At 36.3% G+C, this 57,671-nt stretch carries 35 protein-coding genes and 1 pseudogene (1 of these 36 cut by a window edge); 17 read left to right on the top strand and 19 right to left on the bottom strand.

The features are described 5' to 3' along the window. A partial coding sequence (locus tag ACP6PL_RS23710) for a tetratricopeptide repeat protein (RefSeq protein ID WP_426547755.1) occupies positions 1 to 3,329 on the top strand: 3,329 nt, incomplete at its 5' end. Positions 3,330 to 4,037: 708 nt separating this feature from the next. Here the strand turns inward: ACP6PL_RS23710 and ACP6PL_RS23715 are convergent. The 5 genes from ACP6PL_RS23715 to ACP6PL_RS23735 form a co-directional block, all read right to left on the bottom strand. Beyond that, on the bottom strand, positions 4,038 to 4,889 hold the full coding sequence (locus ACP6PL_RS23715; RefSeq protein WP_426547756.1) for a leucine-rich repeat domain-containing protein: 852 nt from the start codon (positions 4,887 to 4,889) through the stop codon (positions 4,038 to 4,040). Positions 4,890 to 5,612: 723 nt separating this feature from the next. After that, positions 5,613 to 6,422, bottom strand: a complete 810-nt coding sequence (locus ACP6PL_RS23720) for an SDR family oxidoreductase (protein WP_426547757.1) — start codon at positions 6,420 to 6,422, stop codon at positions 5,613 to 5,615. Between the two features lie 636 nt (positions 6,423 to 7,058). Further along, on the bottom strand, positions 7,059 to 7,382 hold the full coding sequence (gene trxA / locus ACP6PL_RS23725; protein WP_426547758.1) for a thioredoxin: 324 nt from the start codon (positions 7,380 to 7,382) through the stop codon (positions 7,059 to 7,061). Positions 7,383 to 7,475: 93 nt separating this feature from the next. Beyond that, positions 7,476 to 7,805 (bottom strand): thioredoxin, encoded by a 330-nt coding sequence (gene trxA / locus ACP6PL_RS23730; RefSeq protein ID WP_426547759.1) that lies wholly within the window; start codon positions 7,803 to 7,805, stop codon positions 7,476 to 7,478. Positions 7,806 to 8,200: 395 nt separating this feature from the next. Next, positions 8,201 to 8,563, bottom strand: coding sequence for a VOC family protein (locus tag ACP6PL_RS23735; protein ID WP_426547760.1), 363 nt, complete (start codon positions 8,561 to 8,563; stop codon positions 8,201 to 8,203). Positions 8,564 to 8,991: 428 nt separating this feature from the next. Here ACP6PL_RS23735 and ACP6PL_RS23740 point away from each other — a divergent pair, with 428 nt between their 5' ends. The 3 genes from ACP6PL_RS23740 to ACP6PL_RS23750 all read left to right on the top strand — a co-directional run bounded on the left by ACP6PL_RS23740 (position 8,992) and on the right by ACP6PL_RS23750 (position 15,403). Further along, a complete protein-coding gene (locus ACP6PL_RS23740) occupies positions 8,992 to 10,155 on the top strand; it encodes a GuaB3 family IMP dehydrogenase-related protein (protein ID WP_426547761.1) in 1,164 nt (387 codons plus the stop codon). A 1,142-nt stretch (positions 10,156 to 11,297) separates the two neighbouring features. After that, positions 11,298 to 12,554 carry a rod shape-determining protein RodA gene (gene rodA / locus ACP6PL_RS23745; protein WP_426547762.1) on the top strand — a complete coding sequence of 419 codons (1,257 nt, stop codon included), beginning with the start codon at positions 11,298 to 11,300 and terminating at the stop codon, positions 12,552 to 12,554. Positions 12,555 to 12,811: 257 nt separating this feature from the next. Continuing rightward, positions 12,812 to 15,403, top strand: coding sequence for an endonuclease MutS2 (locus tag ACP6PL_RS23750; protein WP_426547763.1), 2,592 nt, complete (start codon positions 12,812 to 12,814; stop codon positions 15,401 to 15,403). Positions 15,404 to 15,540: 137 nt separating this feature from the next. Here the strand turns inward: ACP6PL_RS23750 and ACP6PL_RS23755 are convergent, their stop codons facing one another. From ACP6PL_RS23755 to trpB, 7 genes and pseudogenes are all read right to left on the bottom strand, one after another. Further along, positions 15,541 to 16,197, bottom strand: coding sequence for a Uma2 family endonuclease (locus tag ACP6PL_RS23755; RefSeq protein ID WP_426547764.1), 657 nt, complete (start codon positions 16,195 to 16,197; stop codon positions 15,541 to 15,543). A 78-nt stretch (positions 16,198 to 16,275) separates the two neighbouring features. Then, positions 16,276 to 19,194, bottom strand: coding sequence for a WD40 repeat domain-containing protein (locus ACP6PL_RS23760; protein ID WP_426547765.1), 2,919 nt, complete (start codon positions 19,192 to 19,194; stop codon positions 16,276 to 16,278). A gap of 51 nt (positions 19,195 to 19,245) precedes the next feature. Then, complete coding sequence (locus tag ACP6PL_RS23765) at positions 19,246 to 19,572, bottom strand: hypothetical protein (RefSeq protein WP_426547766.1); 327 nt, start codon at positions 19,570 to 19,572, stop codon at positions 19,246 to 19,248. Between the two features lie 72 nt (positions 19,573 to 19,644). Further along, positions 19,645 to 20,871, bottom strand: a pseudogene (locus tag ACP6PL_RS23770) (nSTAND1 domain-containing NTPase). A 291-nt stretch (positions 20,872 to 21,162) separates the two neighbouring features. Continuing rightward, positions 21,163 to 22,287 (bottom strand): P-loop NTPase fold protein, encoded by a 1,125-nt coding sequence (locus ACP6PL_RS23775; protein ID WP_426547767.1) that lies wholly within the window; start codon positions 22,285 to 22,287, stop codon positions 21,163 to 21,165. Positions 22,288 to 22,478: 191 nt separating this feature from the next. After that, the gene (locus ACP6PL_RS23780; protein WP_426547768.1) at positions 22,479 to 23,027 is read right to left on the bottom strand and encodes a CAP domain-containing protein; all 549 of its coding nucleotides are present in this window, start codon (positions 23,025 to 23,027) and stop codon (positions 22,479 to 22,481) included. Between the two features lie 314 nt (positions 23,028 to 23,341). Next, positions 23,342 to 24,571 (bottom strand): tryptophan synthase subunit beta, encoded by a 1,230-nt coding sequence (gene trpB, locus ACP6PL_RS23785; RefSeq protein ID WP_426547769.1) that lies wholly within the window; start codon positions 24,569 to 24,571, stop codon positions 23,342 to 23,344. 508 nt (positions 24,572 to 25,079) lie between these two features. Between trpB and ACP6PL_RS23790 the strand changes: the two genes are divergently transcribed. Then, positions 25,080 to 25,664, top strand: a complete 585-nt coding sequence (locus ACP6PL_RS23790; RefSeq protein WP_426547770.1) for a pentapeptide repeat-containing protein — start codon at positions 25,080 to 25,082, stop codon at positions 25,662 to 25,664. A gap of 536 nt (positions 25,665 to 26,200) precedes the next feature. Beyond that, a complete protein-coding gene (locus ACP6PL_RS23795; protein ID WP_426547771.1) occupies positions 26,201 to 27,007 on the top strand; it encodes a MarC family protein in 807 nt (268 codons plus the stop codon). A gap of 265 nt (positions 27,008 to 27,272) precedes the next feature. Here the strand turns inward: ACP6PL_RS23795 and ACP6PL_RS23800 are convergent, their stop codons facing one another. Both ACP6PL_RS23800 and ACP6PL_RS23805 read right to left on the bottom strand, forming a co-directional pair. Continuing rightward, positions 27,273 to 28,223, bottom strand: a complete 951-nt coding sequence (locus ACP6PL_RS23800; protein ID WP_426547772.1) for an alpha/beta hydrolase fold domain-containing protein — start codon at positions 28,221 to 28,223, stop codon at positions 27,273 to 27,275. Positions 28,224 to 28,368: 145 nt separating this feature from the next. After that, positions 28,369 to 29,199, bottom strand: coding sequence for a PHP domain-containing protein (locus tag ACP6PL_RS23805; protein ID WP_426547773.1), 831 nt, complete (start codon positions 29,197 to 29,199; stop codon positions 28,369 to 28,371). Between the two features lie 1,316 nt (positions 29,200 to 30,515). On the opposite strand from ACP6PL_RS23805, the gene ACP6PL_RS23810 reads away from it, so the two are divergent. The 8 genes from ACP6PL_RS23810 (at position 30,516) to ACP6PL_RS23845 (ending at position 44,943) form a co-directional block, all read left to right on the top strand. Then, complete coding sequence (locus ACP6PL_RS23810) at positions 30,516 to 31,766, top strand: response regulator (RefSeq protein ID WP_426547774.1); 1,251 nt, start codon at positions 30,516 to 30,518, stop codon at positions 31,764 to 31,766. A 696-nt stretch (positions 31,767 to 32,462) separates the two neighbouring features. Then, a complete protein-coding gene (locus ACP6PL_RS23815; RefSeq protein ID WP_426547775.1) occupies positions 32,463 to 32,831 on the top strand; it encodes a response regulator transcription factor in 369 nt (122 codons plus the stop codon). 41 nt (positions 32,832 to 32,872) lie between these two features. Further along, positions 32,873 to 33,361 carry a chemotaxis protein CheW gene (locus ACP6PL_RS23820; RefSeq protein ID WP_426547776.1) on the top strand — a complete coding sequence of 163 codons (489 nt, stop codon included), beginning with the start codon at positions 32,873 to 32,875 and terminating at the stop codon, positions 33,359 to 33,361. A gap of 320 nt (positions 33,362 to 33,681) precedes the next feature. Then, on the top strand, positions 33,682 to 37,623 hold the full coding sequence (locus ACP6PL_RS23825) for a GAF domain-containing protein (RefSeq protein ID WP_426547777.1): 3,942 nt from the start codon (positions 33,682 to 33,684) through the stop codon (positions 37,621 to 37,623). Between the two features lie 87 nt (positions 37,624 to 37,710). Continuing rightward, positions 37,711 to 37,905 (top strand): hypothetical protein, encoded by a 195-nt coding sequence (locus ACP6PL_RS23830; protein WP_426547778.1) that lies wholly within the window; start codon positions 37,711 to 37,713, stop codon positions 37,903 to 37,905. A 382-nt stretch (positions 37,906 to 38,287) separates the two neighbouring features. After that, entirely contained in the window at positions 38,288 to 41,332 is a 3,045-nt protein-coding gene (locus ACP6PL_RS23835) for a hybrid sensor histidine kinase/response regulator (RefSeq protein WP_426547779.1), read from the top strand. A 351-nt stretch (positions 41,333 to 41,683) separates the two neighbouring features. Further along, the gene (locus ACP6PL_RS23840; RefSeq protein ID WP_426547780.1) at positions 41,684 to 43,039 is read left to right on the top strand and encodes a GDSL-type esterase/lipase family protein; all 1,356 of its coding nucleotides are present in this window, start codon (positions 41,684 to 41,686) and stop codon (positions 43,037 to 43,039) included. Further along, complete coding sequence (locus tag ACP6PL_RS23845; RefSeq protein WP_426547846.1) at positions 43,039 to 44,943, top strand: carbamoyltransferase family protein; 1,905 nt, start codon at positions 43,039 to 43,041, stop codon at positions 44,941 to 44,943. Before ACP6PL_RS23840 ends, ACP6PL_RS23845 begins: the two co-directional genes overlap by 1 nt. Positions 44,944 to 45,245: 302 nt before the next feature. On the opposite strand, the gene ACP6PL_RS23850 is transcribed toward ACP6PL_RS23845, so the two are convergent. Both ACP6PL_RS23850 and ACP6PL_RS23855 read right to left on the bottom strand, forming a co-directional pair. Continuing rightward, on the bottom strand, positions 45,246 to 45,638 hold the full coding sequence (locus ACP6PL_RS23850; RefSeq protein WP_426547781.1) for an SET domain-containing protein-lysine N-methyltransferase: 393 nt from the start codon (positions 45,636 to 45,638) through the stop codon (positions 45,246 to 45,248). A gap of 117 nt (positions 45,639 to 45,755) precedes the next feature. Further along, complete coding sequence (locus ACP6PL_RS23855; RefSeq protein WP_426547782.1) at positions 45,756 to 46,916, bottom strand: hypothetical protein; 1,161 nt, start codon at positions 46,914 to 46,916, stop codon at positions 45,756 to 45,758. Between the two features lie 91 nt (positions 46,917 to 47,007). Between ACP6PL_RS23855 and ACP6PL_RS23860 the strand changes: the two genes are divergently transcribed. The 3 genes from ACP6PL_RS23860 to ACP6PL_RS23870 all read left to right on the top strand — a co-directional run bounded on the left by ACP6PL_RS23860 (position 47,008) and on the right by ACP6PL_RS23870 (position 49,353). Next, positions 47,008 to 47,370 (top strand): rhodanese-like domain-containing protein, encoded by a 363-nt coding sequence (locus tag ACP6PL_RS23860; RefSeq protein ID WP_426547783.1) that lies wholly within the window; start codon positions 47,008 to 47,010, stop codon positions 47,368 to 47,370. Positions 47,371 to 47,556: 186 nt separating this feature from the next. Continuing rightward, positions 47,557 to 48,675 carry a heat-inducible transcriptional repressor HrcA gene (hrcA, locus tag ACP6PL_RS23865; protein WP_426547785.1) on the top strand — a complete coding sequence of 373 codons (1,119 nt, stop codon included), beginning with the start codon at positions 47,557 to 47,559 and terminating at the stop codon, positions 48,673 to 48,675. 315 nt (positions 48,676 to 48,990) lie between these two features. Then, a complete protein-coding gene (locus tag ACP6PL_RS23870; RefSeq protein ID WP_426547786.1) occupies positions 48,991 to 49,353 on the top strand; it encodes a hypothetical protein in 363 nt (120 codons plus the stop codon). A gap of 837 nt (positions 49,354 to 50,190) precedes the next feature. Here ACP6PL_RS23870 and ACP6PL_RS23875 read toward each other — a convergent pair. From ACP6PL_RS23875 to ACP6PL_RS23885, 3 genes are all read right to left on the bottom strand, one after another. Next, the gene (locus ACP6PL_RS23875; protein ID WP_426547787.1) at positions 50,191 to 52,920 is read right to left on the bottom strand and encodes a chloride channel protein; all 2,730 of its coding nucleotides are present in this window, start codon (positions 52,918 to 52,920) and stop codon (positions 50,191 to 50,193) included. A 312-nt stretch (positions 52,921 to 53,232) separates the two neighbouring features. Then, a complete protein-coding gene (locus tag ACP6PL_RS23880) occupies positions 53,233 to 57,321 on the bottom strand; it encodes an NB-ARC domain-containing protein (protein ID WP_426547788.1) in 4,089 nt (1,362 codons plus the stop codon). Positions 57,322 to 57,516: 195 nt separating this feature from the next. Next, positions 57,517 to 57,671, bottom strand: partial view of a sirohydrochlorin chelatase gene (locus ACP6PL_RS23885; protein WP_426547789.1) — the end only. It continues 895 nt past the right edge of the window; only the last 155 of its 1,050 coding nucleotides appear in the window; the start codon falls outside the window, past its right edge — the gene reads right to left on this strand; it ends in the stop codon at positions 57,517 to 57,519.

Raw genomic sequence — 57,671 nt, forward strand, 5'->3', positions numbered from 1 at the left:
AGTCAGATTTGGAGACAGAAAAACCTCTGGAAACTGAGTCTAAGGTAACACAAATACCTAAAACTGATGTAGAGGTAGAAAAATCTCCAGAAACTAAGTCAGATGTGGAAACAGAAAAACCTCTGGAAACTAAGTCTAAGGTAACACAAATACCTAAAACTGATGTAGAGGTGGAAAAATCTCCAGAAACTAAGTCAGATGTGGAAACAGAAAAATCTTCAGAAGTATTAGAAACCTCGAAAAATTTAGCTAATCCTCTTGTGCAAAGGTTGTTCAATCGTTATTTACGGAAAGATACATCAGCAGATGAAACTTTAGCCAAAAGACCAGAAGCGAATGTAGAGGTAGAAAAATCTCCAGAAACTAAGTCTTCAGAAGTATCAGCAGATGAAACTTTAGCCAAAAGACCAGAAACGAATGTAGAGATAGAAAAATCTCCAGAAACTAAGTCTTCAGAAGTATCAGTAGATGAAACTTTAGCAAAAAGATCAGAGACGAATGTAGAGATAGAAAAGTCTCCAGAAACTAAGTCTTCAGAAGTATCAGCAGATGAAACTTTAGCCAAAAGACCAGAAACGAATGTAGAGATAGAAAAATCTCCAGAAACTAAGTCAGATGTGGAAACAGAAAAATCTTCAGAAGTATCAGTAGATGAAACTTTAGCAGCAACGCCTCAGACTGAGATTACTGATTATAAAGATAATGATGCTAACAACCAAAAAGAAGAAACTCTATCTCTAGAGGAAGATAGGGAAAAGACAATCAATTCCTTAAATGAAAAACTAAAAGTAGACCCAAATCAAGCTCATGTCTACTACAAGCTTGGCAAAATACTTTCTCAACAGGGAAATTATCAGGAAGCGATCGCTAACTTTACTAAAGCAATAGAACTTAATGTGAAGAAAGCTTCTAGGTATTTCAATCAACGAGGTGTTGCTCTTTCCCGTTTAGAAGATTATCAGGGGGCACTTGCTGATTTTACTGATGCGATTGAAATTGCTTCCAGTAATTCTAATGCTCGTCATAACAGAGGACGTCTTTACCATGTGATGAAAGATTATAAACTTGCTATTGAAGATTTTTCAGTAGTTATAGAAGCTAATCCTCAAGATGCAGATGCCTATAATAATCGAGGTATTTGTCGTTATGAAATTAAAGAATTTGATGGAGCGATAGCTGATTTTACTGAAGCTATTAAGATTAATCCTAACGATGCAGATGCTTATCATAATCGGGGTATTTCTAATTATGAAATAGGAGATCGTCAACAGGCAATAGATGATTATACAGAAGCAATTAAACTGGAACCAAAAGATGGTAAAAGTTATCGTAATCGAGGTATGATTCGTTATTTCATTGAAGATGATGACGGGGGAATAGATGACTTGAAAAAAGCTGCTGATATCTATCAGGAAAAAGGACAAAATGAAGATTATCTGGCAGTAATGAAAATGATACAGAAAGATACATCAGTAGATGAAACTTTAGCAAAAAAACCTGAGAGTAATGTAGAGGTAGAAAAATCTTTAGAAACTAAGTCAGATGCGGAAACAGAGAAATCTTCAGAAGTATCAGTAGATGAAACTTTAGCAAAAAGACCTCAGACTGAAATTACTGATTATAAAGATAGTGATACTAACAACCAAAAAGAAGAAACTCTATCTCTAGAAGAAGATAGAGAAAAGACAATCAATTCTTTAAATGAAGCACTAAAAGTAGACCCAAATCAAGGTCATGTCTACTACAAGCTTGGCAAAATACTTTCTCAACAGGGAAATTATCAGGAGGCAATCGCTAAGTTTAATAAAGCAATAGAACTTAACGCGAAGAAAGGTTCTACCTATTTCAATCAACGAGGTGTTGCTCTTTCCCGTTTAGAAGATTATCAGGGGGCACTTGCTGATTTTACTGATGCGATTGAAATTGCTTCCAGTAATTCTAATGCTCGTCATAACAGAGGACGTCTTTACCATGTGATGAAAGATTATAAACTTGCTATTGAAGATTTTTCAGTAGTTATAGAAGCTAATCCTCAAGATGCAGATGCCTATAATAATCGAGGTATTTGTCGTTATGAAATTAAAGAATTTGATGGAGCGATAGCTGATTTTACTGAAGCTATTAAGATTAATCCTCAAGATGCAGATGCTTATCATAATCGAGGTATTTCTAATTATGAAATAGGGGGTCATCAACAGGCAATAGATGATTATACAGAGGCAATTAAACTGGAACCAACAGATGCTAAAAGTTATTATAATCGAGGTATGATTCGTTATTTTATTAAAGATTATGAGGCAGGCATAAATGACTTTCAAAAAGCTGCTGATATCTATCAACAAAAAGGACAAGATGAAGATTATCTGGAAGTAATGAAAATGATACAGAAAGATACATCAGTAGATGAAACTTTAGAACAAACATCTCAGACTAATGTAGAAGTGGAAAAATCTCCAGAAACTGAGACTAATGTAGAAACAGAGACATCTTCAGAAGTATCAGTAGATGAAACTTTAGCAAAAAAACCTCAGACTGAGATTACTGATTATAAAGATAGTGATGCTAACAATCAACAAGAAAAAACTCTCTCTATAGAGGAAGATAGGGAAAAGACAATCAATTCATTAACGAAAGCACTAGAAGTAAATCCAAATCAAGCTCATGTCTACTACCAGCGAGGCAAAATACACTCTCAACAGGAAAATTATCAGGAGGCGATCGCTGACTTTACTGAAGCAATCAAACTTAATCCTGAGAAAGCTTATGGCTATTTAAATCAACGAGGTATTGTTCGTTCTCGTTTAGAAGATTATCAGGGGGCACTTGCTGATTTTACTAATGCGATTGAAATTGATTCCACTAATCCTAATGCTTGTCATAACAGAGGACGTCTTTACCATGCGATGAAAGATTATAAACTTGCCATTGCAGATTTTACTGTCGTTATACAAGCTAATCCTAAAGATGCAGATGCCTATAATAATCGAGGTATTTGTCTTTATGAAATTCAGGAATTTTATGGAGCGATCGCTGATTTTACTGAAGCAATTAAAATTAATCCTCACGATGCAGATGCTTATCATAATCGAGGTATTTCTAATTATGAAATAGGGGATCATCAACAGGCAATAGATGATTATACAGAAGCAATTAAACTTGAAGCTACGGATGCTAAAACTTATTATAATCGGGGTATGATCCGTTGTTTTATTAAAGATTATGAGGGAGGCATAGATGACTTTGAAAAAGCTGCTAATATCTATCAACAAAAAGGACAAAATGAGGATTATCAAGAAGTGATGAAAATGGTGAGAAAATTAAAGCGATAATTCAGATTCTTATGTTGAATCTCGATCATTTAAGTAGAGTCATCTTTAGCAATAAAGATTAATATTTTCCATGAAAACTTTGTCAAAATTAGTCCCTCAAAAGTAATAGTTATAAATGTCACGATTAGAGTGTCAAACCAATATATTATAGGAATTTCGGAGGCGCGTGAGGTAAAAAAAAAATTTTGGTAACACAAGCATCCTGCTTGTTATAGGCGTCGAAGCCTGAACTGCAAATTTACCTCACTATCCTCAACAGTCCTGTAATTCGTTCTAATACGAAGAGAAAAAATAATGTTACAAATAATCAGGGTAATTATAGCGTTTTTCACAAAGGTAGACTAGAAAACTTCTGCTTTCTGTCTTGAAGCAAAAATCTCTGTACTCTATGTTAATTAAAACTGCTATAAAATAATTTAATCGGGTTAACCTTTGATGAAAAAAGGATATTCCAGCCAATATAATGATGTCTAAAACTATTTATCCTGTCTCCTAACTCCTAAGTTGCGAGCTAAGTTTTTGTAGCAAAAATTTATCAAACTTGTATAACAAGTCAGAAAAAAATCAATCTAAATTTATATCATCATTTATTTAAATGGTTTTTCTTCCCAAAAATTGGCGCTCCCATTAGAATCAAACAACTAGATAAAAATTATTCTGGATCTGGATTTCCGATGGGATTATATGATTCGAGTTTTCTGCTTAACTTCAGAAACAAATTGCATCTAGATTATTAGGACAAACTTGTTTTGCAATTGGGTTATTGTGAATATAAATCTCAGTTAAATTTGGCAAAGATAACAAAGCATTACCATTAGAAACTTTGTTAGAATTAAGATTTATTGAAGTTAATTTTTTCAAAGAAGCAAGTGCTGTAATGTCAGAGATTTGGTTATTACTGAGATTAAGTTCTGTCAAATTAGTTAGTGAAGCAAGAGGGCTAAGATCGGAAATCTGGTTGCGACTTAAATTAAGTTCTGTCAAATTAGTTAATGATCTGACAGGAGTTAGATCTGATATTTGATTATTTGAAAGAAATAGTTTATTCAAATTAGTTAGTGAATTTAGGGGATTTATGTTAGAAATTTGATTGTTTGAAAGAATTAGTTCTTGTAATTTTGTGAGTGACTTTATAGGAGTAAGATCGGATATTTTGTTTTGAGCAAGGTAGAGTCTTTCTAGGTTTTTCAATGATGCTAAAGGAGTTAGATCTGATATTTGATTATTGTGTAAAACCAATCGAGTTAAATTAGGCAAAGAAGCTATAGGTTTAACATCAGAAATTTGTCTGCTAATTAAATTTAATCTAGTAGTAAAAGATGCTATTTGAGTGGCTTGAGAACAATCATCAGTACCAAATTTTACTAAAATTGCTTCCACAGTACGTTTAGCTTCTGGTGAAATATTATCTTTTTGATTACACCAATCAAAAAAATTATCAAAATTGCTAACTTGAGCTTGAGCAGTAGATTTTGGAATACTAGATATTGCAATAGTTAAAGTTATTCCTAGGATAGAATTTAAAACACAATTCATAATACTGGGATAGTTTATAATCATTTTTTGATTTTTTCCACTTGAGCAAAGACGAAAAGATTATACACTAGACTTGTAGCTTGATAACGTAAAAAATTCCAAAAACCTCTGCTGTGTAAATCTTGTAGTCATCGAGGAACAAAGTACTTGAAATAATTGCTAAACCATAGATATAGCAATTATATTTAAGTAGAGTGTGGTACATTTTGTGGGTTATATCAAATCCACTTGCTTTGGAGAATAAGATTCTAGTATTAGTATTGGCAAAAACTCTAAATTTGAGGGATTTGCTCATCAAACCCCTACGAAGGATTAATTTTAACGATACTACCGAATTTAATATTATGAAGGATTAATTTTAACGATACTACCGAATTTAATATTATGTATCAAAAAGAATATTTTCTATATAGCCATATTATTATCCAATACAACTATATTTTAATTCTATAAAATATTACGGGGAAAAATTTTAGCAGATCAAGAGTTGTTGTAGACTTAATCCACTTGATAAACCTATGAACCGATCGTTCACCTAATATCAAATGTGCTTACTTTGGAGTTAAGAGATTCTAAAAGAGGAAAAAATTCCAAGTAGGGCTTGGATTTGTTAAGCAAATCCATAAGAGGCATTAATTTTACCAATACTACCCAATTGAATATAACGTCAAACTAGAATTGCTATTCCAGCAAAATACTCTCAATCTATCCATAACAATTTATGAATTTTCTATACTAAAAATTCATTCAACCTTTTTTGAGAGTTTTAATCACAATTAAATCCATATACCACTGAATTATGGGAGCTAATAAACTATGCAATTTATCTAACAAAGTCATTTCTAAACCAGGAGCAATTACAAAACTTTTTTTCCTCACTCCCTGTAATATTTCAACAGCCATATCTGTTGCACTCCATAATCCAGAAGTAGCAGTAATATTTTTAGTTTCTAAAGGCTTAGTTTTATTCTCTTCCTCTAATTGTGGCGTATCTGTATCTGGTGGATAAACAACAGAAACAGAAATTCCAGATAACTTCAACTCTCCCCGCAAAGATTCTGCTAAACCTCGAATAGCAAACTTACTAGGACAATAGGGAGTATAACCATAAATTCCTATCAAACCAGCACCAGAAGAAATCATGACTATTTGCCCTTTTTTTTGTTGTTCCATTATTGGCAAAACAGCTCGTACACAATAGAGAGAACCAAAATAATTAATCGCCATTGTTTGTTCAAATATTTCTATTGGTAACTCCCGAAAATAACCAGGATAAGAAATACCCGCAGCAGTAATTAATAAATCTGGAACACCTATTTCCTTAATAGCTTGATGAATCCCATTTTCTACTTCTAATCTATTAGCAACATTAGTGGAAATAGTAAAAATTTTCTGTTTTGGATTAACCACATTACTAGTTATTTCCACCCTTGCTGCTTCTAATTTTTGAGAGTTACGAGCGATAATTGATATATTACTTCCTTGACTAGCTAATAGTTTAGCGATTTCTTTACCAATACCACTAGAACCACCTGTAATGATTGCATGTTGCCACATAAATTCCGAATATATATTAACACAGTAAGGTAGAGAGGATAATTTCTCAAGTTTCCTGAGTCAGTAACTGGTGTATATGGATGAAGCCAGAACTGACAGTACAGCAGACTATTTTGACTCTAGTGGCGATCGCTCTTTTATGTCACAAATGTGGGTAAACTTCTTGATTCTATTATATACTTAAGAGCTAATTAATAAACTTAGCTGTTTCGATAGCATTCCGCAGGAAAACTTTGATCTCATATAGCTCTGAGGAATTCAAGCTCTACTGGGAGATAACTATCAAATCACAGTTATAACAGGATTATCAGATTCTTAATATTTACTTTATTTATCGGCTTTCAGCATCCCTTTCTTTTTCTTTACTCATAGAAAAGTTAATCATCTGAGGGATTTGATTTTATGATAGTAGATTACCAAATAATTATGGTTTAAAGCCTTTCCTTTCAAGCAGAAAAAAGAAAAAAAATTCTTTTTTGTTAATCCTGTTCTGTTCAAGGAGGGATAATAATTAATTGTTCATTATGCCAGCTGTATAAGAATTTCGTCTATCGTTATTAAACCAGGGGTTAAAGTTAAAACACCCTGGCTAACTTTAAACCGCCTCTATTAGGTTGAGACGACCAATGAAATGAGTTAAAGATACTTTTCTAAAGTGTTAGCCAATGTAGTCTTGGGAACAGCACCAACTACCATATCAACTCTTTGGCCTCCCTTAAAAATCATCAAGGTAGGAATACTACGAATCCCATACTGGCTTGCTACATTTGGATTTTCGTCCGTATTTAGTTTAACTACTTTTATTTTTCCTTCATATTGTCCTGCGATTTCGTCAACTACAGGACCCACCATCCTGCATGGCCCGCACCATGGAGCCCAAAAATCTACTAAAACCGGAAGATCGCTATTAAGCACATCTTCCTGGAAACTACTATCAGTTACTGGTGTTGATGATGACATTCTTTAGTAATCCTTATAATATCGATTTTTTTATGTATGGATACAGAGAATTTTTTACAACTTTCTAGACAATTACTGTTCAAAGTTGTCAACTTATTCATTCAGGTGTTTCTCTAAAGTTTGAGCCAATGTAGTCTTGGGAACAGCACCAACCACCATGTCAACTCTTTGGCCTCCCTTAAAAATCATCAAGGTAGGAATACTACGAATCCCATACTGGCTTGCTACATTTGGATTTTCGTCCGTATTTAATTTAACTACTTTTATTTGTCCTTCATATTGTCCTGCGATTTCGTCAACGACAGGACCCACCATTCTGCATGGCCCGCACCAAGGTGCCCAGAAGTCTACTAAAACTGGAACATTACTCTCAAGCACTTCCTGGCTGAAACTGCTATCGGTTACTGGTGTTGCTGATGACATTTCTTAGTAATCCTTAAATATCTATCTTTGAGTCTACTCTATTGAATTATCCCATTATCTGGTACAGGAGTCGATCAAATTTTTGAGATACCACACTTTTCTGAATTATATAGATTTTGAAAAATATGCTAAATATATATTCTACTATAGACTGATCGATAATGTATTGTATTATCCTCAACAAAATATCATATCTTGTCTTCAATCAGAGTATTCATTATTCTTGTGACAAAACTTTTTCTCATCCTCGCCTCATCTAGACACACTTAATAAATTAAATTTTATGGGACTCGTTTAGCCCAACTTAAACCTACAAAAATCTAAAGTACAGCTAGCTTAGTCCATATTATTTGAACTATGAAAACTGAATATATTTATAGGTATAAAATAGACATCTAATTATCAACTACAGTTGCTGGCTCATAGAGATATTCAAACCAGTTACCGTCTAAATCGTTACAATAGAAAGAAGCTGTGCCATCTCGGTGTTCATGGATGGGAGAGACTTGGAGTTCTAGATTTATAAGCTGTTCGTAGGCCATTTCCATTTCTGAACGATCACTAAACACAAACCCAAAATGTGGCCCTGCTTGGTCATATCCAGGACTCAAAAGTGCGAGTCCATCATCTCCTGCTTTAAGATATGCCCAGTCAGAATCTTTCCAGGCTATCTCCATGCCCAGATTTTTATAGAACTCTACTGCTTTGTCAACGTCTTGGACGCAGATAGCTACATGGCCTAATCTTTTTAATTTCATAGTTAAAAATTATTAAAATTTATTTATTTTTATTTATTTCTAAATTTACAGGTGTGAGATTGGGGAATAACATAAAAATCCCGATCAGTTATCATACTTTTAATAATAGCGACTAAATTCTTGATTGATTAAGTCTTTAAAAGCCTTCCCAATAGCTTGATTATTTTTTCAGTAGAAGCTGAATTGACAGTTAAGTAGGAAGACTCAGTTTAAAAATTACTTTACTTTTGACCATTGACTGACTGACCAGAAAATAAGGTCTCAAGCCTACTCTTTCAAAAGGATAAAAAAAAGAAAATTCAGTATTTCAAGCTCTCCCTCCTACTGAAGTAGAACGTACTGTTAACTAATAACTGATAACTGAAATGACCAATGACCCTCTTAATTTGATACCCTAACTAAAATGGTCTTGGGAGTTGGTAAAAGCAGTGGATATAATTATTGGACGTGGAAAAACAGCTCGTAGAGCTTACGGAATCGATGAAATTGCCTTAGTTCCTGGGCAACGTACACTTGATCCAAATTTAGCAGACACCAGATGGAGCATTGGTGGTATTGAAAGAGAAATACCCATCATGGCTAGTGCAATGGATGGAGTAGTTGATGTCCAAATGGCAGTTATCTTATCAAAGTTAGGGGCTATAGGAGTTATAAACCTAGAAGGTATTCAAACTCGTTATGCTGACCCAGAGCCAATCTTAGAAAAAATTAGGTCTGTTGGCAAAGACGAATTTGTGACTTTGATGCAGGAACTTTATGCAACCTCAATCCAACCAGAATTAATTTCTCAGAGAATTAAGGAAATAAAAAGTCAAGGTGGTATCGCAGCAGTAAGTTTAACTCCTGCAGGAGCAATGAAATATGGGAAAGTAGTTGCTGATGCTGGTGCCGACTTATTTTTTGTCCAAGCAACGGTTGTTTCAACTGCATTTCTCTCATCTGAATCAGTACCGACTCTTGACTTGGTTCAATTTTGTCAATCAATGCCTATGCCTGTGATTTTGGGCAACTGTGTTACTTATGAAGTGGCTTTAAATTTGATGAAAGCAGGAGCCGCAGGAGTACTAGTAGGTATTGGCCCAGGTGCAGCTTGCACATCTCGCGGTGTTTTAGGTGTTGGAGTTCCCCAAGCGACAGCAGTAGCAGACTGTGCCGCAGCACGAGATGATTATTACCAACAAACAGGGAATTATGTACCAGTTATTGCTGATGGGGGTTTGATTACTGGTGGTGATATTTGTAAATGTATTGCTTGTGGTGCTGATAGTGTGATGATTGGTTCACCCGTGGCTAGGGCAGTTGAAGCTCCTGGACATGGTTATCATTGGGGCATGGCTACTCCTAGTCCAGTATTGCCTCGTGGCACTCGGATTCAGGTAGGTACAACTGGAACGATAAAACAAATCATGTGTGGCCCAGCCCAATTGGACGATGGTACTCATAATTTATTGGGCGCTCTCAAGACTAGCATGGGAACTTTGGGTGCTAAGGATTTGAAGGAAATGCAACAGGTTGAAGTGGTAATTGCTCCTTCCTTATTAACTGAGGGTAAAGTTTATCAAAAAGCTCAAAAATTGGGAATGGGCAAGTAGATTTACTTGCTTAATAAAACTCAAGATATCTCATACCCTTGACAAAATTTGTGAAGTAGTTTTTAAATTTATCAATTATCCTGGAATTATCTGAAAGGAAATGTCACAATAGAGATAGCGGAGATATTATGTTTCCGTTCACTCCTCACACCACAATCCGCCCGGACTTTTTTAGTTCGGGCGGTTCCTTTGGTAACTTGAGGTTTAATTAGATTTTTGAGCTTATAGCAGTTTTGATTAATAGTCTTTTCCTAACGAAGATGCTTGGTGGGCTTAATGTCAGAAGTCAATAATCAGAAGTCAGAAGTTAGTAGTGATTTTTGGGCTTTAGACATGAGTACTGGATAGAAACTTTATGGGACCATAGCAAATTGATAAATGTTTGTTACAAATGGTAGAAGTTAGGAAGAAGAAAGACCGAAATTGGAGTAGATTTTGAAAAAAAAAGGAAAATGTATAGAGATAGCTGTCTAAAATGAATTAGAGAAGTTTTTTTTAAGTATCTATCTTTCTTTGAGATATACCTTTTTGTAGTATTATTTTTTCAAAGTGGTATAAAACATCCCGATCTTCACTTACTGATAGAAATGGTGATAGTGTAGAAAATCCTTAGTATCTCAGAAACTCAGAGAAAAGATTGAAGAAACTACAACTCAGAGTATTAAGCCCTCATCAAAAAGGTAAAATTTAATCCAACAACATCGTTACCGTAGCAAGGGGTTTCCATATTAAATTAATTATAGAATTTAAACTGTACATATCTTTAAGGAAAGAATTATCCAAAAAATATCTATTTTCAGATTTCATCATTCCTGATTGTGCAATACCGAAGCTCCAGGAAAATAAACAAGTTTGCGGGATTAGAGTGGCTAGTTATTTGAGTTATGGGATTTTAGTCTCCAAACTTTTAGTGATACCAAATCCAGTTATTAAAAATACCTTTTTCAAAATCCTCTATAACTATCTCTCCATCTGCCTATCCTCCCATCTCCCCACTTTCCCAAAAGGATACTCTATAAACCGGATTTAGTATGAAATCGGATTTCGTCAAATAAAAATTCAATTTATGCAGACATTCGACTCAAGTAGATGTATTAACTATCAAGAATATTCTAAAGTCTAAATTATCCCAACATTACAATATGACCCAGAAATTAGTTTTAAGAAATAATCGTCGAAAATCCCTACTTTCACACTGGCGAAATATAGATTGGTCTCTGCTATTGATTTATATAGGAATGACTATCTTTGGTGGAGTTATGATCCAAAGTGTGGAAAGAAACCAAGGCTTAACAGACTGGTGGCAGCATTGGCTCACTGGAGGAGTAGGCTTAATTTTGGCCTTAATTATTGCTCGTTGTCGCTACGAAGTTTTAGTTAACTGGAAATGGATAATTTATATCTTGACCAATATCTCTTTAGTTGCGGTACAAGTCATAGGTACTTCAGCCCTAGGGGCACAAAGATGGATTAATGTTGCAGGTTTCCATGTTCAACCCTCAGAATTTGCGAAGGTTGGGGTAATTATTACCTTAGCGGCAATACTCTCGTCACAGACTAAGGTAAAGCTACTAGACTTTTTTAAAGTTCTGATAATTACAGCAGTACCTTGGTTATTAGTTTTTTTAGAACCCAACCTTGGCACTTCCTTAATATTTGCTTCAATTACTATGGGAATGCTTTACTGGGGTAATGTTAATCCTGGCTGGTTAATATTGCTTGTTTCTCCCATTTTCTCAGCTATTCTTTATAGCATTTATTTCCCTGCTTGGGTTGCCTGGATAACTTTGATGGCCTTAATTGCTTGGCGAAGTTTACCTTGGGGTTGGTTATGGGCTCCGGTAGTTGCTGGAATTAATATTCTATCTGGAAACGTTGGGCAAATATTATGGGATTTGTTGAAAGACTATCAAAAAGACCGATTAACAGGATTTCTTAATCCAGAGCAAGACCCTTTGGGTACAGGATATCATCTAATCCAATCTCGTATTGCTATTGGCTCTGGACAACTTTTTGGTAGGGGATTATATCAAGGTACTCAAACTCAACTGAATTTTATCCCAGAACAGCATACAGATTTTATCTTCTCAGCTATTGGTGAAGAATTGGGTTTTATAGGTTGTATTCTCGTACTCTTTGCTTTTTGGTTTATTTGTATGCGCTTGGTGATTATTGCTCAGAAAGCTAAAGATAATTTTGGTTCTCTCATCGCCATTGGAGTATTATCAATGTTGATATTCCAAGTTTTTGTGAACATTGGTATGAATATTGGTTTGGCTCCTGTGACTGGTATCCCATTACCTTTACTTAGTTATGGGCGATCAGCTTTGTTGAGTAATTTTATTGCTCTGGGGTTGGTGCAGTCAGTTGCCAATTATAGACCTAAACAAAATTTTTGAGACCAAAGTCTGCTTTCTTTCTTAAGTAACAGCGAAGAAAAATATGTAGATTAGAATTAAAGAGGAATGGTTACTGGGAAAAGTTCATCAAAATAATTGAATTGGGCAACCCTACCTTGATTGGCGAAATGTTTTTGGAGGGTTGCTCACTCCGTTACAAAAACAAATTCAGAAGTCAGAATTTGTCTAATGAACACACAATTTTTGTAATTGTAGTATCATATATTTCAGAGTTCATAATCCTTGATAAATAAGCTTTGATTCAATCGGAGACTTTAGAATTACTAGAATGGCCTCGCTTGTGTCAACATCTGGCCACTTTTACAGCAACTAAACTGGGTGCAATTGCTACTCATCATTTACCAATTCCGTCAACAAGGACGGAGACAATACAGTTATTAGCCCAAACTCAGGAAGTATACAAACTAGAAACTCTTCTCACACAGGGTTTGTCTTTTGACGGGATTGAAGATATTGGTGATTCCCTGGAAAGAGCAGAATTGGGTGGTATCCTTTCTGGAGGTGAACTTTTAGCTATTACTACAACTCTGGCTGGATCTCGTAAGTTGCGTCGGGCAATTGATAGTTATGAGTCAGAATATGAGTTGTCTGTTTTGCCCGAATTGGTAGCTGACTTGCGGACTTATCCAGAGTTAGAACAAGAAATTCACCGTTGTATAGATGATCGGGGGGATGTTACGGATAGAGCTAATCCTAAACTCGCAGGAATTCGTGAGAAAATGCACCATCTCCGGGATCGTATCGATCATATTCTCCGAGGAATTTTACAAAGGAAAGCAGGTGCTATTCAACAACCTATTATTACTCAACGGGGCGATCGCTTTGTAATCCCTGTTAAGGCTCCTCAAAAGGATGCTGTTCCTGGTATTGTTCACGATACATCCACAACAGGCTCCACATTATACATTGAACCTAATGCAGTTGTCAACCTCAATAACCAAATGCGACAACTGCAACGTCAAGCTCAAAGGGAAGAGGAAGCTATTAGGCAAGCTCTAACTGAGCAAGTAGCAGAAGTCAAGGAAGACTTAGAGCAGTTATTGGCGATCGCTACTATTATTGACTTAGCTACAGCTCGCGCTCGTTATAGTTTATGGTTGGGAGCTAATCCTCCTCAGTTTACTGACCCAGACTCGGACCAACCTATGACCATGCGTCAATTAAGGCATCCGTTGTTAGTATGGCAAGAGCAGCATGAACAGGGAAATTCGGTAATACCTATTGATGTAAATGTTAGACCGCCAGTCAGAGTTGTAGCAATTACTGGCCCTAATACTGGTGGTAAAACTGTTACTCTGAAAACTCTGGGATTAGCTGCACTAATGGCAAAAGTGGGGTTGTTTATTCCTGCGAATGATCCTGTAGAGTTGCCTTGGTTTGAGCAAATATTAGCTGATATTGGTGATGAGCAGTCTTTAGAGCAAAGTTTATCTACTTTTTCTGGTCATATTCGGCGAATTATTAGAATTTTAGAAGCCATAGATAGAGAGGAGTCAGGAGTCAGGAGTCAGGAGTCAGAATATCAAGAGGAGTCAGGAGTCAGGAGTCAGGAGTCAGAAGTAATAGAAGTTGATGATTGTTCTGAGGATGAAAATAATTTAGAAGTTGATGATTTTTCTGTAGATGAAAATCTAGAAAATTCTTGTTTATCACCTACTCTTGTTTTGTTAGATGAAGTTGGTGCTGGTACTGACCCGACTGAGGGTAGTGCTTTAGCAATTTCTCTACTACAATATTTGGCAGATAACGCACTATTAACAGTGGCAACTACTCACTTTGGAGAACTAAAAGCTCTCAAGTATGAAGATGAAAGGTTTGAAAATGCTTCAGTAGAATTTGATACTAATTCCTTACAACCAACTTATCGTCTACTTTGGGGAATTCCGGGGCGGTCTAATGCCATGACTATTGCTGGTAGATTAGGTTTAAAACAGGATATTATTGATAGAGCCCAAGATTACGTTGGGGGAGATTCAGAGGATGTAAATCAAGTAATTGCAGGTTTAGAAGAGCAAAGACAAAAGCAGGAAACTAAGGCAAAAGAAGCATCTGAATTATTACAAGAAACTGAGTATTTGCATCAAGAAGTTGCTCGAAAAGCTGAAGCTTTGAAGGAACGGGAACGGGAATTAAAGTTGGCGCAGGAAGTAGCAGTACAGGAAAAAATTGCTGAAGCAAAGGCGGAGATCGCGACGGTTATTCGGAATTTACAACAAGGCCCGTTAATTGCTAGAAATGCTCAGAAAGCGACTAATGCTATTAATGAAATTTCTGAGAAATATTTGCCTTCTCGTACTCTTCCACCCAAGAAACCTAGTTTTATGCCGAAGGAAGGAGATAGAATTAGAATTCCGAAAATTGGGCAAACGGCAGAAGTGTTGACTGCTCCTAATGAAAATGATGAGTTAACTGTTAAATTTGGAATAATGAAAATGACGGTTAATTTGAGAGAAGTTGAATCTCTTGATGGTGAGAAGGTAGAGTCTTTTAAGAAGAGTAAAAATGTAGAATCTCAAAAGACTAAAAAATCAGAAAGTAAGTCTAAGGAAACTCAACCAGAAGTTAATTCTAGTGGTTTAGCTGTTCGTACTTCTCAAAATAGTATTGATATTCGTGGTAGTCGGGTAGCGGATGCTCAAATCGAGGTTGATAGGGCGTTATCGAAAGCCATCGAATATGGTTTATTGTGGATTATTCATGGTAAGGGTACTGGTAAGTTGAGGCAAGGTATCCATGAATTTTTGCAGGAAAATCCTTTAGTGGAACGTTTTGAGTTAGCTGGTAGGAATGATGGAGGTAGTGGGGTGACTATTGCTCATTTGAAGTAAAGTCAGAATTTAGAAAAAATTTGTAGTGGACTGTTTCAGCTAAAACAGTATATTAGAATAGTCATTGCGAACGATAGTGAAGCAATCTCAGACCAATTTCCTATTGCAACATTTAAGATGAAACAATCCACTATTCCCTATTCCTTATTCCCTAGCTCCTGAAACTGACTGAATAACCAAGTGTAAATTGGGATTTGATTTTCTTGACGAGTGCGTTGTAGCACTTCTTCTAAGAAAGAAATTGCTAAACCAGGTAAAACTTGAGACTGGTTAATTCTTTGACTACCTCTATTGGCAATAGCAAAGGCAATAACTTCTACCTTCTGTACATCAACTATCCAATATTCAGCAATATTCATTGCTTCATACAACAAACGCTTTTCCCCTAGATCGTCTGCGAGGGAAGTATTGGCAATTTCTATAACTAGATTTGCTGGAGGATAAATATCTAGGTCAATAATAGATGTTTCCAAAGGAATTACATCTGCATTTTCTCCGATATAGTAGGAAATGTCTGGTTGAGCTGCTCCAAATCCTGTTTTGCGGTAAGTGCAATTATCAATACAGTTGACGTTAATGTTTTTGGCTCCAGCAAATAGATTAATTGCTGTGATGATAAGTGCATGGTCTCTACCGTGCTTGTATCCTAATGGTGACATTTCGATTCTAAATTTTCCGTTGTGGTAGTAACTTTTGGTTTTTTCGTAACTTGGGTTGTCAATGGTTTGGATATATTCTTCCCAAGTTGCTGTTATCCAAGTGTCTGTGGGTATTTGTGTTTGAGTTTTGTTCATTGTATTTCAGTTATCAGTTATTAGTACACTGCAATAATAATGAAGTTAAAGAATATTGTAGCGTTTTTTAGCCTGGTCTTAATCGCAAAGATGCTTGATGTTTTTGTCTTTGGTGGTTTTGAGATAAGCACTCGCCCAGTTACAAGCACGGTTGAGTAGGTCGTCTAAGTCTGCGTTTAATAGCAATACTCCTGACTGGTTTTGTACGGCGATCGCTTTCCCATCAGGACTAAATTTTTCCCCTAAGAATGAGTTGGTTGTGTAGAGTTGGGTTTCTTGGGTAAATATGCCATTGAGTAGATGGAGTGTTACTTTACCATAGTCATGTTCGATGGCTAGAATATCACTGTTAGGGCTGAAACTAATACTCTCAACTAACTCATTCTCATTCTTAATCCGTTTTTTCAGTTTTTTCTTCTCAAAATCCCATAATATAACAGTATCATTATTACTAACTGAAGCGATCATTTTCCCGTCAGGACTAAAAGTTACCTTACTCACTATATCTGTATGACCCTCAAAAGTGCTGATAAGTTTTCCCTCCAAACTCCAAAGTTTTAATTTTTCATCATCACTACCAGAGAGAATATGTTCACCATCAGGACTAAACTTGACATCATTAATTTCTCCATAATGTCCCTTCAAAATTGTGATTAATTTTCCATCACTATCCCAAAGTTTGACAACATTACTAGAAGTAGAAACAATAAAGTTACCATCTGGATGTAAATTAATATTATTGATCCCATAATCATAAATTTGATACGGTTTTATGGGAATTCCATCACTTTTCCACAACTTAATTACACTATTTTCTAATCTTTCATAATTATAGCTAAGAGTAATAATTTTCTTACTATCACGACTAAAATCCAAACTTCTTACTTGATCTATATGTTCTAGTTTGCCAATATAAGTACCATCTATTCTCCAAAGTTTGGCAAAATTATCATCACCAATAGTAGCAATAATTTGACTATCTGGACTGAAAATAACCTTTTCAACTTTCTGGTAATGCCCACCTAAATCTTGAATTAATTTACCATCAAGGTTCCATAATTTTACTTGATTATGGCTTCTAGTAGCAATTATTTGTTTGTCCGGACTGAGAATTATTTTTTCAATTTTTTTATTATCACTATTAAAAGAATTAATTAGTTGACCACTGCGACTAAAAAAATTTACTTGATCATCGCTGACAACTGCAACAGCCTCACTGTTTGGACTAAAAACAATGTCTTCCAACTGTTGATAATTTCCATCTGATTCTGCAATTAATTCACCTTCGTTACTCCAGAATTTTATTTGGTTGTAACTGGCAGAAACAACAATCTCACTATCTGGACTAAAAGCAATTTTGTCTACTTCATTATGTTCTAGACGTTTAAGATATACTCCTTCGCTATCCCATAATTGAATAAACTTATGATTATAGATAGCAGCTATTATTTTTCCATCGGAGCTAACGCTAATATTTTTGACAGATTCCGTATTTTCCTGTAAGGGTATTTCTCCTCTATCAATATTCCACAATTTAGGAGAATAACTATAGTTAGTGCTGTTTGTAATGAAATTTTGATTGTCAGGACTAAAACTAAAAGTGTAAGAATTAGGTACAATTATTTTTGTTAGAAAATCTTGATTATTCTGTAATACTTCTACTTTTCTGAAATTGTTGTTAATTCTAGTAATAGTTGCACTTAAAAATTTGTCAAAACTACTTATATACTCTTTTCTATCAATAAAAAAATTTCCCGTCGATAAATTATCTACTTTCCAAAATATTACTGTATCATCTTCGCTCGCTGATACTAGAAATTTGTTATTCGGGCTAAAACTGAGATGCGAGATATTTTCACTATGTTTATCTACTTGATCTAAAATCCAAACCCGGTTAGACCGGTGAATATAATTTACACGCAAGTAATTTTGACTATACTTTAGAACAGAAAATATTAACTTTCTATTATCACTAATAACATTATGAGTATAATCTTCTAAAGATTCACCATATCTTTTAATAAGTTCTCCATCGACTTTATAAACTTTAAAATCATTGCCTCGACTAGACAACATAACAGTTTTATTATCTATAAACTCAATATCAGTTGTGGCATAATTATTTATATTTACATCTTCTTTTTCCTCATCAATAAACCAAAGCTTGACATTATCATAGTCGTCAGCAGAAGCAACAATCTTACCATTAGGGCTAAAAGTAACGTGGGTAACAGGGGCAGTATGTCTGTCAAAAATTTTAACTACACTACCATCTTTTATTCTCCACATTCGCACTTTTCCATCTTTACAACCTGTAGCTAAAAACTGATTATTTTGACTAAAACTAACATCCAATACATCATCACTATGTTCTAAAATAATCTCTTCTCTACTACCATCTATCCACCTAATTATTGCTCGATTATCTTTACTAGCAGAAGCAACTATTTTACCATCAGAACTAAAGTCAACCTGGGTAATATCATCAGTATGTTTATAAGAAAATTTTTCCTCTTGACTACCATCAACAGACCAAACTTTTACTGTATCATCTTTACTACCCGTAGCAATCATTTTCTCATCATTACTAAAGCTAACATGAGTTACATCATCCTCATGTTCTTCAAATCTATTAAACTCTTTTACTTCCTGAATTGCTGTACTTAATTCTGACAAAACTTGCAGTTTAGTTCCTGGAGTTGCTCCCAAAGATAACCATTTTAATTTTTTTCCTGCGTCAATAGCAGATACTAACCGATCTAGTTCTGTATTATCCTTAGAAGCTGCACTTAAACCTGACAAATAACTGTTAATTCCGAATAACGCTGTAGCAATAGCAATTCCCCCTATTGTTAAAACCATTCCCCCTAAAGTAATAGCCGCACGACGGGCAGAATTTAGTTCTTTTCGCAAAGCCTCATTCAACATTTTTTCTGTCTGTTTCCGCAGCTCTCTTTCCTTCTCCAACTCAGCAGATATCTGAGCTGCTTCTGACATTTCTTTTCTGACAAAATATGCTAAATAATCGTGAACTAATTGATAATTATCTCATGGAGTTGCCGGGATTCTAAATACTAATCTAGACTTAACTAAAACAGTTAAAATTAATTCCATCCGTTCGGGTTTCTCTGTATATTCTTCCAACTCCACCCGACTTTTGAGGGGGCGAGTATTATTCTCGTCTGTGAGGAAATATAAAACTACTTTTGCTAACCTTTCGTTCTCCGGTCCACAATACTTAATTACCTCTTCTAAATACCGCCCGACAAAAGCTTGTTTCGGACCTTTTGCTTGATACTCTGCTAAAGTAGTAATATTCTCACTTTGTAACTGGGACCCCACAATTTGTAATTCAATTGGTCGGACAGTTTTCAAATCTCCTGCTAAATCTTTTACTAATTCATCTATTAGTTCTGAAGTTAAAGTAAAAGTAGTTTGGGCTGTTATTCAAGGAATAACAGATTTAGCATTTTCGATAGAAAAATCACCAATGTAATAGATATAATTTTTGCTGAGAATATCGTTGTTAATAATATCTAGACTTACTATCCTATTGCATTCTAAAAGATAATTTATGAAATCTTCTCGCAGGGAAATAATTACATTTACAAAAGATATTTGCAGACATCGGTGGAGAAATTCATAGAATTGTTGACGACTATCTATGTCCTTATTATTAAAGAAAAATTCCTCAAACTGGTCAAATATTAAAACTGTTACTGTATTCTGCTGTTCTTGCGCTCTTAAAATTGCCAGTAAGTCATCGTTAGATTTAATAGAGGCAGGTAAATTTTCTCTATTTTCCAATTGTGAAATAGCCTTTGCCAAACTATCACCAAGGTCTTGCCTCCAATTAGTATAAACTTGCTGCAAAACTGGCAAAATGTCGCTAGTTTCTATAGATTATCCTTTGAGAATTGGAATTAATCCAGCTTCCACTAAAGAACTTTTACCAACTCCAGACGGACCGTACAAAATTGTGAATCGATGCTCAGGGAGTTTAATCTTAGCTACTAGGTTTTCCACATCTGGCAACCTGCCAGAAGTAGCTATTTCTTGAGTTAGTTGTTCTGATTTTTTAATTCCTGGTAAAGCTAAATTTAATCGTTGTTTTCTTGGCTGTAATTTTCCTGCCCCAATAAAAGCTTTAATGGCAAATTGAGTCTCAATTTCTTGTTGCTCTAGTTTTTGATTAAATGCAGTTAAATAATCTCCTTTGTGGAAATAGCAATTTACCAATTCTTTGACAATCAACCGATAAAGTTCGGGGTCGTAACCAGGTTTAGTTATAGTTTTTGTTGCTTCTAAAGTTGTAATAGCTGTTTCTACTTGGTCAAGATTTTTTTGAGCTTTAGCTAAGGAAAATAAATACCAACCCTTGTGATAGTGAAGTTCCCAATCTAATGTTAGATTACTTTTGTCAGCATAATTTGATATTTCAGTAACGGCTTCTTCTAGTAAAGATAATGCTTGTTGAGCAAAGTCTTCGGTTTTATGCCAAGCTTTTCGATTTGACTTAACTTCGGCTAAAAATCCATAAGCTCTAGCTATTCTAAACTTTGTTTGATGACTTTGATGAATAGTTAAAGCTTTTTCCGCAACTTTTTCTAACTCATGCCAATCTAAAAGTCGATGATTAACCTCTGCTAAATAATTAATAAATCTATCAATCAAATCAGTTCTTTCCGCAACTTCTAAACAATTTATACATTCCTGAAAATAATCTTTTGCTTGTTGGCAACTCTGCTTATACTCCTGACGTTTTATATCAGCATAATTCCGCCACCATAAGCCTAAATAAAATAATAAATATCCTTGTTTTACTAAGTTATTAATTTGTTCCCATAGCTCTAAACTTCGCTCATAATGTTTGCAAGAATCTGCCGAATTATCTGCTAATCTACCCAGGGCAAATTCCAGATCAGCTTCTAATTCTGGCTCTAATTTTACGCCATTTTTTAATAGTTACTCTTTGTCATCTACTCCCAACTTCATTTGATTACTCTTATCTCGAATAACCCTTTCTAAACATTCACGAGAAAGTGGTAGTTTCCGCTCTTTCATGATTAAACTACGCAGCAGTTGTAATAATTCACGAACGTGACCCCCACTAATTTGACAGAGGCGGTCAAGTGTTTCTGGTGTATCAAAGACTTCGGAAATTAAACCGAGTCTCTGCTCAGAGTCTAAGTCAGGAAATGCTCTCGCCAAAACCATCTGTCGTAGATTGTTCATTCCCAAGGCATATTCATTACCATCTCGTAGTCTCACAGGTACCATTGGCAGAACTTTCGGTTCCACTGCTAGGCGACTGGTCAGTCTATTGTAATCATTGGAAAACATTAGAGACAGAGGTATAGTGTAGATAAGATGACATTTGAGTTGTCGTAACTGTTCCCCTCTATCTACAAATAAATATTCAGGTTGAGGGCGACCCCAAGCTTTAGTTCTATTTTCTACACGGTCAAGGTTATCAACTATTACTACTAAGCCTTTTTTCCCATCTTGTTTCAACTTTTCAACAGTAGGTTCAATTAATTCTGTGTTGATAATTTCCAGAATACTAGCTGTTTGTGGCTCCAAATAATCTCTCAATTTCTTACGAAGTTCAAGACTATTCTTGGTTTTAGCAGTAATTTTACCAATTTCCAAAACTAGAGATACTCCCTCATCATCGCTAGCTTTTACTTCTCCAATACCAGGCAAACCTGCTTCCAGAGAAAACTTATCTTCGGAACTAGCAGAAATTTGACCAACTCCAGGTAGTGTAGCTTCCGCAGACAAGTCTATTTCTGTTTGTAAAAGTTTGACCGCTCCGTCAATAATTCTTTGAAAACCTTTTGGTTGAGGCAAACTAATTTTTTCCAAACTCTCAATACTTTCTGTTACCCGACGAGCGATCGCCAACATAATATCGCCAATATCAACATCACCCATTTCTAAATCTTGAGAAGATTCAAAATAAACCACATGAAATTCTGCTTTTTCTAATGCAGCTTTTAGTCGTAATAATTCTGTAGATTTGCCACAACCGATATGGCCTGTAAATAGTTCACAAGTAGGCTCATTTATTGTCCCTAAGTTCTTCAATGATTTTGCCCCCTCGCACTTCAGAAAAATCTATGTAATACTTTTGGTATTGTGGGTTCTCAGCTTTTAGAACCTGACTAGGGTTTGTAGCTTGATAAAATTTCTGTAAATCTAATCCCATAATATTTTTAATGTTCTCCTAAAATCAATCTAATTTTTAATATAGCTGAAAGCTGACAGCTAATAGCTTACTATCTGGTTTTAATAAAAATTTGATTGAAGTAATACATCCCCTCAGAATTTTTAGCAATACCAATACCAGTTAAATTATAATCACCTATCATATTTTTATGATGACCAGGACTATTAATCCAACCTACAACAGCTTGTTCTCCAGGATTACTATAACCAAAATTATTAGCCAAATTTTCAGCAGCACTTCTGTAAGTAATTTTTTGACTAATTACTTCTACTCTTTCTTTAAATCCATCATGGCTAAAAGTTGCTTCTCCACTAGCCATTTGTTGAGCATGAATTGCAGCTTGTTGAGCAATAGTATTATCCCACTCTAGAGGAGGCAAGTTTTGAGATTTTCGATATTGATTTATTTGAGTAAAGACAGATTTTTTTAATCTACTAACATCAGGTGAAACTGTTACATTTGGTCTAGAGATAGGAGTTTGTATGGGATTGTTAATTTCTGGCATTTCTGGTAAATTTTCGATTAATTTTTGATAATTACAACTACTCAAAAATATTGTCAGAATCCAGAAAATTTGTTTAAAATATTTACGATTCATAAGTTAATATATTGCTTAGGCAAAGAAACCGGGTTTTTATGATAAATTGTTGTTTTTATAATAGATATCTAAGAAAAAACCCGGTTTCTGAGTTTGTCTGTGTAAGTCCTAACTTGCTGAAAACAGAACTTACACATAAAGTACGAAAAACTAGGCTTGAGATTGCTTCCCTGTCGATCGCAATGACAACTGTTCAAGCGGATTTTAGATTTAGATGTCGTGGGGACTAATGGTAGATGTCGTAGGGGCGAATGGCCATTCGCCCCTACTCTTATCTTTAATACTGAATAACAGGAATGCTACCAGATTTGATATTACCGTTCCAAAAACTTCGCCACCGTTTGCACATCCTTATCCCCACGTCCGGAACAATTCAGCACAATACGCAGACTACCACTTAACTGTGGGCAAAGAATTTCTAAATAAGCGATCGCATGAGCAGTTTCCAGAGCCGGAATAATACCCTCCAACTGAGACAAACGTTGAAAAGCATCAACCGCTTCCTTATCAGTCACACCATAATATTCAGCCCTATTACTATCCTTTAAAAAGCTATGCTCAGGACCAACCCCAGGATAATCTAAACCAGCACTAATAGAATGGGGTTCTATTATCTGACCTTCCTCATCCTGCAACAAATAACTCATCGCTCCATGCAACACACCCACACGCCCAAGAGTCAAAGTAGCAGCGTGCTTATTCGTATTAACTCCCTCTCCAGCAGCTTCCACACCGATCATCCGCACCGAGGACTCATTCATAAACTCATGGAATAATCCCATCGCATTAGAACCCCCACCAACACAAGCCATCAAAATGTCAGGCAAACCGCCCCACTTTTCCAAACATTGAGCGCGGGTTTCTACACCAATAACCGCATGAAAATCACGCACCATCATCGGGTAGGGATGTGGTCCAGCAACCGAACCCAGAATATAATGAGTTGTCTCAACATTTGTCACCCAGTCGCGAATAGCTTCCGAAGTCGCATCTTTGAGAGTACCGGTGCCAGCTTCTACTGGTCGCACCTCCGCCCCCAGTAGTCGCATTCTGAATACATTTAGAGCTTGACGTTCCATGTCGTGAACGCCCATATAAATTACACATTCCAAGCCAAACCGAGCGCAAACTGTAGCAGTCGCCACACCATGTTGACCAGCACCTGTTTCAGCAATAATACGTTGTTTGCCCATTCTCCGAGCCAATAAAGCTTGAGCTATAGCATTATTAATTTTGTGTGCTCCAGTATGGTTCAGGTCTTCCCGTTTCAAGTAGATTTGTGGGCCTGTGCCATCTGGTCTAGCATAATGAGCCGTCAGACGTTCGGCGAAGTAAAGAGGGCTAGGACGACCTACATAGTCTCGTAATAGTTGTTGAAGTTCCTCTTGGAAAGTGGGGTCTTGACTGTATTTTTTGTAGGCTGCTTCTAGTTCAAATAGAGCTGGCATTAATGTTTCTGGGACATATTTACCGCCAAATTGGCCAAATCTACCCAGGCCATCGGGTTGTTGAGTGGAGGTTGGATTTAAGGGTGTAGTAGTCACAAATTGTTTCTAAATAATGGAACATTTTTCATTATATGTATCCTGCTTGCTAGTAGTTTAACTAAGTTGAAAATCATTGATTTTGATTGTTATAATATTGGCTATCTGAAGGTTAGATAGTATTAAATAATTTGCCAAAAATCTCAAAATAGATTATCTAGTCTAAAATTTTTACTACTGTATTCCTTTATCTTCCCTATTACCCAATTATCTAGGTATTTTTTTTACAACCTCAATCAACCTCCTATGTAGTTGAAAAATTGCAATTTAAATGTTTCTTGGCTCTACTATGTTATTTTTATCAATTTTTTTAATAAAATTTTAACTTTTTGTTTGTAGATGTCAAGGAGTTATAAGTTTTGTAAAAAATTATTGTAAAAATCAGACTAGACCTTCAAAAAGGCACAAAATAATTAATATAAACTATCTCTATCTATAAAGAAGAGAAACACATCTAAAAATAAAAAAAATTTAGATGAAAACATCAAGAAAATATTAAGAGAATACTATGGAAGTAGAAGAACTTTTGGCACGTTATGCTGCCGGGGAAAGAAATTTTCGGGATATTGAGTTGTTTCGATCTGAGCTGAGTAATATTAATTTAGCTGGTGCAAGTTTGTTTCGTGCTAACTTGTTCCGGGCTAATCTATTTAGAGCAAATTTGATTGGTGTTAATCTGTACAATGCTACTTTGATTGGTGCTAATTTATATTGTGCAGATTTGAGTGGTGCAAATTTGAGTGGTGCTAACCTAACTCGTGCAGATTTGAGTGGTGCAAATTTGAGTGGTGTTGACTTGAGTGCTGCTGATTTGAGTGGAGCAATTTTGAGTTATGCTCATCTCAGTTATGCTGACATGAGTCGTGCTAATTTACATAAAGCAATCCTAATTGATACAAACTTAACTGGCGCAAACTTAAGTGGTGCTGACTTAACAGGTACTGAGATAACTGGGGTAAATGTGACTGAAACTAGATTTTCTTTAGGTATTGGTTTGTCTACAGAGATGAAGCGAGAGTTGCAACAGCAAGGAGCAATCATTGAGGATATGCCAGAAGAACCCCATGCAAGTAGATTATTGAGTCGGATTTAATAAACTTGTCACTTTATAACTAAAAAAAAATGACAAATCTTTGTCATTTAAGGATTTTAGCCACCCCCCCAAAAAAAAGATTATAATTATTGCTGTATCTTAATTTGAGGGATTTTTTTCATCTATTTAGGGACAACTCTAATGATACTCAATCCCCCAGAATTGTACTTGCCAAATTCTGGGGGTTTTGAAACTGATAGAGATTTGAATGCTGCTATCAACCTGAAAAATTATGTGTATCAGTAGCTTGAGTTCCAAGCGAATTTAAGCCTGTGGAGAAGATAAGTTACAGACTGCGGTTAGTGATCTTCAGTGAAACAGGAAGCTAGCTCCAAAACCCTCATGGGTAAGTTTGGGTAAGTTTAGTAGAACGGAATTGGTAAACTCAGGTAATATTTTTTCTATCAAGAAGAAATGTTAGCTCTTAAATAGACAAACTTATGAGACAATCTAGACAAATACGACAACTTCTCAGCACCTTTAGGATAATCGCCTCCCGCTCGATCATTTCTGTACTGGTAGTCTGTAGCCTGCTGATGATATTTGTCTCCTCTCTTAGCCCTACCCCAATAGCAACAGCTTCCGCCGGGGATAGTGTAATGTTGGTGCAAACTCCACTCCCTTCAAAAGCCAGCACACCAGATGAAGCAATTAATGAAGATTTCGATGATGTAGAACTTATACGCGAATATATTAGTACGACTAAGAAAAGAAGCATTTCTTCTATCTTTACTATCTTCTTTTTGACCATTGGGCCGCTCAAAATTGTGCCTACCTTTGCAAGTCTGACTGCTAATGCCGACGAAACACTCCGAAAGAAAATGGCATTTCGTGGGTTTTGGATTTCAACCTTAGTTATGATTTTGACTGCCCTTTTTGGTATAGGACTACTGGATAAATATGGAATCCCTATTTCAGCTCTAATAATGGCAGCGGGGATTATACTGTTTTTAGTTGCACTGAGAATGGTAATGATGCAGTATGGCTCCACGGCTCCGCCCCCATCTCCTCCAGAAAATCCATCCCTTGATTTAGTTGTTACTCCCCTAATTTTTCCTACAATCTTGACCCCCTACGGAATTGCCATGGTGATGATTGTCATGTCCATTCTCAAGAAGTTAACAGGCAATGAGGTTTTAGTTTTGGGACTGTTAGTGCTGATAATGGTACTAAACCTGCTGAGTATGCTCTATGCTCGTCAAATTCTCAAGGTTTTGAAACCATCAATCCTCAAAGTTATCGGACTGGTGTTAGGGATTATTCAGCTTTCCTTGGCTATTACATGGATCTTCACAGCTATTAGAATGGAAGCTTTAGCAATTCGAGCAATTTTGACATCCTGACGTTTTTTCTTGCTTAGGGTTTACTGATTAAAGATCAAAGTATTGACAGATAAAGGTTTTGGACTTTTTAAGTGGTGAAAAAGTACCAGATTTTAGCCTGATCAGGCTAAAAAAGTGAGTATCTTGGGTTTGGTAGAGGCACCCAAGTTAAAAGAGAATTTTTCCTTTGTAAGTCTTTTACAACTCCTGATTCCTCTTGAGTTTTCACTACTCCCTACTCCCTACTCCCTGCCTTAGCAAAAAGACTTTTGAGCGCAACCCCTATTTACTTCAAATGTTTATCAAAAAAATCTATTGCCATATCCATCAAACCAGGATCAAAATCTACTCCCCTACCATGGTAATGTCCCCACTCAGGTTTTCTAACCAACTCAACTTCTACACCTTTTTCTGATAAAGCATCTCTCAATAAAACACTTTGACTTATTGGTACAACTTTATCTGTTTCTGCGTGCATAATTAGAAAAGGTGGGTCTTGATCATCAATATGAGTAATGGGATTAGCAAGAGCTGATAATTCTAATTTTTGTGATACAGGTCCACCTAATAATTTATGGGTTACTACGGTATAAGCATACCATTCTTTGTCTTTATACTTTTCCTCAACAGCAGCAGTAATAGGTTCATTAAAAGCGGGAGGAACTTTTGTAAAATCTGTAGCTGGATACCATGCACAAACCGCTTGTACTGCACTAGATATTTCTTGATTATTGTTTGTTTCTGACAATTCTTTCACCCCTGCTGATGTTCCTAACAAAGCACTTAAATGTCCCCCAGCAGAAGGCCCCCAAGCACCAAAATTATTGGGGTCTAAATCATATTTATCTGCATTTTTTCGCAACCAACGCACTGCTTTTTTTACATCCTGAATTTGGGCAGGAAATAGAGCTTCATTACTAAATCTATAGCTAATGCAAGCCATCGCATAATTTCTGGGCACGACAATTTTACCAGGGCAATATGTTTTTGTTCCTTCTAGCCAACCTCCACCATGAATGTAGATTAATAGAGGCAAAGGTTTATCTGGTTTTTTCTCTGGTAAATATAAATCTAAAAGCAGTGATTTTTCCTGATTTTGAAAATTATAATTCCCATAAACAAGATTTTGTAAAACTTTAACTTCTATTGGCTTTTGCTGACAACTTGTAATTAATAACGTTAACACCAGCCACAAAAATTTGGAAATAATATTGTTGATTTTTTGAGAATTACTCATACTTGCAAAAAGATTACGTTGAGAAAAATTATAGATTAGAATGCAGCAAAAATTAAGTCTAGCACTCAACTTTTCATAATATTGCTGAAAGCTATTTGCGGAGGATTCCGTGAGGAAACGCTTTTTGAGTTTTGATTTCTGAATTTTAACTGCTGACTTCAGCTATACCAGCAGCTTGCTTTATCGGTGCAAGCAACTCCATTGGTAAGTTCAGCATATTTAAGGTAGTTTCCTCTTTTCCCTGGCTATTTGGTCCGTGATAGTCACTTCCACCAGTCATCAACAACCCATACTTTTTGCACAACTCTTTTAAATTTTGCACTTGAGTCGGAGAGTGACAGGGATGAAAAACTTCTAGTCCGATCAAACCTGCTTCTACCATTTCTGGTAATACTTCTTCCACCTTTCCCCCACGGAACAGATAGGGATGCGCCCAAACAGGAACTGCCCCACAACTACGCAGTAAACTAATGCCTTCAACTATAGAAAACTTTTCATAATGAACATAAGCAGGTTTATCATCCCCCAACCAACGCTCAAAAGCTTCTTGAGGAGATCGCACATAACCCGCTTTAACCAAAGCCATAGCAATATGTGGTCTTCCCGGTGCTATTCCTGCTTCCATTTTTGGTAATTCGATAGGATACCCTAACTCAGCTAAGTTTTCTGCCATTAACTGGGCGCGTCGATGTCTGCCAGCAATGCGCTCTCTCAAGGGCGGGAGTAATTTATTAGCATCTGGATAAAATCCTAGAATATGAAGGGAACAATTATTATGAACTGTGCTTAATTCTAAACCAGGTACTATTTCTATATTGTAGTCAGAAGCAATACTAATTGCTTCATCACAACCAGATAATGTATCGTGATCGGTTATGGCTAATGCTTGCACCCCTGAACTTGCTGCTTTGATCGCCAATTCTGTAGGAGTTAGGGTTCCGTCGGAGTAAGTAGTGTGACAGTGGAGTTCTAACATAAGTTTTTTTTTACAATAGTTTTAATAATTGTAGTAACTTTAAATACCCATAACTTTAATATTATCGTTTATTGTACCAAATTTAAAAAAGGTAGTTTTACCAAATCTGCTAAGAACAAGGGACTTTAGCAATAAATTGGGTTTAAAGCCTCTCCCTTATAGGGCTGTTTCAAACTCAAATAAATAATCGGTTAAGAGAAGTTTGGGCCTTACAGGGGTAAGTTTTTAATAAAGGGGTGAGTAATCACTTTTATTCAGTATAAAACCCCAATAAAATGTATTTTATTATACTATATATTTGTTGCTCTAACCGCACTTCCCACATTCCCCACCCTACAATACTTCCAAGACTTATGAGTCAAGCATAGCCCTTATAGGGGGACTTTTATGCTATGATTAAAATAAGCGGAAAGGTATAAAATGCTCTAAAAAGCTAGCTACTTAATCCGTGGCGCAGCACTTTGAACACTAGAGTTATGGGGTTTTGTATTCTGAAGGCTTGTAGATGGAAAAGCTCGCTGGCAAAAAGTACCAGAAAACCAAAGTTTTTTTTAGGTTTGAACTGTACCGTAAGGCATAGATATACAAGCTCTTGTAATAGGGCAAACGCTTGGGGAAAAACCATCTCTGGAGAAATACATCGCTTGCGTATTTAATTTAAGTGCACTCTAGGGAACCAAGAATCCTAGTTTCAGGAGAATCTCGACGCCCAACTGCCGGCAGAGTATGTCAACCAAATTACCCTAATCCTTCTGGCTTTTACCTTTTAAATTCCCCTTGTGCTGAATATATAGCAATTCCCATACTGGTGAGGTACAAAATTCTGGGCAATAGCTCATTTGGTAACAGGCAACAATTGATCTGGTAATAGGGAAGAAAGATAAAATTATACCTCACGCTTACTGAGAAACGCTATACTATTTAAACAATATTTTGTATCATTTATGAAAAATTATCTATGATTGCTGTCTTTCCTTGACTCTCTATTTATCGTAAATATTTACTAAAGTTTCTGTATATATATTGAGACTGGTTATCACATTTATTGCCTAAAGTGTAAATTTACTTAAGGTTCATCAATCAAGAAAGATTGGTATGTCTTTTACATATCAATACTTCAAGAATTTTATCTGTTCTTAACAACTTAGTTGCATTTTATATATTTTAAATACTTATTTTCCTAAATTGCCTTAATTGGTAAAATCAGATTTTTATGTGATTAAAATCACATTTTTTGTGTACATAAATCTTAACCTTAATACTATAATAGTGTTATCAATTAAGATAGGAATATTTTATTTTGAGTAATTAAATATATGGCCACTAATAATGTTATGACATATACAAGAATTGAGAATTATTCAAGTTCTGATGTTACAACTTTAAAATCAATGTTTACCAACAAACAATTAATCAAATTGGCCAAAAATTTGGATATACTTAGCCAACGAGGTGCAACTGGCAAAGTATTATTAAATAGTCCAGCCAAAGAAGGACAACTCAACATATTCTATGGTAGATTACTCTATACCACTAGTGATATCCACAGAGTAAGGCGTTGGGAACGAGCAGTTAGATTGCACTGCCCTGAGTGGAATCCAAGAACCTCACAACAACTATCAGATCCAGAAAAACCTTGGGAATATTTGCTCTTGTATGATGGAATTAGCAAAAATCAAATCACTATTTCTCAAGCTAAAGCAGTAATTCGCACTGTCACCTTAGAAATATTATTTTCCATGAGTCACTACCCAGATCTGACACATAAGTGGGAAGGAAATCCTGAGAGTAAATCAGAATTATCCCTTGGTTTATCTCTATGTTATCGGGAAATAGAACCAATTTTCACTAAAGTGACTCAAATGCAAAATCTATTTAAACAAGCAGATTTTGAAAATTTAAACCTAAACCTTGCTCCTGTTCCTAAAAAACCTATTTCCCCAGAAGCTTTATCTGGTTGGGGTAAATATTTACAGGGGGATCTAACTTTGTGGGATATTGCTTACAAACTACAAAAATCAGCATTAGCTGTCACTAAGACTTTACTTCCCTTAGTCAAGAAAGGGTTACTACAATTACAAACAATTCCAGATTTACCAGAACCGAATTTCAAATCATCTTTACCAACAGTTACTAAGAATTTACCAACAGTTACGAAGAAAAAGATAGACAAGACTAAACCAAAGAAAAAGCAATTAATTGCTTGTATTGATGATAGTCCAGTAGTTGCTCAAACATTAAAGAATATTGTTAAACCTGCTGGATATGACTTGATTAGTATACAAGACCCTATCAAAGGATTTGTAAAAATCGCTGAACATAAACCAGATTTGATTTTTCTTGACTTAGAAATGCCTAATGCTAATGGTTATACTGTTTATCAATTTCTACGTCAAGCACCATTATTTGCCAAAATACCAGTGATCATCTTTACCAGTCGGAATAACTTGATAGATCGCAGTCGGAGTAAATTAATTGGAGCTGCTGAATTTATGAACAAATCTGCTCAACAAGAAGAAATTTTAAAAACTATCAAAAAATATTTGTCTATTACTTCAAAACATTAACTGATCGAGAATAAGTTAATATTGCTATTGCTGATGTCAGTCAAAGTTAATATGTCTGAATTATCTAGATTATTTAAAATTTTTGGCTAATCCTTATAATGAAGTCAGATGTTCTTTTTGTAACTGAAAGTTTGAACAACTTTCCAAAAATATTTCATTTTAAAAAGTAGGATTTTATAGCAATATGATAAATGTTTGCTACATTTTTTTGAGATAGGGAACTAGGGTAATAGGGGGAGAGAAGTTGCATATAACATCCTTACGCTTACGGTAGAAGAAAAAACATAAATAATTAACTCGCTCATTAGTACTAATTTATCAAAAAATTTATTCCACTTATTGTTAATTACTTAATAATTAAAATTACGCACTTAAGTAGAGCATTTTTTTTTGACGCTTGATATTACCCTCAATTATTTTGATAAAGGGAAATACTACTATTTGATCATTTCAAAATAATAGTATTTGATCACCTACTTGACTTTTGCTGAGAATGTCACTACTTATTTTAGTTAACAAAATTAACCAACCTTAAAAGCAAAGTCAAATAACAGAAGCAAGAAAAGCTGATTGCTGAGACGCAACCGAGTAATTACTATCGTTTTATGAAGAAAAATAAACTTTTAGAAAAATATTAAAAAATAGCAATCATTAGGAATTATTATTAAATTAGTTTTAACAGTGGAAAGATAAGCAATGGGAAAGGCAAGTGTTTTAATTGTAGAAGATAGTCCAACAGAAGCTACTATTCTCACTGACTGTTTGAAAAAATCAGGATATGATGTGTTGAATGTAACTACAGCAGAAGCAGCTAAGGCTATCCTACTACAACAAAACTTTGATGCAATTTTAATGGACGTTGTACTACCTGGTCAAAGTGGTTTTGGTCTATGTAGAGAACTAAGAAATCAAGAAAATACGGCGAATACACCGATTATTATTTGTTCTAGTAAGTCAGGGAAAATCGATCAAAAGTGGGGTATGAAGCAAGGAGCATCTGCCTATGTTACTAAACCAGTCGATCGAGAGCAACTTGTGGCAACATTAGAAAAATTGGTTGTTTGAAAAATATAGGTATTTAATGATTAAAGCATTAAAAAAAGCCAATGCCAAAACAACCATTCTTAAGTAGTAGTACACAATTTATATCTATAGAAGTCTCTAAGACTTTACAGGTTATACTATCTACCCGTGAGCTGGATGAAGTGATTACCTTAGACCACAGAACAATCTTACAAATACCAGGTATGCCAACTGTAGTTGTAGGGGTGTTTCAGTGGCAAGGCGAAATTCTCTGGTTAATTGATATTGCTTACTTGATGGGTTTTGAACCTTTATTATCTACTGGATACTATGAGCAAAAGTTTAGGGTAGTGAAAGTGAAATTTCGAGATAGTTATCTCGGTATATTAGTGCAAAAAGTAGGTAACTTGCTTGATGTTGAAAGTAAAGAAATTAGTGTTGTAAAAACCCCAAAAATAAATTCAGTTGTCGAAAAATTTATTCAGGGAACTTGCACTAACTCAGCAGGAGAAAAAAAGATGATTTTAGATATTGAAGCAATCATAGAATACATAAATGAATTTAGAAATTAGAATTCATAATTCAGAAGTCAGAAGTTAAATTCTTATTTTATTTTTTTGATAAAACTAGAAAAAAGATTTAACTGATAACTGATAAATTAAGGCGGTTCCGACCTAGAAAGCTAACTGATTAAAAGGCGGGGTTTTAGACCCAATTATTTTTATAAGTATAGTAGACCATAGTGCAAATAATCCATGATCTACAAAATTATAAAAGTCTTACCAATAAATACTTGTGACTTTTGAATGGATGACTTTTGCATAGCGTTACTAGCCCCAAAAATTAGTTAGATTCATTAATTAATTCCTCATTAAGCATTAGTAATAAAATTATGACACAGACACGCTTTAGAAAAACAAACCAACCAGATAATAGAGATCCAAATCAAGCTAAAGATTACCATCAAAAATCTCATCAAGAAACTACACAACCTCAATCAGGCAATGAAGAAGTGACAATTGTGCCAGTAGAAGTATGGCAGCCAAGCAGTAACCAAACATCTAATTCTTCACAAAAATCACTAGGCTTAAAATCAAAAACTAACGCCCTCGCAGAGGATTTAGCAGTATTACGCTCTAATTTAGATATCAGAATTAATCAACTTCAATCATTAATAGAAACAGAAGGAGCTGCAGCAGAAAGAGCCGAATTATTAAACAAAATAACCTCTAATATTAGGGAATCTCTAACCCTCAAAGATATATTTAAAACAGTTGTAGAAGAGGTGAGAGATGCATTACAAACAGACAGAGTAATAGTATATGAATTTGATAAAAATTGGCAAGGCACAGTCATTGCTGAATCAGTAGATGTGCAATGGCCAGAATCTCTAGGAGCTGAAATAACCGATCCCTGTTTTGCTGACCGTTATGTAGAATTTTATAAAAAAGGACGGGTAAGGGCGATCGCTGATATCTACGAAGCGGGATTAACCGAATGTCACATTGGTCAACTTGAACCCTTTGCGGTTAGAGCAAATTTAGTTGCCCCCATTCTTGCCAGCGGAAAACTATTAGGTTTATTAATAGCTCATCATTGCGCTGAACCCCGACAATGGATAGAATCAGAAATCGAATTTTTCCAGCAACTGGCAATTCAACTGGGTTACGCTGTAGACCAAGCTCTACTATTAGAAAAACAACGGGCGGCTACCCAACAAGCTCAAAAATTAAATAAAATTAATGCTGAAATTCGTAAATCCCTCAACCTAAAAGACATATTAGTTACTGCAGTCGAAGAAACCCGCAGTGCTTTAAACTCAGATCGAGTAGTAGTTTACGAATTTGATGGCGACTGGAAAGGCACAGTCATTGCTGAATCAGTTGATAGTAAATGGCCAAAAGCTTTGGGAGCAAAAATTGCTGACCCCTGTTTTGCTGACCGTTATGTACAATCTTATCAACAAGGGCGAGTTAAGGCGACAGACAATATCGCAGAAGCAGGACTAACTCCCTGTCATATTAATCAGCTTAAACCTTTTGAAGTCAAAGCAAACTTAGTTGCTCCCATTGTAGTTGAGAAGAAACTACAAGGTCTGTTGATTGCCCACCAATGTTCTGGCCCCAGAGCTTGGACAGAATTAGAAATAGACTTGATACAAAAAGTTGCTATTCAGGTGGGATACGCTCTAGACCAAGCATACCTATTAGAAAAGCAACAAGCTGCAGTTAAACAAGCTCGATTATTAAACGAAATTTCCAACAGTTTGCGGAGTACGACGAATACTGAAGAAGTTTTTGATACTGTAATTGAAGAAGCTCGTAATGCTCTGGGAGCAGACCGCGCCATCATCTATCAATTTGATGATAACACGATCGCTACAGTGGTAGCAGAATCAGTTGGTTATGGTTGGAAAGCAACTCTTGGGCATAAAATGGATGACCCTAGTTTTGCTAAAAACTTTAAATCATATATACGCGGGCAAATTAGTACCATTGAAAATATTAAAACATCTACAATAGGTGAATCTGATATTAAACTATTAGAACCTTTTGAAGCTAAAGCTAACATTGTTGCTCCTGTTTTAGTAGAAGCGAAACTGTATGGTTTGTTGATTATTCATCAATGCTCTCAACCTCGAATTTGGGAAGAATCAGAAATTACCTTTGTTAAACAGTTAGCTAGTCAAGTCAGCACTGCCTTAGAACAAAAAAGACTTTTAGAACAGCAAAAAGTTGCGACCGAACAAGCTCGACGTTTGAATGAAATTAGCTCCATGATTCGGGAGTCTTTGAATGAACAGGATATTTTTAACACAGTAGTAGTTGAGACTCGGCAAGTGTTAGCAGCAGACCGAGTGATGGTTTATAAGTTAGATGATGACTACAATGGTACTGTTGTTGCAGAATCAGTAGATAGTATGTGGCCTGTTGCTCTTGGTAGCAAGCTAGACAGTAAATGTTTTAAAGAACATCATATTAAAGCTTATCTACGAGGACGAATTAAGGTATTTAATAATCTGCACGATTCCTCTCAAACTATGATTGATGATGCCAAGAATACTGAATGTTACTTAAAAGATGCTGAACCTCTAGAAATTAAAGCTACCTTGACAGCTCCAATTATTGTTGGCAAAAAACTCTATGGTTTTTTTGTGACTAATCAATGTTCTAGACCTCGGAACTGGAAAGACTCAGAAGTTGATTTCATTAAGCAATTAACAACTCAAATTGGTTTTGCAGTCGAACAGGAAAACTTACTACAACAGCAAAAAACGACTGTAGAACAGTCTAAAAAACTGAATCAAATTAGTTTAAGGATTCGGGAATCTCTTGACGTTGAACGCATTTTCCGTACAGGAGTAGAAGAAGCACTAAAACTGATGGAAGCTGACCGAGTGGTAGTTTATCGCTTTGATGAAGACTGGGATGGCAAGATTATTAGTGAGGCGGTAAAACAGGGTTATATCAATATTGCAGAGATGGAAACTGAGGTAACTTGTTTCCCCGCAGATTATGTGGAACCATATCGTCAAGGACGAGTACAAATTACACCAGATGTTAGTAAAGCAGGTTTGACAGCGTGCCATGAAGAACAACTCGGAAAATGGCAGGTTAAAGCTAATATAGTGGCTCCGATTTTGGTTAACCAAACTCTCTATGGTTTATTGGGTGTCCATCAATGTTCTGACACTCGCAACTGGTTAGAGTCAGATGTTGAGGTATTTAAGCAGGTAGCTCTCCAAATTGGGTATGCTCTTGACCAAGCATTGTTATTACAAGAAATTGAACAAGCTCGCCAAAAAGCTGAAAGTATATCTATTGAACAGCAACAGCAAAAAGAATTATTAGAAAATCAGATAGAAACCTTTTTGGAAGAAATTGAAAATTCTTTCGATGGGGATTTGACAGTGCGAGCTGCTGTAACAACTGGGGTAATGGGAACTGTGGCTGATTTCTTTAATGCCACGATTGAAAACTTACAGCAGTTGGTATTGCAGGTGCAGTCGGCAACAAATGTTGTGAGTTCTACAACAGAAGGTAATGAAGTAGAAATTAAGAAGTTGTCTGGTGAAGCTCAACGGCAAGCTGACGCAATAGCTAATGCTCTGCAACAAATTCAGGTCATGGCTAATTCTGTGAAAGCAGTGGTAGGTAATGCTCAACAAGCAGAAGCTAAGGTGCAGCAAGCAAATCAGATTCTCCAAACCAGTGATGCTGCGATGAACCGGACTGTGGAAGGTATTGTGGGAATTCAGAAAACAGTGGAAGCAACTGCTCGGAAAGTGAAAAATTTAGGGGAAACTTCTAAGAAGATTTCACGGGTTCTGAGTTTGATTAATGATTTAGCAAATCAAACAAATGTTTTAGCTTTGAATGCTTCGGTAGAAGCAACCAGGGCGGGGCAAGATGACCAAGGATTTGCGACAGTTGCTAGTGAAGTACGTTCTCTGGCAGAACAGTCAGCTAGTGCTACTCAGGAAATAGAACAAATTGTTGAGGAACTCCAATCTGGTACCAGTGAAGTTATTAAAGCAATGGTAGTAGGGCGAAAGCGGGTAATGGTTGGTACTCAGTTGGTTAAGGGAGCCCGAAAAACTCTAACAGATGTGTTGGATGTGAGTGGAGAAATTAGTGAGTTGGTAGAAGGAATTACTGGTTCTGCTACTACTCAAGCTGATACTTCTAACGCACTGTCAAAAACAATGGAGGAAGTAGCAGCGATCGCTAATCAAACTTCTGAACAATCTATGACTGTAACAGATTCTTTTACTAAGTTACTAGCAGTTGCTGGAGAGTTAGAAAAGAGTGTTGCTGAGTTTAAGGTAAATTAATAATGGATAATTGATAATGGATAATTGATAATTAGAGATAGTTTTGATTATCCATATCCATTCATTAGGGTTTGCTGAACAAGTCTTATGGTTAAGGGTAGGAGTCAGGAGTCAGGAGAAGTGGGAATTATAGAGAAGACAGGAGGAAGAATAGTAAGAGTGATTTTTCTGCCATACTCTACCCAAAATGTTTACTTTTTCGGCTTTATCAACCAAAAATCTGGTACTTTTTCCAGACCTGAAATGGCTCAAACCGTTATCAGTAAATGCTTTTATATTTAATCAGCAAGCCCTAATTAGCCATAATAACCAGCTACCTTCAGTCATCTAAAGATGACTTTTACTGTAAGCCAAGAAATTTATTTCTTAGCGGATGACAAATTTCCCCAGGATAGCCAAGGATTTCAATCCTTGGCTAATAGCTTAAGTCATCTAAAGATGACTAATAGACTTCTCCAAGAATTAAAAAAATTATTATTCATTAGACTTGTCGCTTTATAACTTAAAAAATCCTCAAAATCCTTGATATGTAAGGATTATAGACATCAATAGGATAAAAAGCCTGGAATTATTACTCTGCCTGAGTTTGAGGGATTTTTTCCATCTATTTAGCGACAAGTCTATTAATTATCAATTATCCATTATCCATTATTCATTATTCCCTATGATTGAAATTGACGATCAAGCCTACGAATTTTTTGTAGAAGAAACTACAGAATTACTGCAAACTCTTGAGGAAGGATTAATTAATATTTCTCAAGAGCATGAACTTCAAACACTCCATAAATTAATGCGGGCAGCTCATTCGATTAAAGGTGGTGCTGCTTGTATTGGTTTAATGGGAATTAAAACAATTGCCCATGACTTAGAAAATGGCATTAGAGCTCTTTATCAAGAAAATACTGTTTTTGACCTGGATTTAGAGAATTTATTGCTGCAAGCTTTTGACTGTTTGCGATCGCCTACTACAGAACAAATTGAAACAGGTGACTACGATGAAAATACAGCTATTACTAAGGCAAAGCAAGTCTTTCAGCAGTTGGAAAATAAACTTGGGCATTCTCTAGAGGAAGCAGCAGAATTTCCAGAAGTACCAATGGAACAGGGAGATATGGCTAAGTTTCTGTTTACAGAAGAAATACCCTCTGGTTTGCAACGTTGGGAAAGTTTATTATCTGGAAAGAATATTTCCGATACTAGTCTCTCCCTTAAAGATGAGTTAAAGAGACAAGCGGAAGTATTTGGGACTTTGGGAACAATGCTTAATTTGCCTGGGTTTACTTCTATTGCGGAAACTACAATTAAGGCTTTGGAAGTAAATCCGAAATATACAGCAAAAATTGGTCAACTAGCTTTAGCAGATTTTTGGACAGGACAAAAAGCAGTATTAGAAGGCGATCGCGCTCAAGGTGGAAAACCTAATCCGACATTAGTCAAATTAACCAAACCATTAAAACCCAAAAAAGCTGTAGGAACTACTAAGCAGAAACAGGTTAATCAGTCTACTAAAAAATCTAATGTTGCCAATCAAAATAAAGGTCAAAAAGTAGAGACAACTAACAGAATAAAAACTAAAATATCTAAGACTGAAATACCATTAGTAAATATCTCTGAGCAAAAAGAATCTGCACCAAAAATCACGGATGATAAAACTTCAGAAAAAGTCAATCAACCTACCAAAGTTACCAATCAAACTAAAGGCAAAAAAACAGAGAATACTAATACAAATAAAACCCAAATATCTAATGCTACCCCAGCATCAGTCAATATTTCTAATCAACCTAACTCTGAACCAGAAGTTACTCAAAATCAAAAGCAAATCCAGCAAAAACAAACCACTTCTCAATCTACATCTAATTTAGGTATTAGGATAGATTTAAAACGTTTAGAAATGCTGAATAATTTAGTCGGAGAATTAGCAACTCAAGATAATAGTTTTATTCTCCAAAATCAACAATCTCAAGCTTCAATAGACACTTTAGATAAAGGGTGGCAGAGATTTCATCAATTAATGGGACAATTTCAAGATATTACTGCCTTTTCTGAGAAGCTCAAGAAATCCCAAAACTCTCAGAATAAAAAACTAGGATCTTTAATAGATATACTACCAAATCTCTTAGAAGAAATTGCTCAAATAGGAGAAGCAGTAGACGACATTAAACTATTACACCAGCAAGGTCAACAAATTGTCAAAAAAAGGCAACAAACCTTACAGCAAATACAAAGTCATCTTAACAAAACTCGAATGTTACCTGTGGAATCATTATTTAATAGATTCCCGAGAATGATTAGAGATTTATCAGTGCAAAAGCAAAAACAGGTAAAACTAGAATTAGTGGGGATGAATACTATGTTAGACAAAGTAGTTTTAGAGAAATTATATGACCCCATAGTTCATATACTAAGAAATGCTTTCGATCATGGTATTGAACCAGCAGAAATTAGAAAAGCAAATGGCAAATCAGAGACAGGAATAATTACGATTAAATCTTATTATCAAGGAAATTATACTTATATTGAAATTAAAGATGATGGTGGGGGTATAGATGTTGACAAAGTTCGGAAAAAAGCCATACTTAAGCAAATAGTCTCTGCTAGTGAAGCAGCAAAATTATCAACGAAACAGTTATACCAATTTTTATTTTACCCTGACTTTTCAACTAAAGAAGAAGTGAGTGATTTGTCAGGAAGAGGGGTAGGTTTAGATGCAGTTTTGCGTCAAATAGAAGCATTAAAAGGGAATATTACTATTCAATCAGAAATCGGTAAAGGTACAAGATTTCTTCTGAGATTACCTTGGACTTTAACAATTACCAAATTATTAGTTTTTCGTATGGAAAACAATTTGTTTGCTATTCCCTTAGATATTTTAGCAACGATTATCTATGCTGATCCAACCGAGATTACAGTTAATAAAAAAGGGGAAGAAACTTATACCTGGCGAGATAAAAAAGTATCAATAGCACCATCAATTGTATCGGATTATAATTATCCGATAGTATTAGAAAATATCCAGCACAAAGCAGTTGAATTTGGTAAAAATCCTTATGGTCAAAGATCTCAAGGAAAGGTAATGTTATTGTTGATTTCTGAAGATACAGATACAATTGCCATCAAAATTGACCAAATATTAATGGAACAAAATTTGACAATTAAACCTTTTACCAAAGTTTTAACATCGCCATCATATTTATATGGTTGTACTATCTTAGGAGATGGTAGTTTAGTACCAGTTATTGACGGAATTAAACTATTAGAAAAAACTTTAAATAAAACTACAGAAAATTCTCATAAATTACCCGGTCTTCAGAAGCAATTTAAGCAGTCTGCCTTGTCTAAATCGCCAACTATTTTAGTAATAGATGATTCTTTAACTACTCGCCAAACTGTTTCTAAAACTTTGCAGAAATCTGGATATAATATTCTGCAAGCTCAAGATGCTAAAGCAGGATTAAGACAGCTAGAACAAAATAGTTATATTCAGGCTATTGTTTGTGATGTAGAAATGCCAGAAATGAATGGTTTTGAGTTCCTGAGTCGTTGTCGTAAACAATATTCTCAAGAGGAAATGCCTGTATTAATGTTAACATCTCGTGCTAGTCAGCCTTATCGTCAGTTAGCTAAACAGTTGGGTGCAAATGACTATTTAACAAAACCTTATTTAGACCAAGATTTAATTAATAGTTTACAAAAATGTTTAATTAATTAATTAATTGGCATTACTGAAGGATTGTATGATCTTTAGTAGTTGTAAGCCTTACAAGGTAAATCTTTCATCGATATAGCTTTTTTAAGCAAATTAGCCGAGGAGCTAACCTTAAAAAAAATTGCCAGTATTCCGTAACCCTTGCTAGGTTGAAAATCCTGGTCTTTGAAAACTGTCCAAAGTATTATTTGATAAGGAATGGTTATTTCTCTTAACTCCAGTCCCTGGCCCTTGGGGAAAAAAAAGCAGGTGTATCTTATTGATCTAACTTTAGAAGAGATTAAAGTCGGTTAGGAGTTATCGATTCACTGGAATAAAGGAACTTGAGAATAAAGGAGGTATCAAGTGAGTAGATTGGAGCCTATTACTCACAATGAAGAACTGTTAAAAGAAATTTTTAAGTACAATCCGATTGTTGCGGCTCAAGCCAAAAACAATTACATTTTTGAGCCTGATTTCTGGACAGGACATACACTGATTGGGGATAACCCAAGAGAAGACGACTATGATATCAAAGGGGAATTCATTGGGGAAAAGGGGTATGTGAGTTTTGAAAAAGTTGCACAAGAAGCACAACACACTAAAGGTGTAATCATAAATTTTGGGGATTCTTCGACAAGCGGATGGGATTCAAACAGTGTCAACCATTCCAATCCTCTGTTTCAGTATCACACATATTCCGATGTGTTGCGAAATGTCCTCAAAGAGGATTTTACTATCATTAATGCAGGAATTCCAGGTCATTCTTCGCTTCAAGGGAGCAGAAGAATGGAAAAAATTCTTCAGCGGTTTGATGAGATGAACGTGAACGTCAAATACGCGACTATTTATTTTGGCAACAATGATTCTGTCTGCAACGGAAACATCCAGGAAAAATATGCTTTGCCTGACAAAAAGCATAGTACCTTAGAATCGATCTACAACGACTCGATTGAGGGGGCTGTCGATGTCGTCAAAAAACTCTATCGCGTTGCTGTGAGAAAAGATACCAGAACGCATATTGTGCCAAGAGTCTTTGTCGGTGATTACAAAAGGAACCTTAGAGGCATGATTCAGATGCTGAAAACGCGGAGAATCGTGCCACTGTTGATTGAGCCAGTCACACCTCTTTACTGGATGCCAGGCCGCCGAATCGCACGAGCGGAAGAGGAAATTGAAAATATGTATCTTTCAAGCGATTCGCTAGCCACAAAACATTTATGGTTCGCACGAGGCGTATACCAGACTTCCATTGAGTATATACAAGACAAAGAACTCCAACTCAAAGGACTCGAAACCGCCTTAGAAATGGACAGAGTGTGTCCTCGTATATCAAAAGCGTATCGGGAAGGGCTCCACAGCGTCTCACAAATAGAAGGGGTGTCTCTGATACACCTAAAGATAGAGCATTCACAGGGGTTTGATGAAGCGAATTTTGTAGATTACACCCACCCTAGAGGAGAACTCAATACCATAATCGCAAATCGTATTGCGGAGACTATTCATGTCTATGAACAGGACGAGAATCTGCGCGATAACGCATTACGCATTAGAGAATGTCTCTCAATACAAGATGTCGAGCCATCGCTTTATCAGCGCAGTCTGCTCAATAGAATTATGCACAATACGCAATTGCACGATCAACTAAACAACACGCAAAGGATGATGCCACACCTAGATACGCCACCGAATATGTATACAGTGAGAATGCCAGGAGGAGGAAACTTGTGATGAAGACACAAGAATCATATTGGAAAAACGTCAGAGAGCTTGATACTATTACCTGGCCTGAAAAACGGTCGCCGATAATACTTTCATTAAACGCATTTTATCATGATAGCAGCGCAGCCTTATTTAAAGATGGATATGTGATGGCTGCATCCCAGGAAGAACGATTTACACGCAAGAAACATGATAATGGGTTTCCGTTCAACGCCATAAACTATTGCCTGTCCATGTCAGGAACTAGCTATGATGATATTGATTTGGTTGTCTTGACTGAACAACCATTGTCACGATTGGAACGGGAAATCTCCTCGTTAGAAAAATTCGGGACACTCACAGACGAGTTAGTGACAACCACGATTAAAAACTGGAAAGGAAAGACACCTGAAGATATCGAGGATATTTTGCGAGAATGTGGTTATCCTGGTGAAATCGCCTACATTAACCATCATCTGTGCCATATTGCCAGTTCGTATTTTCCAAGCGGTTTTCAGGAATCTGCGTTAATAGCGATAGATGGAGTCGGAGAAGAACTCTCCACACTTATTGGGATTGGCACAGGTAATGAATTTGAGTTTGAAAGCTGTATATCCTTTCCACACTCTATCGGACTTTTGTATTCGACTATCACGGCGTTGTTGGGATTTAGAGCCAACAATGGAGAATATAAAGTTATGGGTTTAGCGCCTTGGAGTCTGACAACGAGAAAGACTAATCCCTATTATGAGAAAATGAAACAACTTGTGATCCAACAAGAAGACGGCAGCTATCAATTGAATATGAAATATTTTGCATATGAGTATGATGACAAGATGTTCAGTAAAGACTTAGAAGCACTGCTTGAGATTGCCCCCCGAAAACCAGACACTGAGATTGAAGAGAATCACAAACATATTGCAGGCGCTTTACAAATGCTGACGGAAGACTTGGTGTTACAGATATTAAATCATCTTTACACTGTCACGCACAGCAAGAATGTCTGCCTATCTGGAGGAGTCGGACTAAACTCTGTCTTAAATGGGAAAATACTCCAAAATACCCCTTTTGAAAGGATGTATATCCATCCGGCATCGGGCGATGACGGCACCGTTGTAGGAGGCGCGTTATATGCGGCGAATAAGTTAGATCCAGGATTTAACAGAGACAAACGGGTGAGAACGCATATTTATATGGGGCCGGAATTTTCAGATAATGAAGTCCACTCATACTTAACGGAACGCGGCATTACCTATAAGAAATTTAATGGGCAAAGGGAGCTGATAGAAAAAACCGCACAATTACTCTATGAGAATAAAGTTGTCGGATGGTTTCAGGGAAGAATGGAATGGGGGCCTCGTGCCCTGGGCGCGAGAAGTATACTTGCCAATCCATCCAATCCTGAGGCACAAGCACTGTTAAATCTTAAAGTCAAACATAGAGAAGAATTCAGACCATTTGCACCGGTGGTGTGCGACGATGATGCTTATGAATATTTTGACTGTGATAAGCCTATGCCAGCTACAACAGATTATATGTTAATGGTTTATCCAATCAAAAAGCAGTGGCATGAGAAAATTCCGGCGGTGACTCATGTGGATGGCAGCGGAAGACTTCAAACCATTAAAAAAAGTCATAATCCGCTGTATTACGAATTAATCAAAGAGTTTGGCCGATTGTCTTCCATACCAATATTAATCAATACATCATTCAATATACGGGGAGAGCCTATTGTGTGTACGCCACACGATGCGTATATGTGTATGATGGGAACAGAAATAGATTGTCTTGTTATGGAAGATTTTTTAATTTTTCGTCAAGAAAATCTGCAAGATATATGGGATGCAGAACAATTTTTCTCACCTTTGAAGGCAACCCCCGTTAAGGAATCTCCTCTGCTTCACGAGCTGACAAGCAGCTCAAAAATATTGTGAGATAAGAGTTTAAAGAATATTCATATCATGTCCGCTTGAATAATGATCGTATAATTTTTAGGAATCAGGAGTCAGGAGTTATAGTGGTTTAACTTAAAAATGAGAGGTTTTTTTCTGAAATTCCCTCATCACAAGAAAGCTTTGTCTCAATCTAAAGGTAAATACAGCAGATTTCCCAGAAGTGAGGTACAATATACAAGACTTAGGCAGAGGAATTATATATAGAGTTAAAAAAACTATAACGTTATAGTTTTAAACGCTATATATAAGGTCTTTGCCTAAGTCCTAAGATAGCGAAAGTTTTACATCAAATTCATACGTTGTCTACACCTATCAGTACCACAAAGACAATCACTAAATCCAACAATTTCAGACTCAATAGATTCATAGTCAAAGGTTATTTCCTCACCTTTACTAATATTCCGAATTGCTACAAAATCAAACGCACCAAGTTGATTAGGAATCAGCATACAATTGGGGTCGCAAGAATGATTCACTAATACACCAGGCTCATCAATAATGATATGATTCCCATTAAGTTGCAATGAATACTTATTCCTATAAGTTACAGTCTTAATCAACTGACTCTGAATTACAGTTTCACCTTTTTGAATGTTATGAGTTGAAAAAACTGCTTTCCCAACCTCCAATTTATTATTGATTGTTACTAATCTACTCATATTATTTTTTGACATTTTAGTTCACAAGCAAAATAAATTATACATCCTATTTACTCCCTGTTCCCTCCTTCAACTAGGAAATTTATAAAAGCACAATTACTTACTAAAGCCTTGAATTTTAGGTATCATTATTTAGTACAATGAAGCCAGCATTACTTCAGCAAAAATTTGATCGATCTGCTTCATACTATTCCCATCTTTAGTAACAGTTTGATTCAGCAATTTTTGGATTTCTTCATAACTATGTGGACGAATAGTATGGTTATCTTTAAATAAAGCTAAATAAGTTGGGTAAGCTGTATTTAAGACATGATATTGAAAAATATTTGGAAGAAATTGGATTGAGATAGGAGATTCTTCTGGAGGTCTAACTCCTGAACTATTTGTGACTCCATTATAACAATCTTTCATCCATGAAGTCTTTATAACTGTATCATCTATTATGTTTTCTTCAACTACTTGCCAATCATTTACCATATGTGAAGTATATTCTATTTTAAGAGCATAACTTACTTCACTACAGACTTTCTCAGGTGTACATCGTAGAATAGTTGAATCAATCACAAGGTAGTCTAAAGCTGTAGAAATATAGTGCTTATATATAACTGCCATATTGTACCATCCTGTCCAACTTAAGGCAAAAAAATTGTTTCGATTTCCATCACAATCGGAATCAAAATAATATTGATAATCATTAATCATATTCATCTCATATTGATTTAACTCAATAAAAGCTAAGGTTTCAATAAGCAAATCTGAAATCAATCGATAATTCTTTGTCTCTAATATAAAATTTCGTAAAACTTGCCAATGATTTCTATCTCCTGTATTATCCATAAAACCCTTTTGAAGAGCATAGAAATCTAAATTATTTTGACTTGCTTCAGGCATATCCTCAATTGACATTACTTGCATTTTTAATAAGGAGTCGATACTCAAGAAAGGATTGCGAATTAATAAAATAGGTTTGTCTATTAATTTAAGAAGTCGCACGATTTGTTGCCCAATAACTAGATTACGTGCCATACACTTGATTACAAGGGTAATCACTTTTTGAGAGTGTATTTTTCTCACTTCTAGGTATTTTTCCCATATCCGTTGATAAGCAATTTCTTCGCGATTATCGGGAGGTAAATATGGAAAAGAATAAGTTAAATGAAAAGGTTGATTAACAAAGCTATGCACTGAAGGAGATTGAGCCAAAACATTCATAAATAATGTTGAACCTACTCGAGCTGGAGAAATAATGCAAATGAGCTTTAAATCTCCATACCTTACTTTAGATTCGATCATTTGATAAAAATTAACAGTCATTCAGAAAAAATTTTATATAATTTTGTTTACACTATTCTATTAATAAATTAATTAATTCTTGTATCTCAAAATGTCACAACAGTTTTCTCAGCAACCTATACTTGAAATTACAGTCCAAGATCTAGCAAGTCGCTTAATAGATGGTATTCCTGAAAATTTACAATTAGTAGATGTTAGAGAGCCACAAGAAGTAGAAATAGCCTTTATCAAAGGTTTTAAAGTTTTACCCTTAAGTCAGTTTCCTGAATGGTCAGACCAAATTCATGTCCATTTAGATTCTAATCAAGAAACATTAGTCTTGTGTCACCATGGAATGCGTTCAGCTCAAATGTGCCAATGGTTAAAGAGCCAAGGTTTTACTAATGTGAAAAATATTATTGGTGGTATTGATGCTTACTCATTAATTATTGATAAAAGTATACCTCGCTATTAGACAGCAAAAACTTTATGATTATTAAGTAGAAAAGTTTTTTTGGCTACATATTTTTTAGCAGAATATGCTTATATCATAACGAAGCACCAAGTTATATTAAGAAAAATAACTTTAATGTTTTGATTAACTAAGATAATTATTTTCTGCTATTGTCTGATAACTTACCGATATACTCACCCTACATCTATGTCAGTGCAAGTTAAGCTTAATAATCGTCATCAACATATTCTTTGGGCAACAGTTCGCCACTATATTGCGACAGCAGAGCCAGTTGGCTCAAAGTCCCTTGTAGAAGTAGAAGAGTATAATCTCAGTGTTAGTCCAGCCACCATTCGTAATGGGATGAGCTTTTTAGAGAAAAGTGGACTTTTATATCAACCTCATACTTCAGCAGGAAGAGTTCCCTCGGACTCAGGCTACCGAATATATGTCGATCAATTAATGACACCTTCGGAAAATTTGTCTTTTGAAGTTGGAGAACTGTTACAAAAACAACTGAATTGGCCAGAAGGTCGCCTAGAAGCTGTACTTCAGGGAGCAGCTCAAATTTTAGCAACTCTCAGTGGTTATATTACTTTGGTGACGATGCCCCAGACTTCCACGGCCAAGTTACGACATCTACAACTGGTACAAGTGGAAGCAGAAAAAATTATGCTAATTGTGGTGACAAATACTTATGAAACTCAGTCACTGATGATGGACTTGGGGGCAATAAATCAGACAAATGCTCAAAACAACCCACAGGGTAATTCGGTACTATCCAACCCAGAAGATATTGATAGAGAGTTAAATATATTATCAAATTTTTTGAACAGCCAACTACGAGATCGGGCAATAGGAGAATTATCTTTATTGGACTGGAGTGAAATAGATCGGGAATTTGAGAAGTACACTGAATTGATCAAAAATCTGTTGGAAAATTTAACTCTCCGTTCTCAAACACCCGATTATACTAGAATTCTGATTAGTGGTATAGCAGAAGCATTGCGTTTACCAGAATTCTCACAACTTGAACAAGTCCAAACTATTATTCAACTACTTGAAGAAAAACAAGAGCAACTGTGGCCTTTAATCTTTGGAGCCACTGGGAAAAAAACAGATAAGCAGGTGACAGTTAGAATTGGCTCAGAAAATCCTTTGGAACCTATTCAAGGTTGTGCTTTAGTTTCTGCAACTTATGGAAATGGGACAATTCCTCTAGGAAGTGTGGGAGTTTTAGGGCCAACTCGAATGGTTTATGAGAATGCGATCGCTCTAGTTAAATCCACAGCCGATTTTCTATCGGAAACAATAGGAATTGATTAATGCTATAATTTATACTTTTTGTAGCTAGTTTTCATCTTATGATAAGGTTTTTCTAGGTAATGTTGCGCAAATATGTCGGCGATAACCAAAAACATTAACTATTGAATTTATTTTTTCAACTGGCGGCCACCCTCCCTTCCTATAGGTCGCTAGTCCGATGGAAACCTAGAGCTTTGATACTAAGTTTTGAAGTATGGAATGTAGGATTGAGAATCATTTCAGGTTCTTATTTCACGAGTGCAGCTTAGAAATTATTTGTGACATTATTTAACTGAGTTGGTACTAGAATAAAGATAGAGAGTTGAGTATGTAAATATGATAAAATTCAAAAATTTTGTATCAGCTTTCTTGGCAATACTACAACCTAAATCAGAAAAGCTAGAGGTTGAAACTTATGGTTTAACGGATAGTGAATTTTCTCTAGAAAAAACTGAGGAAATTGTAGGATGGTTAATAAAAGTATTGATAAAAACAGGATATATTGGTAAGTCTTATTTGGTTTTTGATCATGGCAATGAAGACTGGGAAGATTTAATTTTAACAGCAATCTTGAGAGAAGAACCAATGTTTTTGTATCGACTGAATCAAAGACCTTCACCTGCTAATATTGGCTGTCATTGGTATTTAACTGAACATCCGAGTTTGAGACTTTATCAGTTGCACTTTGAGGCTGATTAGATTATGTCAAAAAAATATGCTTACTCTATAGTTATTAATAGAGTAAGAACCTGATAAATTCAATTCCCAGCAAATAACCCAGAAGCATATATTAAAATATTCCCGACGGTGCTTGATTCTTCTAACACTCCGGGATTTTTCAACTTGATTATAATCTCTCCTCTGCATTTTATTATACCAAATTAATAAATGTTTGCTACAAATAATAGAGAGTCTAAATGATAGTTGCTGTGTTTTTTCAAACCTTATTTATCTATAGCAATATGAAAAGAAAAAAATCTATCCTGTTTTTTCTCAAGGAAATTTTCCTATTCTTGCTACTCCCCTGATATAGAATCCGGTTATATAGTATATGTTGATAATTCTATCTACACTTCAATCTCCCCATCTCCCCATCCCAACTATATAACAAGTATTCAACCGGATTTGATATGAGCCTTTACTATCTTACTTAAATAAGATATAGCAATGTGCTCTGGCATATTTACACATTATTTTTTGTACACCTTTTCGTTTACTGCACTTTGAGATGGAACTTGTAAATATCTGAGCGCTCTATTACTATAGCAGTCGCCATTACTATTAGGACATTATCAAACTCTCCAATTTAGTCACAGCAAGAATTTAACTTCTAATATCATGTTCGGATAATTAGTTATCATAAATCTTATTCATTCTAAATTTACTCTTTCCCTCCTGACTACTGACTCCTGACTCCTGACTCCTTCAATCATGATTTATAAGTATTCAACCGAACATGATATAACTTATATACGGGTGATTTGCAAATCACCCCTAGGACTTCTGACTTCTAACTTCAGCTATAACTGTAGGTTGTCATTGATTATTCGCAGCTCGCACTAGAATTACAGTACAATTGCAACCACGAGCGATCGCTTCGGGAATATTACCATTAATTGCTTGCCTCAAAAATCCCTCCTTACTAGCACCAATAACCACAACATCAGAGTGATGAGCATTAGCCAAATCAAGCACAGCATCTGAAACAGATTTAGAACAGACTGAAGTGGCTATCACCTCTGTATGCAAGCGTTGTTTCAGTATTCTAGCAGCTTGCTTCATTTCCTGAATATTCGGATTAATAACAGATTGAGTACAAACCTGACATAGGAGAATTTCTGGTTTCACACTCAAAGAAACTAAAGCAGGCAAAAGCTTAACTGCTGCTGCTTGAGTAGGAATATCTCTCAGAGGCACCAACCATTGTCGCCATCCTAAAAATGAGTACACATAATCAGAATAAGGGTTGAAATTTTCATTGGCAACGCCTGCAAACTTTTCTCTCTCTCTAAATTTCTCACCGCCCCATTTCACTACTACAACCTCACAAATAGCTTGTTGCATCAGGGTATCCACAATACTGCCAAAAATACGACCTGGTGCAATATCACCCTTCCAACCCATTAATATCAAAGAAATATGTCTCTCCTTAACAGTTTCCAAAATAGCATCCGCAATATCGTGACCAACCCGCACTTGAGTGTGGATGGGAATTTGCAAATCCGTAGCTATGCGTTCTGCCATTGCCAACAAACGACGACTCTCTGTTGTATCCACTACAGTCTCAGCAGGAGAATTTTTACGAGGCACAATTACGATTTGGAGGCATTCTAGTTCATAATTGCGTTGGCGAGCAATTACAGCAGCCAACCTTAATAATGCAGGGGCAGTACGAGGATTACTCAAAGGTACTAACAACCTACCATTACCAATTTGAGGCGCTCGTGTTTGATAAACTACATAAGATGGTTCTGGGGGGTTAGTTCTTAAGTTTGTCTTGCCTGTTAATTGCTCTGATTCTATTTTAATAATATCAGTATCAGTAATAATCCCCACCAAATGACGACCTTCCATCACAGGTAAACGACTAATTTTGTATCTATGTAAAAGATTTAAAACATCGCTCAGATTATCTGTAGTTTTAACTGTCATTGGATGGGTTGTCATAAAGTCTTTTAAAAGATGATTTCCCGGAAGGTAACGTTTCCGAGTGTAGGCTAAATCTGTCTGAGTAACGATACCCACCAAAAAACCTTGACTATCAACTACAGGAAAACCTCGATGGTGAGAACTGGAAAATTTCTGCTTAACTTCATCTAAAGTTAAATTAGAATCAAGGGTTTCCACAGGAGTGTGCATTACTTGATCGGCATGAATGTTACTCAAATAATCATTTGCTGACATTTCCTTGTTAGGTTGTAGACCTTTTGAATCTAAAACTAGGTCAGATAGAGATTTCTTATCTATCTTTTCTGCCACCAATAAAGCCACAATAGAAACAATCATCAGTGGTAACACCAAACGAAAGTCTTGTGTCTGTTCAAAAATAACTACTACTGCTGTGATCGGCGCTCTTGATACAGCACAAAAGAATCCACCCATTCCTGCTAGAGCAAAAATTGTTGGTTGTTCAATACCAACTAAATTACTTTGCAAAATCCCAACTATCTGACCTAAAGCAGAACCAATAATTAAAGATGGTGCAAATAATCCGCCAGGGGCACCGGAACCTGCAGCAAATATTGTTAAGATAAAGTGGGCGCTAAAAGCAATAAAACTAAGTTTTAAGTTAGCTTCATTACTTCCTAATATTTCTCTTAAACCTGTATAATTGTGAAATGACTCTGGTAAAGATGAAATTATTAAACCACTAATCAATCCGGTAATGGCTATTCGCCAAGGTAATTTTAATTTCAGTTTACGCTGATTAAATCTTGAAGTTTTAATAATTCCCCGACTAAATACTGCCCCCAGTAACCCTGCTAAAATTCCTAAAATTATGTAAAAAGGAATTTCTTTAGGATCTAAAAATCCTGTAATTGATCGATCTAGGTAATCACTGGTATTTTCTAAGTACAAACTTTTTCCACCTAGCATTTGGGAAGTAACTGCACCGACAAATGAAGCAATAATTGCTGGACCCAAGGTAATGCCAGAAACATCGTGCATCAGGTCTTCTACTACGAATAACACTCCGGCAATAGGAGCATTGAAGCCAGCAGCTAATCCAGCAGCAGCACCACAGGCAATTAACTGACGACGATAACTGGGAGAAGTGGGAAGCCAACGACCGATCCAAGCTGCCAAGGATGCACCTATTTGCACAGTTGGGCCTTGTCTTCCTAGTGTTAATCCAGAACCGACTGTCAGAATAGTAGTAAGCATTTTGACAATGGCGATCTGGAAGTTTAAGGGTACCCGCATACCTGCTATTGCTGCTTTTACTTGTGGTACTCCACTCCCTGCAGTTTCTGGAGCTAAACGTTCTACTAATACACCTGTGACAAATCCTCCAATTAAACCAAAAATAGGTAGTAACAACCAAGGGGGAAATTTTAGGGATGCTGCTATTCGCCAACTACCTAGCCATCCCACCCCTTCTTTGAGGGTAACGGCGGCTAATCCTGAAGTTATTCCGATTAAGCTGGCTTCAACAACTGCTATAAATTTGGGTCTAATTAGGGGTTTAGTTAAAAAGCCTGTGTATGGATAGACAAATGTCTTGAGATAGGTTTGTGTTTCTTCTCGGATGTGCTGATACCACATAAGGAAATTTTGGCTTTGATTTGGGCAGATTTGTTTTTGATTCTACTCCTTAGTTGGTACTTTTTTTATTTTGGGACTTACGCAAAGTAACGAAGAAACCCGGTTTATTGCCCCCCATCATTGTTCAAACTACAAAATTTCCTAGATGAACCTGATTTATGCCTAAATCCTGATTACCAATGGATAATTGATAATTACCTCTGGTTGAATCCTTTCGGTTTTAACCAAGTGGAGAAATCTTATTTCTTTTTGATAATCGGACTTGGTATAACGGATAGCTGATAGCTGACAACTGATAACTGATAACTGAAATCACCGCCACCATCGGGAAACGTCTTGAATAGCAATGACTGTGTTTTTGATTGCTTCTTCACCTCCTAAAGAAAAGATGACGGGAGTTAATTCTGTTATATCTGAGAGTAAGTCGGGGCGAGTCCGAAGGGATAGGGTGTGAAGGGTATTTTGCCAGAGTGGGTAAAGTTGAGTTTTTGGTATTTGTGAGAGTTTATCAGCCAAAGCACTGATAACTTTAGCGCGATTAAACTGATACCAAATATGTTGAGCAGTAGCCAGTGCTTCTGGTAATATTTCCGGTAGTTTATCAGCCAAAGCACTGAGAATTTGGGCACGATCATATTCATCCTGAATCTGTTGAGCGACAGCCAGTGCTTCTGGTAATAATTCTGATGTTAATTTATCAGCCAAAGCGATGAGAAGATAAGTGCGATGATGCTCATTCTGAATCTGTCGAACAGCAGCCAGTACTTCTGGTAATAATTCTGGTGGTAATTTATTAGCCAAAGCGATGAGAAATTCGGCGCTATGTAGCTTAGACTGAATCTGTTGAGCCATAGCCAGTGCTTCTGGTAATAATTCTGGTGTTAATTTATCACCCAATGCTCTGAGAACTTCAGCGCGATTATACTGATTCTGAATCTGTCGAGCAGTAGCCAGTGCTTCTAGTAATAATTCGGGAAATTTATCAGCCAATGCTCTGAGAACTTCAGCGCGATTATACTGATTCTGAACCTGTCGAGCAGTAGCCAGTGCTTCTGGTAATAATTCGGGAAATTTATCAGCCAATGCTCTGAGAACTTTCGCTCGACTATATTCATCCGAAATCTGTCGAGCGGTAGCCAGCACTTCTGGTAATAATTCGGAAAATTTATCAGCCAAAGCAGTGAGAACTTTCGCTTGATTATATTCATCCGAAATCTGTCGAGCGGTAGCCAGCACTTCTGGTAATAATTCTGGTGTTAATTTATTAGCCAAGACTTTGAGAAGATAGGCGCGACTATACTCATCCTGAATCTGTCGAGTAGCAGCCAGTGCTTCTGGTAATAATTCTGGTAATTTATCAGCCAAAGCAGTGAGAACTTTCGCTTGATTATATTCATCCGAAATCTGTCGAGCAACAGCCAGTGTTTCTGGTAAGATTTCGGGAAATTTCTCAGCCAATGCTCTAAGAGTTCGGGCGCAATGATACTCATCCTGAATCTGTCGAACGGCAGCCAGTGCTTCTGGTAAGATCTCTGGTGTCAATTTATCAGCCAAAGCTATGAGAACTTGGGCACGCTCGTCTTCATCCCGAATCTGTCGAGCAGCAGCCAGTGCTTCTGGTAATAATTCTGGTGTTAATTTCTCAGTCAAATCACTGAGAACTTGGGCGCGCTCGTCTTCATCCCAAATCTGTCGAGCCACAGCAAGTGCTTCTGGTAAGATCTCTGGTGTCAATTTATTAGCCAAAGCAGTGAGAACTTTAGCTTGCTTATATTTACGCTCAATCTGTCGAGCGGTAGCTAGTGCTTCTGGTAATAATTCTGGTAATTTCTCAGCCAAAACTCTGAGAATTTGGGCGCGATTATATTTACGCTCAATCTGTCGAGCTGTAGCCAGCACTTCTGGTAATATTTCTGGTAATTTATTAGCCAAAGTTATGAGAACTTGGGCGCGGGAATCCTCAAAACGAATCTGTCGAGCGGTAGCTAGTGCTTCTGGTAATAATTCGGGAAATTTATCAGCCAAAGCACTGAGAACTTGGGCGCGTTTATACTCATCCTGAATCTGTCGAGCGGTAGCTAGTGCTTCTGGTAATAATTCTGGTGTTAATTTATCAGCTAAAGTTCTGAGAATTTTAGCGCGTTTATACTCATCCTGAATCTGTCGAGCGGTAGCTAGTGCTTCTGGTAATAATTCTGGTGTCAATTTCTGAGTCAAACCACTGAGAATTTCAGCACGATTATACTCATCCTGAATCTGTCGAGCGGTAGCTAGTGCTTCTGGTAATAATTCTGGTGTCAATTTCTGAGTCAAACCACTGAGAATTTCAGCACGATTATACTCATCCTGAATCTGTCGAGCGGTAGCTAGTGCTTCTGGTAATAATTCTGGTGTCAATTTCTCAGTCAAACTACTGAGAATTTGAGCTCGATGATACTCAGACTGAATCTGTCTAGTTGTAGCTAGTGCTTCTGATAATAATTCTGGTGTCAATTTCTGAGTCAAACCACTGAGAATTTCAGCACGATTATACTGATTCTGAATCTGTCTAGTTGTAGCTAGTGCTTCTGGTAATAATTCGGGAAATTTCTCAGCCAAAGTTATGAGAACTTGGGCGCGTTTATACTCATCCTGAATCTGTCGAGTGGCAGCCATTGTTTCTGGTAATGTTTCGGGAAACTTATAAGCTAAAGAACTGATAGCTTTGGCACGATAGTACTCATCCTGAATTAGTTTAGTTGCTGCCATTGCTTCTGATAGGGCTAGTTTTTTTAAGTTAGCTGGCAAATAATCAACCAATTTTACCAGAGACTTTACTTTATCCTCTGGATAGGGCTTTTGTAATGCGTAAGCTAACCCTTGCTCTGGACTCCAGAAATCATTTTTCACCAAAGCCACCAACAAATTTACTGGTAAATTATTTGCCAAACTATTAATAGAAGCACTTATCAAAGCATAACGACATTGCCAACCAATAATTTCAGGCAACCGCTCTTCATCCCAGTTACTCTCTGCTAACTCCCAAGCACGAGCTACATTATTCATAAACAGTCCGGGTTTTCCCAAATTTTCGCACGTCTCATACCAACCATTAGTCCCGCTTTTCGACTCCTCTGCCAATAACCCATGAATTTCGTCTATTTTCCCTGCCTTTTCCAAATGCCAGATTAGATGCTGATGAATATAACCATCATTGGGTAAAGTATGCCAAAGATTATTTTCTGTTAACCTCCTGTATTTCTCCAACAATATTCCGTGAGCTTCAGTTAAACCAATACCCAATCCTGACAAATCAACTTTTTCTGTTGGATGTAACGGCGCAGTCAACAAATAACGTGCTAGATCGTGGAATAAGTCATGTAAACGATAAGTAGATTTGCCATCGGCTAAAACTACACCATCCAACAACAACGCCTTACTCTGCAAATACCCTAACTTATCTCTGGCATCCCGTTCATCCAACTCCCAAAGTATAGCCGTCATTTCCTGAGTAATCTGAACATCCTCCGGCAATATTCCCAACCAAATAAAATTCTCCCTAGTTTCCTCTGGCAGTTGCTTAATACTCAAATTCAAGGAAGCACTCAAACTCAACCGTTTTAAACTCCCTTCATCAGTAACATCCCCTGCACCTTCTCTATCCAAAGTTTTTAATTGCGCAATTTCCCCTTGAATATCCCCTAACAGCATTTCCCAAGACATACCATCTGCCACTTGAGCTGCTGCCAACTCCAAAGCTAAAGGCAAATATCCCAGTTCTTTAACCAAAACCTCCGCTTGTTTTGCTTCCTCTCCCCTAATTTCACGCCCTAACCTTTGACTGAGAAGTCCCATTGACTGGGATAAAGTCATCACATCCAGACTGTAAGTTTCAGCTTCTAAGATGTTGGCGATCGCCTTTTCCCTAGTCGTTACTAAAACCTGACAGCGGGAACCACCCAGATTAAATATTTGAGCATGATCTATATTCCAAGCATCATCTACCACCAACAGCACAGATTTATCAAAAAGTAAAGTCCGCAAATGATTAGCAGTGGCCTCCACACTTGTAGGTTTGAAATTATAGTCACCCAATGCTTGCACCCAACCACTCAGCATTGGTAAAATATTAGGTTCTTGGCCTAACGTTACCCAGAGAATACCATCAGAAAAACGAGATTGTATGTCGTTATCATAAGCTAAAGCGGTTGCCAGAGTAGACTTACCCACAGCACCCAAACCGTGGATAGCAGTCACCACAATAGCTTGGGTATCCGGTGAATTTCTCAGTAGGCGAGCTTTTAAGTTTTGAGTGTATTCGGGGCGATCTACATAATATCTTGGTAGAGGTGGCGCTTGGAAGATATTAATTATTGCCTTGGGAGTGTTGAGTGATGAACTAGGGATATTGTGTTCTGTCATATTATTTAGGACTTACGCAAAAACCATGTATATAGTGTTCAAAACTATAACGTTATAGTTTTTTGACTCTATATATAGAGCTTTTAGTAGCTTTGCGTAAGTTCTGTTATTAATTATCAAGTCTTTGTATTGTGGGCAAAATGCCCGCTAAGGGTTTACCTCAATGATATAAAACACCCTGTATTTATATATTCTTCAAGGAACTTGCCAAATACGTTGATGATATTCTTCTGGTTGAGCATAGGGATCAGCTATAGAATTATTATGCTCGTGACTATGTTGATGATGATGTGAGTGAGAATGGTCGTGACTATGATGATGAGTATGAGAATGTTCCTCGCCACCAACCG

It is taken from the genome of Dapis purpurea BLCC-M126, assembly GCF_050015975.1.
Taxonomy (GTDB): domain Bacteria; phylum Cyanobacteriota; class Cyanobacteriia; order Cyanobacteriales; family Microcoleaceae; genus Trichodesmium.

Coding starts and splice junctions, on each gene's coding strand:
- ACP6PL_RS23880 (WP_426547788.1), bottom strand. CDS start 57,321: ATGACAGAACACAATATCCCTAGTTCATCACTCAACACTCCCAAGGCA.
- ACP6PL_RS23860 (WP_426547783.1), top strand. CDS start 47,008: ATGTCACAACAGTTTTCTCAGCAACCTATACTTGAAATTACAGTCCAA.
- ACP6PL_RS23715 (WP_426547756.1), bottom strand. CDS start 4,889: ATGATTATAAACTATCCCAGTATTATGAATTGTGTTTTAAATTCTATC.
- ACP6PL_RS23780 (WP_426547768.1), bottom strand. CDS start 23,027: ATGAATCGTAAATATTTTAAACAAATTTTCTGGATTCTGACAATATTT.
- ACP6PL_RS23805 (WP_426547773.1), bottom strand. CDS start 29,199: ATGTTAGAACTCCACTGTCACACTACTTACTCCGACGGAACCCTAACT.
- ACP6PL_RS23855 (WP_426547782.1), bottom strand. CDS start 46,916: ATGATCGAATCTAAAGTAAGGTATGGAGATTTAAAGCTCATTTGCATT.
- ACP6PL_RS23755 (WP_426547764.1), bottom strand. CDS start 16,197: ATGAACAAAACTCAAACACAAATACCCACAGACACTTGGATAACAGCA.
- ACP6PL_RS23735 (WP_426547760.1), bottom strand. CDS start 8,563: ATGAAATTAAAAAGATTAGGCCATGTAGCTATCTGCGTCCAAGACGTT.
- ACP6PL_RS23800 (WP_426547772.1), bottom strand. CDS start 28,223: ATGAGTAATTCTCAAAAAATCAACAATATTATTTCCAAATTTTTGTGG.
- ACP6PL_RS23845 (WP_426547846.1), top strand. CDS start 43,039: ATGAAGACACAAGAATCATATTGGAAAAACGTCAGAGAGCTTGATACT.
- ACP6PL_RS23835 (WP_426547779.1), top strand. CDS start 38,288: ATGATTGAAATTGACGATCAAGCCTACGAATTTTTTGTAGAAGAAACT.
- ACP6PL_RS23790 (WP_426547770.1), top strand. CDS start 25,080: ATGGAAGTAGAAGAACTTTTGGCACGTTATGCTGCCGGGGAAAGAAAT.
- ACP6PL_RS23795 (WP_426547771.1), top strand. CDS start 26,201: ATGATATTTGTCTCCTCTCTTAGCCCTACCCCAATAGCAACAGCTTCC.
- ACP6PL_RS23820 (WP_426547776.1), top strand. CDS start 32,873: ATGCCAAAACAACCATTCTTAAGTAGTAGTACACAATTTATATCTATA.
- ACP6PL_RS23875 (WP_426547787.1), bottom strand. CDS start 52,920: ATGTGGTATCAGCACATCCGAGAAGAAACACAAACCTATCTCAAGACA.
- ACP6PL_RS23830 (WP_426547778.1), top strand. CDS start 37,711: ATGGTTAAGGGTAGGAGTCAGGAGTCAGGAGAAGTGGGAATTATAGAG.
- ACP6PL_RS23810 (WP_426547774.1), top strand. CDS start 30,516: ATGGCCACTAATAATGTTATGACATATACAAGAATTGAGAATTATTCA.
- trxA (WP_426547758.1), bottom strand. CDS start 7,382: ATGTCATCATCAACACCAGTAACTGATAGTAGTTTCCAGGAAGATGTG.
- ACP6PL_RS23870 (WP_426547786.1), top strand. CDS start 48,991: ATGATAAAATTCAAAAATTTTGTATCAGCTTTCTTGGCAATACTACAA.
- rodA (WP_426547762.1), top strand. CDS start 11,298: ATGACCCAGAAATTAGTTTTAAGAAATAATCGTCGAAAATCCCTACTT.
- ACP6PL_RS23825 (WP_426547777.1), top strand. CDS start 33,682: ATGACACAGACACGCTTTAGAAAAACAAACCAACCAGATAATAGAGAT.
- ACP6PL_RS23760 (WP_426547765.1), bottom strand. CDS start 19,194: ATGTCAGAAGCAGCTCAGATATCTGCTGAGTTGGAGAAGGAAAGAGAG.
- ACP6PL_RS23815 (WP_426547775.1), top strand. CDS start 32,463: ATGGGAAAGGCAAGTGTTTTAATTGTAGAAGATAGTCCAACAGAAGCT.
- trxA (WP_426547759.1), bottom strand. CDS start 7,805: ATGTCATCAGCAACACCAGTAACCGATAGCAGTTTCAGCCAGGAAGTG.
- ACP6PL_RS23850 (WP_426547781.1), bottom strand. CDS start 45,638: ATGTCAAAAAATAATATGAGTAGATTAGTAACAATCAATAATAAATTG.
- ACP6PL_RS23720 (WP_426547757.1), bottom strand. CDS start 6,422: ATGTGGCAACATGCAATCATTACAGGTGGTTCTAGTGGTATTGGTAAA.
- hrcA (WP_426547785.1), top strand. CDS start 47,557: ATGTCAGTGCAAGTTAAGCTTAATAATCGTCATCAACATATTCTTTGG.